This is a genomic window from Corynebacterium marquesiae (genome assembly GCF_030229635.1).
GTDB classification, from domain to species: domain Bacteria; phylum Actinomycetota; class Actinomycetes; order Mycobacteriales; family Mycobacteriaceae; genus Corynebacterium; species Corynebacterium marquesiae.
Genome location: NZ_JASPII010000010.1, coordinates 1 through 55991, shown reverse-complemented (window position 1 = coordinate 55991; position 55991 = coordinate 1). Strand labels below are relative to the sequence as shown.

The following is a 55991-nucleotide window of genomic DNA, read 5'->3' as shown; positions in this document are numbered from 1 at the left end:
CCGCCGTTCTCGTGGCGCTGGTCATCTTCCTGCTGCAGCGCAGCCCCATGTGGGCCCGCCCGGCGCGCCTGTGGGCCCTACTGGCTTTCCTTTGGGGCGGCGGGGTGGCCGTAACCCTAGCGCTTATCAGCTCCGGTCCTGTCATGCAGCTCGCCATCGGCACCGGCTGGGTCGATGCCATGATGTCCTGGAGCGGCGCCTACCCAGAGGAAATTTCTAAGGCCACCGGCGTTATCTTCGTGCTCATGTCCTTCCGCCAACTCAACCGCCCGTGGCATGGCTGGATGGTGGGCGCAGTGGTGGGCCTGGGCTTCGAGGCCTGCGAAAACATCCTCTACGGCGCCATGGGTGCCACCATGCATCCCGATAGCGATATCCAGGGCTTATTTGAGATGTGGGGCCTGCGGCTCATCGCCGGCCCTGGCCTGCACGTCTTGCTCACCGCGCTGGCCGGCTGGGGCATCGGCTGGGCGCTCTATGCCGCGGCCAAGCCGCTGTGGTGGCGCATCGGTGTCTTTCTCGGCTGCCTCGCCGCCGCGTTCCTCCTCCACTTTTGCTGGAACTACCTGCACGATTCCGAGGTGGCCGCCATTATCCAGGCCGTCACGGTAGCGCTTATCCTCTACCCGCTGAGCATCTGGCTGGTGCTGCGCGGCAATAAGCTCGCCAAGGGCGATGAGAGCTATAGCCACAGCACTGCCGACGACGCCCTCGCCTTCATCCGTTAAAGCCACCGACCACTCTGTAAAGCAAGCACGTTTCGTCCTTTTCACACCCCGTGAGAGACGAAACGTGCTTATTTTGCATCCATTGTGGCGCCGCAGATCCTAGTTGCACACGCGCAGCGGCGTTACCTGCGCCAACGCCTGGTTCGCGCTCGCGCAGGCCTGACGCTCGTAGCTCGCTGCCGTGCGGGTGGCATCTCGGATTACCTGTCGCGCTGGGCCTTGCAGATGCAGATCGTGCTCGATACGAGCTCCAATGGCCTCGCTAGAACCGGCGGGGATTGCGCCTGGGGCATTATGTACGGCGTGGGTGACATCTGCGGTATGGGTAGCCGCATCACCGTAAGTATTGGCGGCTACGGTAAATTCAGGGGCGGTGGATACCGAGGCATGGATGCGGCGATTGTCTGACCAGCCAAACTTGGTACCGATAACCCCGGGAATCCGGGAGGTACCAAAATCCTGCCGGTAGCCATCGGCAGCCACGGGAGCGGCGGTAGCCATGCCGGTCATGATGGGCGCGGCAAGGGGATCGTGCTGGATACGCGAGGTAAACCGCGCTACATCCTCAGTGGAGGTGGTCGTTGTCCCCCAGTAGCCGGTGTAGTGCGTTTCGCGCAGGCCAAACTCGTGGATGATGCTGGGGATGGCCTGCGGGTAACGGCGGTCCAAGTCGGTAGCCACGTTGTCATCGCTCACACGAATCATATGCTCCACGCGGGCTTTATCGGCCGGTGCACCGTATTTTAGGACCCAATAGCCTAAGTAGAGCTTGCTTAAAGACAGCGCGGGGCGAGACTCATGGGCATTAGCGGTGGAGACAGTCGCGCCAGAATCATGTCGGACGGTAATTTGGGTGCGCGCAGGCACGGCGTGCGGATCGAGGGTGACAGCCTGGGCGGCAGGGACAATAGCGAGGGAAAATGCGGTAACCAGGGAACCTACCGCCAGCTTTTTCATCATGAAAATATCCTAGCGTCACCGTGGGTATTACGCTCCGGCTTCTACGAGCAGCACTCCCCCGACAATGAGTACCACGCCGAGGGATTTCAGCCAGGTAAATGGCTCCTTGAATAGGAGGTAGGAGGCGATGGCGGTCAGGGCAACACCGGTGGCAGCCCAGATGCCGTAGGCCACGCCCAGATCCATGCCGGCCTTGAGCACGAGCGCCAAGAAGCCGTAGGCAGAGACATAGCACAGGGCAACGAGCGCCACCCAGAAGCGACGGCCGGTTACCGCGGACATGCGCAGGCACAGCGTGCCGGTGACCTCGATGGCGGTGGCGAGGAAAAGGAGGAACCAGATCATTGCGGCGCCACCTCCACGGTGCGGTCGTGGTTCTTGTCCGGCTTAGCGCCCATTTCTACGCAGAATACGCCGCCCATGATGAGCGCGATGCCGGCGAGTTTTACCGCGCCGAGAGGCTCGCCAAAAAGCGCGGCGGAAAGCAGAGCAGTGGAAATGACTCCACCAGATGCCCAGAGACCATAGGCCACGCCCACGTTGACGCCTTCTTGCATCACGCGATGGAGCAACACGAAGGCAAGGATGAAGCAAAAAGCGGCCACGCCGTAGATCCAGAAATGGTCCACGGCGTACTTCAGCGCGACGGTGCCCACGACTTCGCTAGCAATCGCGAGAAAAAGAATGACCCAGGCCCTCACTCCATCAACTCCTGTAATTCGCGGGCGTCGATTCCGTGCTCGTGCATTTTAACGCGGCCGCCAGCGTGCGCGATGGCCTCGCGATCCCAGAACTCTGCGGCGCGGGCGGGATCATGGGAGGTGCCATCCGCGCGGACGACGCGCCACCAGGCGGTACCAGCGCCGTGGCGTTTTAATACGGTCCCGACGTTGCGCGCGCCGCAGCCGGCCACCTTAGCCACCTCGCCATAGGAGGTGACGTTGCCGGGTGGGATTACGGCAACGACCGCCAATACGCGCTTGACCAGTGGCGACTCACTCATCGCAATTACTGCGGGTCGAGCCCCAACACGTCATCCGATTCGGTCGGCTCCTCTTCGGGGGCATCTTCGACCTCGGTGAGGGTGATGGTGGCACCGGTGGAATCGGCCAAAAGGCACATGCGACCGAAGGGTGAATCCCATGGTTCGCGGATGACCTCGCCGCCTAGTTCCACGGCCTTCTTCGCAGCGGCGTCGATATCGCGCACGCCCAGGTAGGTCTGCCAGAAGCTCGGGACCTGCGGCGGGAACTGCCCCTCGGCGTTCCACAGCCCGGCAAACGGCGCACCGTCTTCTTCCGCGGTGGCATAGATGAAGTTCTCATCCTCAGACTGCATGGCGCGGATTTCCCAGTTGAATAACTCGCCATAAAAATCCATCGCGTTCTGGAAGCCCGAGGTAGCGGTGAGCTCGTGCCAGACCGGGGTGCCGGGCTCGCCGGCAGCCACGAAGTGCTCTGGGCCGGCGGGTTGGATGAGGCCGAACATGCCCCCGGCGGCGTCGACAAGCAGGGCCATGTGCCCCAGCTGCACCTGCTGCGGCTCCACAAGGATGCGCCCGCCCAGGTTCTGCGCGCGCTGGCAATCGCCCGCGATGTCCTTGGACAGGAAGTAGGTCACCCACGTATCCGGCATGGGGGCCTCCTCCGGCTGCGGGATCAGCCCAGCGATGGGCAGGCCCTGCAGGCGCGCCATCTGGTAGGGATTATCCTCGCCGGACTCGGCGGAGATTTCCCAGCCCAGCACCTGCTCGTAGAAGTGCGCGGACTTGCGCGGGTCCGAGGTGGTCAGGTCGATCCAGTAGGGCATGCCCACTTCAGCTTCGAATGCTGGCATCTACATATTCCTCCACTTTTCCGGATCAAAGTCGTCGTCGGCCGTGGCTTCATCAAAGTAATCATCGTCATCGTCCGGCTCGCCCACGCGCGCGCAGGCGTCCTCGATGCATACCTCATCGCCTGGGTGGAGCATGGCGCCCCGGCGCGTCTCGGGCTCGCCATTGACCGTGACTACGCCTTCTGCGATGAGCTCTTTAGCCTCGCCGCCGGTAGCCACCAAGCTGGCCAGCTTGATGAACTGGCCCAATTTGATGGAGTCGCCGTTGATAGGAATGTCTAGCATGCCGCCCAGCTTACCCAGCCCGCGCGCGGCTATCGCTACGGGTGGGCGATATGGAAGAAATCCAGGACCGTATCGGTGGTCCACTCCGCTTTCACCAAACCGGAATGGTCCGTGGCCCCGCCATTCCACGTGTGCGTGCCACCGTGGATGGTGTACTGCTCGGTGCGCGCATCACATACCCGCCAGGTGAAGTGCTCCACCGCTTCTTTCCGACGCCGCTTTGGAAACGGATTGCACCCATTCTCCCTCGCGATTCCGCGTAGCGATTGCTTCACCGAGCGGTAGTGCGCGCCGTGCTGGTGCCCGCCACCGTATTTCATGAGCACGTCGTCCGTGCCGTGAATATCGAGGTAATCGGTGGGCTCACTGGCGCAGTCTTTTTCCACGCGGTCATACTTGGCCGCCGAGACCGTCGCCACCGCATCGAATAGGCCCGGCCGCTTGCAGGTCACCGCGCGGACGAATCCGCCGCCATTGGAAAAGCCCACGCCATAGGTGGTCTCAGAAGCCGGATAGTGACGGCGGACGAAATCAATCGTGTCATCCACGTACTTGAGGTCATCGTCCAAGCTGGTTACCGCATACGGTGCCGGCGCCCACGCCTTGCCCGCGCCTTGGACGAACACCGTGATGGCATCGCCCTGGGATAAGTCGGTGCCTTTGAACATGTTGCCGGCGTCCATCTCATAGCCGTGCATCGCCACGACCACGGGCAAGCGGTGGTGCTTATCCGCATTAAACGGCACGTGGACTACAAAACTGCGATGATTTTGTAGGTTAATGATCTGGTACTGGCCATTGGCCGTTGTGCCCTGGTCCGGCAGCGTGGTGATATAGCCATCGGCCACGCCTTGCGATTCATTCGGCACGCTGCCCGGCTGCGGCGGTTCTTCCTCGCACCCCGCCATGAGTCCGGCGGCCGCGCATAACCCAGCGCACAGGGCCAGTGTTTTCTTGCCGATTTTAATCACGGGCGCGCAGCTTCACCGCCGTGCCGGTGGCCGTGACCATCAGCATGTCATTCGACGTTCCCATGGGCGAATAATCGAAGGCAATGCCCACCACACCATCGGCCCCGAGCTCCTGACCGCGACGCCACAATTCATCGAGTGCCGCCTCACGCGCCTTGATGGCCTCGCTCTCGTACCCGGCGGAGCGCCCACCGGTGATATTGCGGATGGATGCCCCGAAATCCTTCAGCATATTAATACCGATGACGGTCTCTCCGGCGATAATGCGGATATAGTCCGTAATCTCATAACCATCAACGGTATTAGTAGTGGTAAAAATCATGGATCCAGATTACATGGCTATAAGTCCACGCACGCCCTCAAAAAGGATGATGACACCGAGCAAGAGGAAGACCACGCCGCTGACAATATCCACCCAGGCGGAGTTCTTAGCCATCCACTTTGAGACCGCACGAGTACTCAAAGCCACGCCGACAAAAAGCACGAGGCTTTCCAGAATCAATACGGCACCCACCATGAGATTGGCGACGATGCCCATGCCGGGATCAATGAAATTGGCAAAGATGGCGCCGAAGAAGATGACCACCTTAGGGTTCGAGAGATCGCAGATAAACCCCATGCGATAGGCGGTGCCGGCCTTGATAATGCCGTCCGGCGTAAACCCGCGCGGCTGCGGGGCGCGGGTTTCGGTGCCCACTACGGTTGCGGGTGCGCGGCGCTCCTTGATGCCGCCGGTAATGGCGGTATAGGCCATCCACAGCAGGTAACAACCACCGAGAACCTGCAGCGCCACGAGGATGCCAGGGTGCGCGGAAATCAGCGCAGATAGCCCCGCCAAGGAGGCCACGGTCCAAATGGTAAGGCCGGTGGTACTACCAAGCGCCGCCCATACGGCTGCGCGCGTAGAACGCGCACCTAAGCGAATGATTTGCACTACGTCTGGGCCCGGCGAGGCCATCGCCGCGAACCACACGCCCATTAAGGTCACCAGGGCGCTAATAGCCACCTAACACCTCCATACTCGCATGCGATTGGATTAACACATGCCACTATAAGAACCCTCTCACCTGCAGCGAAACAGGTAAGTTCTGTGATGTAGGTAGCTCCTATATCAACTCTTTTATAGAAATCCACTACCTGTACTAACCGAAGAGCTCGATAGCGCCCTCCACGACCATAATGAATCCCAGCACCGCAAAGATAAGACCAGAAACGATATCGATGGTCGCGAAATGATGCGCAATCCAGCGCGATGCTGCGCGCACAATGAGCGCAAAGGTAGAAAACCATGTCACGGACATCGCCACGGGGATTACCGTCACCGCAACGGTCCAAGTGGGCGACATATCGGGGCGAATAAACTGCGCGAAAACCGCGCCGAAGAATCTGCATCTAGTCGGTTACGGCAACTGGAACGGCGAGGGCTCGGCAACGCTGATGAGGGTGGGGTCCTTTGCCAAACACACTGCCCAGGTAGTCACGGGCTGTGTCGATGAGACTCGGCAGCACTCCGAATGGATGTCCGCGGTATCAAGGCCGCTGAACTATTCAAGTTGCGGGACAAAAAGAGTCTCGCAGTGACGCTTGGTCCCTGAGCAAGTTCGATCCTTCCACGATCTGCGCTGGAGACGCGGAGCGCTCGGGGACCCTTGACCGGCTGGGGCACGTGCCGGGTGGTGGCTCGCCCACAGCCCCCGTGCCCACCCGCACCGAGAAGGGACAGGTCACCGAGTACGATCCCGATTCCACGGCGACGGACTATGAACTCGAATGACGTGCCTGTCCCAAGGTGTGGACGCTCGGCGTGTGGTTTAACCCTTATGAGACTTGCCGGTCGCAGCCTCAGCGCTTCGCTTGCGCAGCCCGCAGGCCGTTCAAGATCACGATCACTTCGGCGACCTCGTGAACCAACACGACGGCGGCCAGACCCAGCACGCCGCTGATCGCCAGTGGCATCAACACGATGATGATGGCCAGAGACAGCACGATGTTCTGGTTGATGATCCGGCTTCCTCGGCGGGCGTGCTGCAGCGCCTTCGGGATTAGCCGGAGGTCGTGGCCGGTGAAGGCGACGTCAGCGGACTCGATCGCGGCGTCAGAGCCGGTCGCTCCCATCGCTATGCCCACCGTCGCACCCGCCAGTGCTGGCGCGTCGTTGATGCCGTCGCCGATCATCGCCGTCGGCGTCTTGGAGGAGAATTCAGCGACGATGCTTGCCTTGTCCTCAGGGCGCAGCTCGGCGCGCACGTCGTCGATTCCGGCGATTCCAGCCAGCGCCCGGGCGGTGCGAGTGTTGTCGCCGGTGAGCATGCTTACTTCCACATCGTTGGCGTGCAGGGCCTGCACGGCTTCGGGCACCTCGGGCCGCAACTCGTCGCGGACCCCGATCGCCCCGGCGAGGGCGTCATCGACGGTGACCAGGACGCAGGTCTGGCCCTCGGACTCCATGCGCTCAACGTCCGCTTTCAGTGGCCCGGCGTCGATCCATCGGGGGCTACCCACCAGCACCCGTCGGCCTTCGACGGTGCCGCCAATGCCATGCCCAGCTTCCTCGCTGATGTCCGAGGCGGTGGGTGCTTCGGGCCCCGCTGCCGCGATCGCCGCGGCGAGGGGGTGTGTCGATTGCTGCTCAACTGCTGCCGCGAAGGAAAGCACCTGCGTCCGATCGAACCCGTCTGCCGGGACCACGCCGGTAACCTCAGGCTGGTTGCGGGTAAGGGTTCCGGTTTTGTCCACTGCCAGGTGACGGATGCCACCGAGTCGCTCGAACGCCGCGCCGGACTTGATGACCACTCCGAACTGGCTGGCCGCGCCGATCGCGGCCACGACCGTCAGCGGCACGGAGATTGCCAGCGCGCACGGCGACGCTGCGACCAGGACTACCAGCGCACGGGTGATCCACGTCTCAGGGTCGCCCAGCAGCGAGCCGATAACGCCGACCAGCACCGCCAGGATCATCACCCCGGGCACTAGGGGTTGGGCAATCCGGTCGGCGATCCGGGCGCGGTCGCCCTTTTCCGCCTGCGCTTGCTCGACTAGGTCCACGAGTGTGGTCAGCGAGTTGTCCGTTCCAGCTGCGGTCGTCTCGACCTCCAGCACCCCGGCGGAGTTGATCGCTCCCGCAGGCACTTCGTCGCCGGGCGCAACCTCCTCCGGAATGGATTCTCCGGTGATCGCTGAGGTGTCAAGGCTGGAGCGCCCGGACCGAATGATGCCGTCCGTGGCGATCCGCTCCCCGGGGCGAACGAGCATTAGCTCGCCAACCTCGAGGTCCTTCGCTGCGACCTCGGCCGCTGTGCCGTCGCGCAGCACCGTCGCGGTCTGCGGTACCAGCTTCAACAGTGCCCGCAGTCCGCCTTGGGCCCGGTCCATCGCCTTGTCTTCCAGTGCTTCGGCGATCGAGTACAGGAACGCTAGCGCCGCGGCCTCTCCGACGAATCCGAGGATCACCGCGCCGACCGCGCTGATCGTCATTAGCAAGCCAATGCCGAGCTTGCGCTTCGTGACAAGGTTCCGGATCGCTCCAGGCGCGAACGTGTAAGCGCCCAACAGCAGGCCAACCCAATACAGTACCGTCGCGGGCGTCTCCAAGTCGGACCAGTCCAGCGCCAGTCCTGTTATGAGGGCTACGCCGGAGAAGATCGGCAGCAGTAGCTCAGGGTCCTTCCACCATGGCCGATCGAGCTCGTCAATCTCCGTGACGGGTTCGTGTTCGCATCCACATGCTGAACTCATGCGTTCGTTCCTTTCTCGCCGCAGTCGGGCACCGAGCACTCAGTGTCGATACAGGGGGCATTCTCGTCGACGGCCAGCGTCGCGTGGACCAGCGCTTCGAGCGCTGCCGCGAGGTGGGGATCGGCGATTTCGTAGCGGGTCTTGCGGCCCTCCGGCTCAGCTACGACAATGCCACAATCGCGCAGGCAGGATAGGTGGTTCGAGACGTTCGAGCGGGTCAGATCCAAGCTTTGCGCGAGCACGGCCGGGTAGCTCGGACCGTCTAGTAGGGTTAGCAGGATTCGGGAGCGCGTCGGATCAGCCATGGCCCGGCCGAGCCGGTTCATGACGTCGAGGCGCGAAGCAATAGTCAGCATGCGCTGAATTATGCAGTATGCAATGAACTATTTAAAATGGGCTAAACTAACAGTCACGCGAAAGTCCTGCCACCTGCAAGAATTAGTCGATGGGATAGCCGATGACTGGTCCTTCGCGGTTCGGCTGCCAACCCAACGCGGAGGCGACGTGGGCGGCGAAGCCATAGCCTTCAAGCTATATCGCAGGAAAATTCCATTTCACGGTCGGTATGGGCCTTTTGCAGTTGGTTAATTCGAAATTCGTTCACCATCTCCTTAGCCACCCGCACGATTAACGCGGTGTTTCGCCATCTTCGCGCGAGGCGAGTAGTTCCTTCAGGTGTGTATCGATGTCATCGAGCTTTTTAATAACGGCAACGGCGAAAACGATACTAATGACTAAAGCGATAATGCTGAGCATCAATGCCTTCCTTTACTCTGGTGCCCCATTACAGTGGACCTAGTTCCTTGCGAGGCGATTAAATCATGGTTCTGGCCCAGCGGATAGGGAGCAACGGTGAGGCCAAGGGGGACGTCGGCAAGCAAAAGCGCCGCGCCCCCAGGAAAAGGGAACGCGGCGCTACAGCCATCCAGCGGGAGGCTGCTTAGTGGTCAGCGCCCTGGATGGAGTGCTTGTGATCGCGGACTGCTTCGCCCTCAGCGTAGAGCGGCATATCCTGCTTGGCCTTGTACCACTCAGCGTGGTTTGGCTCCAGCGGGGTGCGGCCGGCGATGAGGTCAGCGGCCTTCTCGCCCACCATCATGGTTGGGGCGTAGATATTGCCGTTGGTCACGGAGGGGAATACGGAGGCATCTGCAATGTAGAGGCCTTCGACGCCCCATACACCCATGGTGTCTGGGTTAACCACGGCCATAGGATCGGACTCCGCGCCCATCTTGGCGGTGCACGATGGGTGCAGCGCGGTCTCGCCATCGTTGCGGACCCACTCCAGGATCTCCTCGTCGGTCTGGACATCCGGGCCCGGGCTGAACTCGCGGGCGCCTATCTCTTCCATAGCCTTGGTATCCAGCAGGGAGCGGGCAACGCGTACGGCCTCAACCCACTCGCGGCGGTCCTGGTCGGTCTTCAGGTAGTTGAAGAGGATGGACGGCTTGTCGTGGATATCGGCGCTCTTGATGTGAACGTGGCCCTTGGTATCGGAGAACATCGGGCCCACGTGCCACTGGAAGCCGTGCTTGACGTCCGCCTTCTGGCCGTCGTAACGCACGGCCATCGGCAGGAAGTGGAACATGAGGTTCGGGTAATCCTCGTTCTCATTGGAACGCACGAAGCCGCCGCCCTCGAAGTGGGAGGTAGCAACCGGGCCCTTGTGGGTCAGCAGCCACTGCAGGCCCATGAACGGCCAGCGCCACTTATCCAGGTAAGGCTGGGAGGAAGCAGTGGACTTGGTGGTCTCATACTGAATGTAGACCTCGAGGTGGTCCTGCAGGTTCTCGCCCACACCCGGCAGGTGCTTGACGACGTCGATGCCATGCTTCTCCAGAATCTCACGGTCACCAATGCCGGAGATTTCCAGCAGCTGCGGGGTATTGATGGCACCGGCGGACAGGACGATCTTCTCGGCATAGACGCGGTGAACGCCGCCCTGCCACTCGTACTCGACGCCGACGGCCTTCTGGCCCTCGAAGAGGATCTTGGTGGTGAAAGCGCGGGTGCGGATCTCGAGGTTCTCGCGATCCATGTTGGGGTAGAGGTATGCGCGAGCAGCGGACCAACGCTTGCCGTTCTTAATATTGCGGTCGAACGGAGCGAAGCCTTCCTGGCGGTAACCGTTGACGTCATTGGTCAGGTTGTAGCCGGCCTCCTGCACGGACTTGAACAGGGCCTGGAAGAGCTCGGAGGTAGCCGGACCGCGGGAGAGGTACAGCGGGCCATCGTGGCCACGGCGCGGATCGTTCGGCTCAGCCGCAGCGGCGGTTTCCATGCGGTTGAAGTACGGCAGGCAGTGGGCGAAGTCCCAGTTCTCCATGCCCGGGTTCTGGCCCCACTTCTCATAGTCCATCGGGTTACCGCGCTGGTAGATCATGCCGTTGATGGAAGAAGATCCGCCGAGAACCTTGCCGCGGGCATGGTAAACGCGGCGGCCGTTCATCTCCGGCTCCGGATCGGACTCGTACATCCAGTCATAGTTCTTTGCACCAATCGGGAAAGAGAAACCGGATGGCATGTGAATGAACAGATCCCACAGGGAATCTGGGCGGCCAGCCTCAAGGACCAGCACGCGGGTGTTCTTGTCTTCGGTCAGGCGTGCGGCGATGACGGAGCCTGCGGAGCCACCGCCAACGACGACTACGTCGCTTACTTCATCGGTGACCTTTTTAGCGGAACGCTTCTTGGTCAGCTTGTCCATAAAACCCATAAATCCCCTTCTTTCTGTGAAATATTTCACACGTCAAGATTGCCCCACCGGAAGTGAAAATATTGTAATTTATACAAAAGTCTGTATTTATTCACATCGCCTTATGTGCGGGCACTATCTCCAGAGTACACATCCCTCTAGAAGTTTGCCCATCTTAATGTATATTTACCTTGTCCGGATGGATGTCTCTGGAGATGAAATCCGAAGTCTTTGCGCATAGTTCGCCCGAATATGATTCATTTCACTCACCTATCTCTCCCTGCGATCTTGTGAGCATTTTGGGGCACCCGTGCGAAAGATTCGACCCAAACCAACCAACAATAGGAGAAGTAGATGGCTAACTTTGACCCTCACGATCCTGAGGAGTCTCACACTTCAAGTAAAGACCCCCAACAAGGGGGTAAAAACACCTCTCTCGCAACCCCCTCTGGGGATACCAAAAAGCGCAGCCCGCGCTACCAAGTCCGCGCCCTCGTCGGCAGCTATAAGGCAGAAACCGGCGATGATGTAGGCGCGGGCGAGGTCCCCGCACCCAAGACCAACTGGCCGGTATTTATTATCTCTGGCGTGTTGATCATCGCCATGGTGCTCTACGCCGGCTTTGGCCGTGAATCAGCGGCGGAGACCCTGGCCAATGTCACCGGCTGGATTGGTACCAACCTCGGCTGGTTCTACGTTCTCACCGCCACCATCGCCGTGGTTTTCGTCCTTTATATTGCCATCTCCAATGCCGGCAATATCCGCTTAGGCCCAGACCACTCGCGGCCCAAATTCAATACTTTCTCCTGGGTGTCCATGCTCTTTGCCGCCGGCATTGGCGTGGACCTCATGTTTTTCGCCGTCGCCGAGCCGGTCACCATGTACATGGCGCCGCCCGTGGGCGAGGGCGAGACTATGGAGGCCGCCAAGGAAGCCGTGGTCTACGCCATGTTCCACTATGGCCTGACCGGCTGGGCCCTCTACGCCCTGATGGGTATGGCCTTCGGCTACTTTGCCTACCGTCTGAATATGCCGCTGGCTATCCGCTCCGCGCTCTACCCGCTCATCGGCAAGCGCGTGCACGGCCCTATTGGCTCCGCTGTCGACATCGCCGCCATGCTGGGCACCGTCTTCGGTGTGACCGCCTCCCTGGGTATCGGCGTGGTGCAGCTGTCCTACGGCATTCACCTCATCTTCGGCTTTGAGCAGGGCTTCGGTCTGCAGGCCGCGCTCATCATCATCGCCATTACTATTGCGACCCTCTCGGCCGTATCCGGCGTGGATAAGGGCATTCGCTTCCTCTCCGAGCTCAACGTCTACCTGGCCATCGCGCTGATGGTTTACGTCGTCGTCTTTGGCAAAACCGCGTATCTCTTCGATGCCATCGTGACCAATATCGGCGACTATGTCTCGAAGTTCCCATCTTGGACCATGGAGACCTTTGCCTTCGCCGAGGACCAGGCGGCCGCCGATACCTGGATGCAGTCCTGGACCCTCTTCTTCTGGGCATGGTGGATTGCTTGGGCGACCTTCGTTGGTCTCTTCTTGGCCCGCATCTCCCGCGGCCGCACCCTGCGCCAGTTCATCTTCGGCACCCTCACCTTCCCGTTCCTGTTCATCCTGATGTGGATGTCCTTCTTCGGCAACACCGCCTTGGACATGGTCCGCTCCGGTGACTACCCCGAATTCGCCGAAAATGCGATCAACGTCCCTGAGCAGGGCTTCTACGATATGTTGCAAGAGTTCCCGGGCTCTGCCATCGTCATTTTCTTGACCACGTTCATCGGCCTGCTGCTCTACATCACCTCGGCCGACTCCGGCGCGTTGGTGATGTCCAACTTCACCTCCCGCATTACCGATAACCGCCAGGACGGTTCCCGCTGGCTGCGCATCTTCTGGTCCGTGACCGTGGGTGCACTGACCCTGGCCCTGCTGCAGATCGATGGCATTGCCACCGTGCAGTCCGCGACCGTCGTCATGGGCCTGCCTTTCGCGTTCGTGGTTTACCTCATCATGTTCTCGCTGTGGAAGTCTCTGCGCCTGGAAAATATCCAGCGCGAGGCCCGCACCACCGCTATGCATGGCGTGATTTCTTCCCGCACCGAGCGCGAACCGGCCAACGCCGACCTCTGGAAGAGCCGCCTCGACCGCGCCAATACCTTCCCCTCCAAGCAGGAGATGGATACCTACCTGCGCGAAACCGCTACCTACGCCCTCCAGCAGGTGGCAACGCACATGCGCAGCCGCGGCTACGATGCCCTCTTGCTCACCAGTGAGCTTCCCGACGTCGAACTTCCCCAGCTCGACCTCGAAGTTAAGCTGCACAATGAGCGCATGTTCCGCTATCAGCTCTTCCCGGTTGCGGCCGAGCGCCCCGACTTCAGCACGGGCGAAGGAGACCAATACTACCGCCTCGAGGTCTACGATATGACCGGTTCGCTGGGCTATGACGTCTACGGCTATTCCGAGAACCAGATCATTAATAACGTGTTGGATCTCTACGAGCGTCACCTGGCCTTCCTGCACATGCAGCAGACCCAGCCGGGCGATTCCGATGTCTCCGATGGCGCCGAGCCCGAGCGCACTTGGCGCGAAGATAGCTAAGCTGGCCATTACAACTACCTCTATGAGAGAAAGGTTGCTTTTCACTTGAGCACCCAGAACACTTTGTTCGACCCCACCCAGACCGAGTTGCTGAAGGGCGTACATGCCGACGGCGCCCCGAAGTCCCTTTTCATCAACGGTAAGTGGGAAGCCGCCCAGAGCGGCGAGACCCGCACCATCATCTGCCCGGCCGATGGCTCCACCGTGGGCCTGGTTTCCGAGGCCTCCGACGAGGACACCGAGCGCGCCATCAAGGTTGCACGTGAAACCTTCGACAACGGTGAGTGGGCCAATACCCCGTCCGCCGAACGCGGCAAGATCGTCATCCGCGTGGCCGATTTCATCCGCGAGCACAAGGAACTTTTCGCACAGGCCGAATCCGCCGATACCGGCAAGCGCTACGAGGAATCCCTGGGCGATATGGATGACATCGCCAACGCCTTCGAGTTCTTCGGCACCCTGGCCCAGCACCAGGCCGGCCGCGTAGTTGACCCGCAGGATCCCAACCTGCGCTCGCGCATCGACGCCGAGCCCGTTGGCGTCTGCGGCCTGATTACCCCGTGGAACTACCCGCTGCTGCAGGTCTCTTGGAAGGTTGGCCCGGCCCTGGCAGCCGGCAATACCTTCGTCCTCAAGCAGGCGGAGCTCACCCCGCACACTGCCATGCTGCTCATGGCCGCCCTCAAGGAATGCGGCCTGCCAGACGGCGTAGGCAACCTCATCACCGGTGCGGGCGCTAACTGCGGCAACCCGCTGTCCCAGCACCCGGATGTGGACATGGTCTCCTTCACCGGTGGCCTGGTCACCGGCAAGATCATTGCCAAGAATGCGGCTGAGACCGTCAAGCGCACCGCGCTCGAGCTCGGCGGCAAGAACCCGAACGTCATCTTCGCCGATGCGGACTTCGACGTCGCCGTGGACAACGCCCTCAATGGCGCCTTCTTCCACTCCGGCCAGGTCTGCTCCGCAGGCTCCCGCATCGTCGTGGAAGAGTCCCTGCACGATAAGTTCGTCGACGCCCTGGTAGAGCGCGCCAATAAGATCAAGATCGGCGGCCCGACCGATGACAAGGCCGAGACCGGCCCGCTCATCTCCGCCGATCACCGCGAGAAGGTCGCCGCCTACGTGGACAAGGCGCGCGAGCAGGGCGCCAGGATCCTCACCGGTGGCCGCGCCGCTACCAGCGAGGACACCAACGGCCAGCACGGCACCGGCACCACCGACCTGGGCGCCGGCATCTACTACCTGCCGACCATCATCGATGGCGCTACCCGCGAGATGGATTGCGTCCACGACGAGGCCTTCGGCCCGACCGTGACCATCGAGACCTTCACCACCGAGGAAGAAGCCATCGAGATCGCCAACGACACCGAGTACGGTCTGGCTGGCGCCGTCTACACTTCTGACGCCGGCCGCGCCGAGCGTGTTGCCCGCGCCCTGCGCCACGGCACCATCTGGATCAACGACTTCCACCCCTACCTGCCGCAGGCAGAGTGGGGCGGCTTCAAGCAGTCCGGCAACGGCCGCGAGCTTGGCCCCACCGGCTTGGCTGAGTACCAAGAGCACAAGCACGTGTACCAGAACCTCTCCCCTGCCGCTTGGGATCAGTTCGGCCTGCAGTAACTAAGCCAGCCACATAACAGTCAGCCCCCGCGCTCTTTCCGAGCAGCGGGGGCTGGCTTTTTGTATGCGGCCAACGCGAACTGATTATGCAGTAACAGCATCTTCCAGCTCGGCCAGCAAGGAATTGGTGCGTTCTACCTTGGCATCTACAGGGCGGAATTCGCCGTCGGTCCAGTCGGTGAAGAAGCCAAAGTCCAGCTGATTGCGAAGCTGCGGCATGGAGAAGTTGACCACGATAGTGCGCCATGCTTCCACGCCGCGGATTGCGCCCGCTGGACCGTAACCGGCGAACGCAACCGGCTTACCGGTCCACTCCCCGGCCAAGCAGTCGAAGGCATTCTTGAATGGACCCGGCACGGAGCGGTTGTACTCCGGGGTAACAAATACGAAACCATCGCAGGCATCCACTGCATCAGACCAAGCTTGCACCTTTTCATCTGCATACTGCTTATTAGCGGTGGCAGGAATGACGTCAGTGGTCAGCAGCGGAACATCAAACTCCTTGAGATCCAGCAGGGTGTACTCCACCCCATCCTGGCGCCCCTGGGCAAGATCATAAAGCCACTCACCCACTACCTTGCCGGCCGAGCTATCACGGGTAGTGCCGATGATGATGCCGATACGAGACATAAGAGAACCTTCTTTCCTTCAAGCTTTATGTAACGTCCCTAGCTTACCGCCCGTGCCGAAACTTGTCTGATAGTGATGTTGATACGTCCTTCACTCAATCCGCACCCCTCCGGCAACGTGCCGTCATTAACGCGCACCACCCCGTGGTAGGCAAAGCGCTTTGACCCACCAAAGACCACCAAATCCCCAGAGCACAGCGTGATATCATCCCACGGCCGGGTGCGCGACTCGGTATGCCCCATACGGAAAAGTGCCTCATCCCCAATGGAAAGCGAAATCACCGGCGCAGGTGATTCCTCAAAGGCATCCACGTGCATACCCATGGCTGAGCCCGGCGGATAGTAATTAACTAGCGCCATCTCCGGTACAAAAGTCTCCACCCAGGACTCAAGTTCAGGAGCCACTTCGGCCGCGGCGCGCAGCGCTCCCGGAGCAATCCGCTGCAGGCTCTCCGGCACCGGCGGAACCCGCGTGCCGTCCATAATGTCTACATACCGATGGCTGGGATAATGCCAATACCTGCCCAAATGCAGCTGAAACACGCTCATTTGCCCGCCGGATTTCAGCCGAGGCCGCACCATCGCCATCGGCGTAGCCGCATACTCGCGCGCAATGCCGCGCATCTCTTCTACCAAGGCCTTCTGCTTATCGACGCCCGCCCATCCCGGCACATGCCCCACCCCCGGAGCTACACGCACGCTCGGCCGCGGCAGCGAATCAAAAAGCATGACCTCACCCTAACCCAACGCCCCGATAAATCGACCAAGACCTATTATCCTCGCCAAGGATCAGAATCTGTTCAAGACCAATAGGTCCAAGCCTAGGGCGCCTCACGCGGGTTTCACCGGCTGGTTTATCTGGTTCCAAATGGCCTATTGAAGTGCCCCAGACCACCACTGCACACGGCCCGTAGGAACACAACAACCTCGACTTTCTCACCAGCCTCGAACTAGGCGAGGAGGCTCCTACCGGCTACCAGACCGTGGATAACGCACACGACACCCAGAGTGAGAACAAGGCACCAGAGCTGGAAGCACAGCATGAAGACGATTAGGACGCCGAACTCTAATCACACCGGAGCCGGAACAGGATTAGTCCTTAGTCGGTGCTTTCCCAGAAATCATCCGGGATAGCCTCTTCCAACTCACGGTCTAAATACTCGATGGCTTCCTTCTCGCTCATGCCCTGGCTCATTAACTCATCAATCATGTAATCGGTCGCAGCGTTTAACTTCTGCTGGGAAATATCCCGCAGACTCGGCCCTCGCCGCTGACCATCGTCAGCGGTAGTGGGGTTACCCGCAAGTCGTGGACCCGTTGTTAAGCTGCTTAGGGGTTAAGCAGCGGCCTTCTTATTACCGTTTTGATTAGCGAGCTGGGCTTCGAAATCAACGGGGCTTACCATCCCGATGGACGAGTGGCGACGGCGCCGGTTGTAGACGATCTCAATCCAGCGACCCACCGTCTTCCGGGCTTCGTTGCGGGTTTGTCATTTCTTCCGATCGTAAAATTCGGTCTTTACTATCGACCAGAACGACTCGGCCATCGCATTGTCAAAGCAGACACCAGTACGGCCGACCGATTGTGCAATCCCTAGTTCTTGTCAGACCTGCCACAGCTGTTCGCTGGTGAACTGGGTACCACGCGGGATGTAAGCCATGCGCAGTGCACGTTCGACCAGGTAAGAATCCTGCACACTATCCATGGACCAGCCTAGGACTCGGCGGGAGTGTCCATCGCGGATAACACATAGGTACAGCTAGCCCTCATTCGTGCGCAGATGGGTAATATCCGACATCAACACTCGATTAAGCTGGCCTTGATCAAATAGGCGTTTTACCAGGTCTACAGGCGTGAACTTCTGCTTGGATTGAATTGTCGTTACGGGAACAAACGCCCTGGGTGAGATGCCCTCAATACTCATCATCCGCAGGCGTTTGGCCACGGTTTAGCGATTGACATAGACCCCATCCTCAGAGAGTTCTGCACTAATCCGTGGGGCACCGTAGACTTCGTCAGAATCTTCCCAGATGTCATGAATTTTCCTGTCTAACTTGTCGAGGAATCTCTGACGCTGATTTCACCACGAAGCCGTACTGCTTGAGCCTTTTGCCATTTATAGTAGCCAGAATGGGAAACCTCTAATAACCTGCTCATCCGTTTTATGCTGTAGTTCGCCTTCTCCTGGTGTAGTAGCTCAAATTTTTCCGATCGCGTTGCCTCAAAGCGACGAAGGCGGTGCCTTTTGACAAGAACTCACTATCCATCTTGGCCTCAGCTAACTCACGACGCAGGCGAGCGTTTTCGGCTCGTATATCGACATCACTGCGGCCATCTACCGAGCCTTGGCGTTCCCGCTCGAGTGTGACCCACCTGCCTAAAATTGTGGCTGATACGCTAATTTCCTTAGCCACATGAGCGATTGGGTGCCCGGACTCAATGACCAGTCTGGCAGCCTCCTGCCGGTACTCCGGGGTGTACTTCTTCCCTGACGAACTCACAATGAACACCCACTCCTACAGACACAAGATCCGTACTAATAGGGTGTCCACTAAACGAGGGTAACCTCATTCTTTGCTTGCCCTCAACCGGTGTCCATCTCCTCTGAACGCTTGCCTCTGCTTCTGGCGTGACGCAGCGATTAGTGCCCACTGGGGGTAGCGGTTCTTGGCATCGAGATCATGCCCGTGGCACGCAGCCCAAGGAAAAAGGGGCGGGCTCAGCGTTGTGTGCTGAGCCCGCCCCTCCTTTATGTGCCTACTACCTAGGTCAGGTGGCGCGATGCACGCGCCACTCCCCTGCCTGGTTTTACCGCTTAGGTGGTCTTACGGCGGCCGAGCAGGAGGCCCGCGCCTGCGAGCACGGCACCAATGAGCCCCACGAGGGCCACGCCGTACCCGCCGGTCTTCGGGAGCTTACCGGCAGTGGTGTCCGCCACCTGCAGGATCATCTTATCGCCTTGGCCACTCACTTGGATTTGTCCGCTGCTAGTGCTGACCGCAGAAATCTTATATTGCTTAGTCTGCTCATCCACTGAAATCTGAAACTCGACCGGCTGGGCCAGCAGGTTGAGCCCCTTAGGAGCCTTCGTTTCAACGAGGAAGAACGTACCGGTCGTCTTCACTTCGATAGACTCCTGCCCGGGCTTGATGGTGTAGAGCTCTCCAGCGCTGTAGTCCGGCTGGCCTCCCTTGGACGGGTAGATCTTGAAGGTCGCGCCACCCAGCCCAGACATCTCCACGATCTTATCGCCGTCGTACTGAGCCTTCTTGAAGGTCAGCTTGCCCGGCGGAGTTTCCGGCTGCTTGTAGTTATCAACTACGCAGGAAACCGAAGACAGCTTCTTATCTTTCTCGCTCATCTTGACCTTGAAACCGAACTCACCGTCATTTGTGACCTCAACCGGTTTCGTTACCCCGTCACGGGTTTCGGTACACACGGCATTCTTGTCATTCCTCTTATAGAGGTTGAAACCCGGTTGCTGTGTCTCTACCAGAGTCAGTTGCTGCTCTTGTTCGCTCATGATGTTCCAGGAGGCAGTGCCAAGGTCCCTGTCGGCCGAGGACGTTGCCTTCAGCGACCTCCGAACGAGCTCGCCATTACCTGGGTCGATGATGTCCTGGCCACCGGTAGAGAGGGTGAACTCCCAACCTGGGGCACCGTCTTCAAGAACCTTGCCGTTTTCATCGACAATGCGCTTCTTGACGGTCACCACACCGTTGCATCGTGTGGTTACGTCTTGGGCGATTGTTTTCATCTGTTCCGCAAGATTGCTGTAGTTAGACACCCTCACCGTGTCACCAGTGCCCGAGATATCCTCGCCCATGGTCTCGACACCACGTGCACCGTAGGTCCACCTAGACATGTCCGAAGTAACTGTGTTTGACCTCCCATTAGGCATCCGTTCAAACACCTGCAGGGCCTGGCTGCCTGCCGCGTCGTACGCCATTTTCAGATTCGCCAAGGTGTCGGTGTTGATGTAATTGGCGTGCAAAGCCTTCGGGTGATCACTTCGAATTTTGTAGTAGAGGCCTGGGGCTTGTCCCGGATCTGCTGTCCAGCCAATCCGCTTGGCGTCTTTGAGCACCAGATCATTCTGCACAACAGGGCGTTGACCGCTTCGTCCGCCAAGTGTCAGATCAACCATGATCGGAACAACACGCGTACCGGCAGCTTTGAGTTCGTTGGCGGCCTTGATCGCGTCGTTGAGAGCACTAGCCTGAACGAACTCGCCACCGATGCCCTTATTCTTGATTGTCGAAGAGGTCGTGGGCATACCATCAGTGATGAAGTAGACCACGTCGTAGTCCTGTTCCTTGACCTGCTTCAGACCCGCTTCCCAGTTCGTAGCACTGTTATTTCCGTTATAGCTCCAGTTATTGACTACGTCCTTTGCTCGCTGGACGCCCTGCTCCGACTGCATTGAAATATAGGGTGGGTTCTGACCGTGTGTCGTTCCCGCCTGGTTAGCCGGACCGCTACTTGCGAAGTTATAGATTCCGAGCTCAGCTGGGGTGCCCTGCAGGGAATCGATGAATGCATTCGCGGCCTTTTTGGATGCCTCGAAACCATCAGTATCTGCGTAGCGGAGCGATGTCGAAAGGTCTGCTACAACCGCAATTCGGAGCCCACAGCGCAGGGGAAGCTCCGGGTTAGGGACACGTCCGTTAACCCACTGAGCTCCATCCGGCGGAGAGATAATCTCTGGTGGTTTTGGTGTGCTCTCATTCGCGCCATACACATCAAGAACGACCTTCAAATTCTTGTTCTCCGAGAGATTATTAGTGAAGGTGAATACCGCATCCTTCGGTACAACGGCAGAGTCAACCGGTTTACCATCCTTTACCGGAACAACGTCCATGGTGATGAAGCCGTTGCCAATATTGACGTTGCGTTTCTGCAAGGTCACACCTGGCTCAATCTGATCCAGGGTGAGGTTGTACTTCTGCGGATCCAAGAAAGTCGCGTCAGTCTCGATACGCACGGTTGCGTACTTCATGTGAGATTCCGCAGTCACCTTAGCCGTAAAGGCATTGGGCTTGGTCGGATCTACTGGGTCAGCTTTAACTGCAAACTCGTGGCCGATGGCATCAAAGTGACGCCCTTCGACCGCCGGTGGCTTGGGGTCTTCAGAAGAATCTGAACAGTCTTTCACCTCGCCGCTGAAGTCGAAGGACCACTCGGTCTTTGCACCGGCAGCGAACTGGTATCCGTTCTGCGGCTTCGCCGTGACCTTAACGGTGGCCTTTTTGCCCTCGTAGAAATGCTGACCGGCTTGCTTGCGCTCGCCACCAATGAAGTAGTCGACACCCTTCGTGTCTGGAATGTTGATGTAGCCCTTCTCAACACACGATGGCGCGGTGGCTGGATCAACTGCGGTTGGCGCCGCAGGAGTCACGGACGCCCCCGGGTTCGGTTCCGGAGTTGGCTCTGGGTCAGGCTGCGGCTCCGGGTTCGGCTCGGTTGGCGGAGGGGTACTGCCGCTCAAAGTCCCCTTCGGGCTAACGGACACCGTTCCCGATACTTTAGGCGCAGTAAAGTACGGCGAAATTCTAATGATTTCGCCCTTTTTCACTGCAATATTCAGACCATCATGGGTAACCGTCAACGGAGCTTGCTGTGCACTGCCCGATGGTGAAATTTTCGGGGAAAGTGTAGTGTTCCCGACTTTCAGCTCGTATGCCTTCAGCCAGCCAGAACCACCAATTTGAAAATCAAGGCTCGTGATCGTGGCGTCTTCCTCAACCGTGAACTCGAACGGCGGGTTGTACTTTCTGGTATCCAGGTCTTTGAAGTCTCGCTTCTGCGGGCTCACCGGGATCGCCGTGGTCTGCGCCTGCGCAACAGGGGCCGGCAGGCTCGGTAGCGCGCCCGGGATAGCGACGCCGAAAACCAGCGCAAGCGCTGCGGTTAGCGCGGCCGCTACACCCATGAACTTTGTTTTCATTGTCGCTACCCTTCTTGCTTTCGCTTCTTCGTGATCAACAGCATCAACAACCCAGCGCCCATCAGCGCCACCGCGGCGAGGACGAGCCCGATGATCTGCACACCAGTCATCGCCAGGTCGCCCTGTTCGCGTTCTTTCTCTTCACCCGGCCCGGGGGTTTCCCCTGGTGGCGGTGTCTCGCCCGGCGGGGTTTCCCCTGGTGGCGGTGTCTCGCCCGGCGGGGTGTCCCCTGGGGGCGGGGTGGTGGGCGGCGTCGTCGGAGGTTCGGTCGGCGGAGTGGTCGGCGGAACCGTCGTATTCGTCTTCGCCACGATCACGCCCTCCACCGGGCGAGGGTTATCAGCGACGGTGTGGAACGGCACCGCCACGAGGAAGGGCTCGATTTCCCGGTACTCCCCCGCCGCGGCACCAGCCGGCGCCTGGGAGGTGACCAGGTATATGCCCTTCTCGAGCCCCTGGAATCGGACCTGGCCGGCCTCGTTGGTCACGGCTGTGATCGTGCGGTCGGTCGGCCAGTCAGCGATCTTGTCTGCGCTGGTGTTGCGGACTTTCGCCTTATCGGCGGCGTTCTCCGGGTCGATGCCCTGCAGCCGCTCCAGTTTGATGGTCACGCCCGCGACCTTGCCCGTGGCAGGATTGACTGGGTCCCCATTGCCCGGGGAAAGCGTGATACTCAGCGTGTCGGTTCCGTAGTCGCGGGATACCCCGGGCTGATCACTCAGCCCGGCTACCTTGGCTGCGTCGGCAACCCCGACGCCACCATATGCGCCGCCGAGCAGGCCAGCGCTGAGGGCGATGGCCACCACAAGGCTGCGGCTGATCCGCACCGCGCGTGCGTGGCTAGTCATCTGATCCAGCCCCTTCGTTATTCATCGTCTCTGTCGTTTCTTGGGATTCGCCATCCCGCTTGTTCTTCAGCAGCCACCGCAGCAGCAGGAGCAACACGACGACCGCTGCCGCGAGGAGCGCGTACATCCACCACTGCCACCCGGGGCCGTGGTTCTTGTCGAAAACCTCGTGATCCTCTGGGTCCAGCGGGACCTGGTGGCCGCGCACCAGCAGGCGGTGCGTGTTGATCCCGTAGGGGGTGCAGGTAATCAGGGTGATGTAGTCCTTGTCCTGCTCCGGGCGGAGGTCCTCGGTTTCGGTGGGGAGCACAACCTTGATCTGGTCGACCACGTACTTCAGCTTCTCGCCGGAGACCTGGACGTAGAAGGTGTCACCCTTCTCCGCCTTATTGAGGTGGTCGAACATGGTGGAGTTCGCCAGGCCCGTGTGGCCGGTGATCACCGAGTGCGTGCCCTTGCCGCCGACTGGCAGGTCGGAGCCGAAGAGGTGCCCCAAGCCTTTTTGCAAAGTGTCGTTGTCTGTCCCGTGGGAGATCGGCAGGTCTGCCTTGATCTTGGGGAAGATGAGGCGCGCCATCGCGTCGTTCGCGTCGAGTTGGTCCAGGTATTCCTGGTAGTCCGGGTTGTTCTCGTCGAAGCGGGCGAGCCAGGGGTCGAGGATGGGGCCGGTTGTTCGGTTCTCGTTGTACTCGTGGGCACGCTCCCACTGGGTGTTCTTCACCTCTTGTGGGGTGCTCTTTTCGAGTTTCGCGTATTCCTGCGCGGCCTTCGTGGCGAGGTGGTTATTCCACAGGGTGGACGTCACCGGGTACAGCATCACGAGCACCCCGAGGATCACGAGCACCGCGGCCAGCACGGGACTGGTCTTGGTGCTGTTGGCACGGCGGGGTTCCTTCTTCGGTTCCACGTCTGTGCTGAGGGTGTGATCCACGGGGCACTCCTGGGTTGGTTCTGCTTGGCTGTGCTTTGGGTGAAACCTCCGCCCGCGGGGTTGTCCGCTGGGCGAAGGTTTTACCGATTCAGCGGGCTATTAGTTCTTAGCGCCGCGGCGTGCGAACCATGCACCGGCTGCCACGATGGCGGCACCGATTGCGGCCAGGATGCCAACACCCATGCCACCGGTCATCGGCAGGTTCGGGGTGGTGTCGTCAGAGTTAACGACCTCACCCTCGTTAGCACCAACCTGGACAGAAGCCAGCTCGTAGACACGCTCCGGGGTGGTCTCCGAAGCAACCAGCTTGAACTCGAGAGCCTCCGGGAGCAGCTCCTTGCCCTTCGGCGCCTTGACCTCGATCAGGCAGTAGTGAGACTGCTCGCCAGCGGCGACCTCAGCATTGTCTTCGAAGTCATTGACGTGGAGACCAGTGATCTTGACAGTACCGTCCTGGCCAGAGACGAAGGTGGTCTTAACCTGGCCATCCTGCTCACCGTTGACCGGAGCCCAGGAATCCTTCTTGGTGGTGTCGATGTCGGAGCACTGCTGGCCAGCAGCCTGGCGAGCAATCTGGAACTCGGCGCCTTCCAGACCGTTGCGGTCGCCATCGACCTTCTTGAACTGAAGGCCGCCCCAGTAGGTCTTGACCTCCGGGGTCTCCTTCGGGGTCTGGCTCTCGGAACCATCCGGGTTGTTCTGGAAGACCAGGGCCTTATTCGGCGCGATATCGGTAGCGTTCTTGAACTCAGGCTTGAGCGTAGTCGTGATGATTACCTCAACCTTGTCGCCGGCCTTAAGGGACTTAGCAGTTTCCTCATTCAGGGAGACGTCGACGTTGTTGCCCTCGTAGAACTTCCCATCAACGTCCTGCGTCGGCTGAATCTCCTGTCCAGCGACCTTCACCGTCACATCGGTGATCTCGAGCTTCGGATCAATCTGGTCCGTGATCTGGAACTGGGTGCGCTCAGTGTTCGGCTTCAGCTGACGAGCGGTACCAGTGACGGTGTAGACCAGATTTTCGTCGCCAGCATTCTGGTCCTTGTCCTTGACGGTCTTGGTCGGTTCTTCGTCCTTGTAGTTCTTCGGGAAGGCGTGGACATCGTAGTTCCAGCTAGTGCCCTGGTTATCCCCACCGTTATCCGCGGTCATTGGGACGAATGCGATGAACGGAACAGCCGGGTCGTAGCCCTCCTTCGGGGTGGTCTCCACGACGAGGTAGGCACCGAGCTCCAGATTCTTACTTACCTCCCAGGTGCCGTTTGGACCGGTCGTACCGGAAGCGACCTCGGTGAGGACTCCAGCCGGCAGACCACCCTTGAGCTGCGCTCCCTGGGAGAAGTCTGCAGCCTTGAGCTTGGAGGCAGCGACGAGCCCCTTATTCGTGGTGACATCGATGTCGGTAGCGCCATCCGCAGTCTTGTTGATCTTGTACACGGTGAAACCGACCCCTTCCAGAGCCTTGCCACCGTTGCGCTCGACGTCCTTCGCATCTTCAAGAGTGCCCGACGGGGTGCCTTCATTGATCGGGTTACCGAACTTGTGGATGGTCAGCGCACCCCTGGCGTCCTTATTCACCAGCGGGGAGTCGCCTGCGGTCTGGTTGACGGTCGACTCCTGAGCGCCAGCGATCGCGCCCGGGGCAGCGATACCCAAGGAGAGGCCAGCGACGGCGGCGAAAGTGACCGAACGAATGGTCAGAGTGTTCTTCTTCACTGGAATGAATTCCTTTACATCAGTAGTGACTGGAGCGCGTAGCACCCCTCGACGTTCAGCGACCCACTCCGGTTAGCTACTTTTAAGCTTGCCGCCTTTTCAACCACGACACCTTAAAATTCGCTGGTGGTCACACGCGCCCCAAACCCTATTGTTGACAGATCACTTTTGTTGTGATGTCACCAATTCTCGGGTTTCAGACCCGCAATTCCCACCTAGTGAACCGCACATCATTAACTTATCACTTCGACGCCCCTCAACAGCTAAAATGATTAAGGCATACCTTATTGATCCTCCCAACACAAATCTGGCCGGCGCGACTCAAAATCGCTCCCGACCTAGACTGTTGAACAGTTCTTCGCTCTAAGCGCACCAGTAATATACTCCCCCACATTAGGGTAAAAAGTGATAAGCATCTCACAGCAAAAATTACGCCTTTTGTACCCTCGCAGCGAAGAATAGACTCCAACTCTCCACGTTCCACCGGAGCGAGCCCCAACCCCTCGTAGAAGTTAAGGCCTATGTCAAACCAACCCCCAACGCCAAACACGACGGACGCGACCCCGCCCCGCCAAGACAAGAAACTGAACACCAACGCGATCATTGCCGTCGTCCTCATCCTCGCCGGCCTGGGCGTACTGCTATACCCGGTGCTTGCCACCCAGTGGAATAACTACCAGCAGTCCCACGCCGCCGAGACCTACTCGCAGCTGGAAAAGGGCGTGCCCCCAGAGGTCCTCAATAAGGCCTGGGAGGAGGCGCAGCAATACAACGCCAACCTCGGGGATATCGATCCCAGCGATGCGTGGACCAGCTCCGACGACGAGAGCTCCCCGGCGTATCAGCGCTACCTGAATTACCTCTCCGTCCTGAATGAGACCGAGGCCATGGGCCGCATTGTGCTGCCCTCCATCAATTCCGATCTGCCAATCTTCCACGGCACCTCCGACCGCGTGCTGGCCCGCGGGGTCGGCCACCTTTACGGCACGGACTTGCCTGTTGGCGCACCCGGCGAGCTCGGCGAGGATGGCGCTATCCCGCCCGCCCCACCAGAGGGCCGACTCTCCGCGCTTTCTGCCCATACCGGACTGCAGAACGCCACCCTGTGGGACAACCTCGACCAGATCGAGAAGGGCGACCCGGTCTACGTCGCCACGGCGGGCGAGAAGCTGAAGTATGAGGTCCGGGATATCGAGGTCGTCACCCCGGATAAGACCAGTCTGCTGCGCCGCACGCCGAATAAGGACTTGGTCACGCTCATCACCTGCACCCCCTATGGCATCAACACCCACCGGCTGATCATCACCGCCGAGCGCGTGCCGATGGACCCGCAGGAAGAGTCCGTCTTCGACGGGCAGGGCACAACCTGGCAGTGGTGGATGTGGACCATCCTCGCTGCCGCGGCGATCATCGTGCTGCTGCTGATCCGCTGGTGGTGGAAGAACTTCCGCAAGCAGGAAGGTGAGGAGGGTCCCGCAACCTCCGGCGCTGGGGACACCACGGAGAGTTAACGGGCTTTTGCCTGGTGCGTTGATTAACATCATGAACTCATCCTCCTCTCAGGCTTCTACTACCCGCCGCCTCACCACCACCTGCGCAATCGCCCTGGCGGTGGACACCGCCGCAACCCTGGCTACCGCGCCAGCCTTCGCCGCGCCCCACCCGGTGCAGGATCCTCTGGGTTTCATGGTCTCCCCGGCGGGCTTGATTTCTAGTGGTCGTGGAAACCCCCCAATGTTCCTGATCTCAGTCGTCACCTAGATGAAGCGCGTTGGCAGTTATTACCCTTAAAGAGTGATTACTAACGAACTTCGAAATTTGCTGGCCAAAGCAACCACCCACGCACAGCGTTTTCAAGACGGAGAAGACCACACTGTAGCCGCAGCACTCCTTACCACATCAGGAAAACACGTACTCGGTTTGAACGCGCACCATTTCCTCGGTGGCCCTTGCGGGGAAGTCTCAGCCTTAGCCAACCATGCTGCTAGTTATCCAAAGGACCCAATCCAAGCAGTAGTCGCCGTATACGGACCTACTAGTCAAGTTATTCCTCCCTGCGGTAAGTGCCGCCAGGTACTTTTTGATATTGATCCGTCCATTCGATGTATCGTGCGCGGAAGCAATGGGCTTGAAGCACCTACCGTGGAGGAGCTTTTACCGTTCGCATTTAACTGGCGAGATATGGAAAAAGAACAGCGCATCTACATGTGGGAAGGCTACGAGGAATCAATTCGTAGCGGAGAAAAGCAACAAACCATTCGGGTAGATGATCCCTTCCATGAAGGAAGTGCCCAAATTGTCTTCGAGAAAGAATCTGGAGAGGTCGTCACCATTCCTGCACAGGTCACGGCCGTTGTTTCTACCCAGCGATGTGAGTTGTCGGAAAAGCAAACTCGAAATGACGGTTTTGGCTCTCTCACCGAGCTTCAGAAAGCGCTAGATGCTCACTATCCCGGTTTAGGTGACGATGACGAAGTAGACGTCGTAGAGTTCAAACTGCGGTAATCCATTCAGACCGAAAGGTGGAATAAGCTCTCCTCCCACGTGCAGAATTCACCTCATCCATAACGTAATACTTGCGGTGTGAAGATTACGGCAGCTAGCGCTGGGGGTCTTCTAATTCCCTTATCCAGAAGTTCATCATCTCAACGATAGGATCCGGGGAGGAAAACACTTCGCTCGCTATTTCCCTAGGAGACCAACTATCCGGAAGGTCGTGAAATCCTCCGCCGAGCTTTCCAAGCGTCACTGCTGAGGAGTTTTTGACTGCGCTAAGGATGGTAACGACATCGTCATACGTAGCATAAAACGAGTTTTTCCCATTCGCCCCAGTTGCATCAGCAATACAGATCCAGTCATTGAGTTCCGCCATATCGCTCAAAATATTATCGACGATTTTTCTTGAATCTGTTTCCATATGCTCACTCATTGTGCTTGGCCTTCTACTAACACTCAAGCTTAACTCTGAGAATCAGCAACCGCATTGCCAATGTCGTCTACAGATTTTATCGAGCCAGCAAAAGCGGCCTGTGAGTTTGTGATTTACCGGAACCTTAGTGATTTTCGCAGATACTTATTAAGCACCACCCACCCTCTACAATGACACCCATGGATGCACAGGAGCGGCAGAACTTGGAACGCTACGGCTCATGGGAGCGGATGACCAGTGGGGAGTGGTTCTTGCCGAGCATGCCGGAGGCCAAGGACGAACATCAGCGTACTTTTCGCTTGGTTAAGCAGCTCAACGAACTACAGAATACGGACCCAGAGCGCGCCAAGGGCATCCTGCGCGAGATACTGCCGGAAGAATCTGCGGTGCCGGGGCTGCACGTGCCGCTCAACCTTGAGTACGGCTGCAACCTAGTATGCGGCGAGCGCGTCTTCATTAACTTCGGCGCTACGATCCTGGCTCAGGCCCGGGTAACGCTCGGCAATGGCGTGATGGTGGGCCCCAATTGCTCGCTGATTACGGTGGGCCATCCGGTAAACGATCATGAGATGCGCGCCGGTGGGTGGGAGATTGCCAAGCCCATCACCATCGGTGATAATACGTGGCTCGGTGCTAATGCCACCGTGCTGCCGGGCATCACGATTGGAAAGAACTGCGTTATAGGTGCAGGCACGCTTATTACCACCGATATTCCGGATAATTCGCTGGTCCTGGGATCACCCGGCCGCGTGGTGCGCAAGCTGGAGAATAACGAGGACTCCTGGGAGCGCCAGGATCTCAACGGTCCCGTCGAAGGTTTTGGAGCCGCCAACTAAATGTTTGATCTCGCTCGCATCGGCGCGGGCCTGCCCGTAGCCGAGACCATCGATTCGCTACCTGAAACCGGAAACGTTGTCATTCAGGCCCCACCCGGTACGGGTAAAACCACGCTCGTGCCACCGGCGCTGGCCAATCATGCGGCAGGGCGCGGAAAGGTCATCGTCACCGCTCCGCGCCGTGTGGCTGTCCGCGCGGCCGCACAGCGCTTGAGTGCTCTCAGCGGCACCCCGGACAAGGTCGGCTTTGCCATCCGAGGCGAGTCCCGCAAAGGCAGTGAGGTCGAATTCGTCACGCCGGGCGTGCTGCTGCGCCGCCTGCTTAAGGATCCGGAACTCGAGGGTGTCGCCGCCGTTGCCATCGATGAGGTCCACGAGCGCCAGCTCGATACGGATCTGGTGCTGGGCATGTGCCTGGAACTAGCCGAGCTACGCGAGGACTTCCGCGTCATCGCCATGTCCGCCACCGTGGATGCGCAACGCTTTTCCCAGCTTATGGACGCCCCCGTCCACGTCACCGAGGCAGTCACCCACCCGCTCGATATCCACTACGCCCCCATGCCGGGCAGGGCGGCGGGAACGAGGGAGTTTTATGGGGACGTCGCCAAGCAGGCAGCCCGCCAGCACGAATCAACGCTGGTCTTTGTGCCCGGCGTGCGCGAGGTCAACCTCGTGTGCGATGCCTTAGCAGGCCACAATGTGTTCCCCCTGCATGGCAAGCAAACCACCGCGGAGCAAGACGCCGCGCTGCATACCGATGAGCGGCGCATCGTCGTGGCTACCTCTATCGCGGAGTCCTCGCTTACCGTACCGGGCGTGCGCGTGGTGGTGGATGCCGGGCTCTCCCGCGTTCCCCGGCGCGATGCGCAGCGTGGCATGTCCGGGCTAGTGACGGTGTCTACCTCAAAGTCGAGTGCCGACCAGCGCGCTGGTCGTGCCGGCCGTGAGGCGCCCGGCACCGTCATTCGCTGCTACTCGCAGGATGATTACCAGCACTTTTCTCCGCATACCACCCCGGAGATCCTGTCCGCGGATCTGACCCAGGCCGCGCTGTTTCTGGACTGCTGGGGCGCGGGCCCGGACTTCCCGTTGCTCGATCCGCCGCCGGCCCCGGCCCTGGCATCCGCGCAGGCGACGCTTCAGCGCATTGGTGCCACACAGGAGCTCGCCCTCCTGCCCACCGATCCGCGCCTCGGCGCCTCCTTGCTCCGCCACGGCAGTCAGGCCGCGCCCATCATTGCCTCGCTTGCCGACGCCCCCTTAACCCCCGATCTCACCCGTCACCGCCCACCCCAAAGGGAGGTCAAGCGGCTCGCCCGCCTCGTCGACGATTTCGGCCCCGCCGATCCCGGCGAGGTCGTCGCCACCGCCTTTCCCGAGCAGGTGGCCAAGCGCGTGGGCGAGGATTACCTGCTGGCCAGCGGCACCCGCGCACGGCTGCTGGACAACTCGGGCCTGGCCGGCGCCCCGTGGCTTGCCATCGCAGAGGTGTCCTTGTCCAATGCGGGCAATGCCATCATCCGCTCGGCCGCTCGCATCGAGGAAACCGCAGCCCTAGAGACTATCGGCGTCACCGAGGAAACCCGTGCTTTCCTGCGCGATGGTCGCGTACGCGGCATCAAGGTCAAGGCTGCGGGCGCCATCACGCTCTCTGAAACCCCTGTCAAGGTCACCGGCCCCGCGGCCGAGGAAGCCCTTGCCGCCGGCATCCGCGAGGAAGGGTTGGGGCTTTTCACCTTCAGCGAGAAAGCCCAAAGCTTAAAAGACCGTTTGCGCCACCTGCACGCCCACTATGGCGAGCCGTGGCCCGATGTCGATTCCGCGGATCCCGCCGAGTGGCTCGGGCCCGAATTACACCGCATTGCGGAGGGCACTCCCGCTGCCAAGCTCGACATGTACCCCGCGCTACAACGCCTCCTTCCTTGGCCAGAAGCCACCCACCTGGACGATCTCGCCCCCGAGCGTCTCCCAGTCCCCTCCGGCCGTGATGCCGCCATCGATTGGTCCGGTGACCGCCCCGTGGTCCACATCAAGCTGCAGGAATGCTTCGGCCTGGCCGCATCCCCCAAATACTGCGGCCACCGCGTGCAATTCCACCTGCTCTCCCCCGCCGGCCGCCCGCTTGCGGTTACCGATGATCTCGCCAGCTTCTGGTCCGGCCCTTATGCCGGCGTGCGCGCCGATATGCGCGGCCGCTACCCTAAGCACCCCTGGCCGGAGGACCCGTGGAATGCGATTGCTACCGCGCGCACCAAAAACCGAATATAGTTAGCCCCATTGCTGCCAGCCTAGGTAGCAGCTCATGACCACGACCAAGGTAAGCAGCGCGTAGCGGATGAATTTGGCCCCGCCGCCAAGTACTGTACGAGCGCCGAGAAGTGCGCCGGCGATATTGGCTACGCCGAGCACGATGCCGAGCGTCCACCACACGTGCCCGCCAATAATGAACACGACGAGCGCACCTAAGTTGGTAGCGGTATTGACTACCTTGGCCATGGCCGCAGAGGTCAAGAAATTCTGCGCAAAAATAGAGGTGAAGGCCATGATCAAAAACATTCCGGTACCCGGACCGAAGATGCCATCATAAAAGGAAATGATGCCGGAGAGCACCAAAACCACGACGGTCCGCCAACCACCACGGGTTCCGGCCGAGTCGCTACTGCCAAAGTCTGGCTTGAAGGCCACGAAAATGCCCACGGCCACCATGAGCACGATGATGATGGGGCGCATGATGTCTTTATCGAGGCTCGAGGCCACGCTGGCCCCCAACCCGGAGCAGACCAGCGCGATAAGGATGAAGCGCGCCATTTCTGCCTTGTCCAGCTTCACCTTGCGCGCGAGGGTCACGGCAGCGGATCCGGTGCCGGTTACCGCGGCGAGCTTGCTAGTGCCCAAAGCGGCGGCCGGAGCAAGTCCCGGCAGGACCGCCAGCAGCATCGGGATCAGGATCAATCCGCCACCACCGATGACCGCATCGACCCATCCCGCGGCCGCGGTACCAAAGAAGAGAATTATCCACTGCACCACATCGATTTCCATGCCCCCGATCATAAATCTTAAATGATGTAAGGTGATAACCCGCCTACCGCCCTCTCCGTAGTAGAGCAGAAGGAGGCACTATACTTTTGTCGCAGCAGAACTAGGAGGCTCGCATGGCCGCACAGCAGGAAGGCACCGGGCTTAGTGCCCATACCGTGGCACGGTGGGCCATTGTTGTTCCGGCATCGGTCGCACTGGGCTGGCTTTTTAGCATGTGGCACGTACCTGCGGCTTGGATCCTGGCAGCGATCCTCTCCTCCGGCGCCACGGCGCTTTTTACTGGGGAAGATCTGCGCGTGAACCGCAGTTTTTATAGCATGTCGCGTGGTTTTATCGGCATGATGGCTGCGATCCCGCTGACCGTGGTGCCGGTGGGCCAATTGCTTGGCTTCCTGCCTGCCGCCCTGACGATGTCCTTTGTCACACTGATGGTAGGCGTTATCGGCGGCCAACTCTTACACCGCGCGCAGCCACAGGATGTCTCCTCCGAAACCGGCATTTTATCCATGCTGCCGGGCGGTGCTTCGCTGATGCCTGCGCTTGCCGACGAACTCGGTGCCGACTTCCGCTACGTCGCCCTCACCCAATACCTGCGCCTCTTAGTAGTCTCGGTATCGCTACCCGCCGTGGTCGCCTTATTGGACACGCCCGCCGGCGAGGGGGCGGATCTTTCGGTCGACGGCGAAACCACATGGTGGATAGTTGCCCTAGTGGTTGTCATTGCCTGCATAGGAGAAAAGGTAGGCAAGTTCCTCCATCTCCCCGCCGCCGCGGTGCTCGGCCCCTTGCTGTTGACGGTTCTAGCCTCTTTCGTGTTGCCGGAGGGCCACACGCTCGAGCCGCTCTACGCCTTTAAGGTGATGGCGTTTTTGTCCATCGGCTGGGTCTGCGGCGGCGGGCTTTCGCTGCCGGCGCTCAAGGCCTTTGCCAAGCAATTGCCCGCCACGGTTCTTTTCATCGTGGTCATTATCGGCATCTGCGCGGCCACCGCCTGGCCGCTGACCAAATGGCTGCACATCACCTATTTTGAGGCCTACCTGGCCACCAGCCCCGGCGCGCTAGAAACGGTGCTCGCACTCTCAGCGGAGGGCGGGGCGGGCCCAGCAGTCATCGCGGTGCAGCTCACCCGACTCATCGCGGTGCTGGTCGTAGCGGGCTACCTGCCACAGCTGCTGCGGCTGGCCCAGCGGCTGCTGCGCCGCTAGTTGTCCAAGACGGCCTCGCGCAGGACGGACATCGGCACGGAGCCAAGGGCGAGGGCCTCGGAGTGGAACTCGCGCGCGCTCATCCCCTGCTTCTCGGCCTCAGCGCGGGTCTCCTGCCACAGGCGCTGCCCCAATGCATAGGACGGCGCCTGGCCCGGCCAACCGAGGTAGCGATTGACCTCAAAGTTGAGGTTCGCATCATCCATAGCGGTGTTCTCACGCATGAAGGTCTTCACGTGCGCCTTGTCCCACACGCCGGACGTCGAGCAATCCGGCAACTGCTTGCCCAAGTGCAATCCGATGTCCACGACCACGCGGGCGGCGCGCAGGCGCTGCGCATCCAACATGCCCATGCGGAAGCCCGGGTCATCCATGTAGCCCAACTCGGCCATGAGCTGTTCGGCGTAGAGCGCCCAGCCCTCGCCATGACCAGAGTTCCACGTCACCGCGCGGCGCCACAGATTGAGATCCTCCTGCACCAGTGCGGAGCCTAGCTGCAGGTGGTGGCCCGGCACGCCCTCGTGGTGGACGGTGGTCAGTTCCTGCCAGGTGTGGAATGTGTCCTGGCCTTCTGGCACGGACCACCACATGCGGCCCGGGCGGGAGAAGTCATCGCTCGGCGGGGTATAGAAGATGCCGCCGGTGCCGGCCGGATCGATGCAGCACTCGATCTCTTCTACTTCCTCCGGAATATCGAATTCCTTGCCATTGAGCTCAGCGATGACGCCGTCGGCAGTAGATTGCATCCACTCCACCAAGGCATCGGTGCCGCGCAGGGTATAGCGCTCCTCGTGGTTGAGCTTGCGCATCGCCGAGCGCACCGAGCAATCGGAGCCGTAGAGCTCGTGGGCGATCCTTTCCTGCTCCGCGCGCAGGCTGCGCACCTGATCCAGGCCCCACTCATAGGCCTCATCGAGGTTGACGGCATCGCCCACAAAGAGCTTGGAAAAACGCTCGTAGCGCTCGCGGCCCACGGCGTCCTTGTTAGGCGCCTGGGGCTGCAGGTCATTGGAGAGCCAATCGGAGAACTCGCCAAAGGCCTCCTTGGCCTGGAGCACCTCGGCGGAGTCGGCGTCGAGGCCGAGGGACTCGAGCATCGAGTCGGCGTCGGCAAGCCGCTCGCACTGCACAATGACCTCGGAGATCTGGCGGTGCGGTGCCACCATGCCGTGGGAGGCTGCTTCCTCCAAGGAGCTGCGGTATCCGGCCAGGGAGGTCTTCACCTTGGACAGGCGGGAGCGAATGGCATCGCGGTCCTCGTCCGTGTCCTGCGGCATGAGCAGCAGCGTATCGCGGATGGTCTGCACCGGGGAGGCGATGTTATTCAGGCAGCGTACATCCTCGCTGTGGTGGTGCAGATCTAGTTCAAGACAGAGACGATCACGCAGGACGGCCGCGGTGACATAGTCCACGTCATCAAAGTCATCCTCATCATCGGACTCATCGGTGGTGTCATCCAAGGCATCCAGGTCCGCCACCATTTCGCGGGTGCGGTTTGCGATGGCGGTGAAGTACTCGGGGGAGAAATCCTGCAATTCGCCCTCGTAGCCGTCAATGCCCCACGCGGTGGCATCGGTGGGGGAAAGCTCGGCTAGGTCGTGAACGAAGTTATCGCACGAAGCGTCCAGTAGAGAGGGCTGGCGCTTAGCGGTCTGCTCAGAACTCATAACGAGGAAGTCTATCCCTAAGTATCAGCTATAGGCCACCCGGGCGGGCTGAAGTTGCGAACTTGTTAACTAATCGTTGTCCCACTTTGTACCGGGATAGTTCCAGCGGCCGAATTCATCCAGGATATCCTGCGGTTTTTCCTTCATTACCAATGCGTCCACAAAGCGCGGCAAGATGAAGCCGGACTCGGCCATGGCGGCGTACATGGCGTAGAAAGGACGCCAAAAATCCTCGGTATTTACTAGGCCCACCGGACCGCGGATGGTGCCCAGCTGTTGCAGGGTGAGCACCTCGGTGAGCTCTTCGAGGGTGCCGACGCCACCGGGGAGGCAAATAAAGGCGTCGGCAAGCTGCTCCATGCGCGTCTTACGCTCGGCCATGGAGCCGACTACTTCGAGGGTGGTCAGGCCGGGGTGGGAGATCTCCAGATCCACCAGGGACTGTGGCATCACGCCGGTGACGGTACCGCCGGCAGACAGGCAGGCCTCCGCTACCTCGCGCATCAGGCCGATGTTGCCACCGCCGTAGACCAAGGTCAGCCCGCGTCGGGCCAGCTCCGTGCCCAATTCCTGTGCCGCTTGTGTATAGGCCGGGGAGTTTCCTGTTGCTGAACCACAATAAACCGCTACTGACTGCATGCTCTCCAGCATAGGTATCTGCGCGCCCACCACCACCTTTAGACCATTCGGTACATGGCGTGTTTATGAGATTAGACAAAGCAGTCTGGAATACTTATACTTCTTTTTATGATCAAATCTGGCCCAGTGTTCACGCGGCCCCGCACACCGGCCGCAAAGTGCCTCCATTTGGTGCGCCTGAACCCGATCATCACCCGGAGCGAACTAGTGGAAGCCACCGGGCTTTCCCAGCCCACCATCACGCGCGCCACTACTTCCCTACTCAACGCGGGCCTCATCCAGGAACGCACCGACCTCACCCAGTCCCGCGGGCGCGGCCGGCCAACGGTGCCGCTCGAGGCGGCCGATAATGACTGGGCGCTCGGCGGAATCTCCGTGGGCACCAAGCAGACCTACATCGGCCTTTATGACATCAAGGGCCGCACGTTGAGCGAAGAGGAATTGACCACCCCGGTGGCTAACCTCAGCGAAGATGACTTCCTCGAGCACATCATGGCCGGCATCAATCGCATGCTGACGAACCTGGACTACCGCTTGGTCTCCCTCGGCGTGACTACCTCGGGCACCGTGGATGATAACGGCCTGGTCACCGCGGAAAATCTCAACTGGCACGGCGTGGACATCGCCGAACGCCTGCGCTTCCAGTTCGGCGTTCCCGTGGTAGTCTCCTCCGCCATCCCGGCCATCCTCGGCTCCGAGACCCAGGCGGCCGAGATTGGCACCAGCGAGCGCGTTCTGGTGCTCTTCGCGGACGATTCCATCGGCTCCGCACTTTCCGTCGAGGACGAGGTCAGCCCCATTATTCCCGTACCCCAGACGAACTCCGAACTTCTGGGCTATGGCGCCTCCGAGCACCTGCTGGCCACCCAGCAGATCCTAGAGAAGGTGCGTCACGAGGGCGTGGAAGTAGCCACGCTTGCCGACGCCGCCCAAGTAGCCGACTCCCACCCCGCCGTCCGCGCCATTTTGGACGAGCGCGCCCGCCAGTTGGGCGCCATCACCGCGGAGCTGGTCAAGGCCCACTCCCCGGCCACCGTGGTTATCGCCGGCGGCGCGTTTACCGACGACCCACAGGCCCCCAAGCAATTTGCCGCCACCGTCCGCGCCTCCGCAGGCGATGAGTTGCAGCTGCGCATGATCCCCGGCCATAAGGAGATTGTCCGCGCGGTAGCCCGCACCGTGGCCACCGACCAGCTCCTGCGCCAACCGCTGGAGCTAGGCCGCTCACTCCAGTGCGCTTAGCACCTCGCGTACCGAATCGATGCCGCGAAAGAGATGGGCATTGAGCCCGCAGTAGCTAGCGCCCTCCACGTAATCGACGCGGTCATCAAAAAAGTGCGTATCTTTCGGCTGCGCGGAGAGCGCATCCACGGCCACACGATAGGCCTCTGGGTGCGGCTTGGCCACGCCAATATCGCAGCTAAAAGTCACCGCCGCGCAATCCTCCAGCCACGGCTGCTTTTTACGCACCTGGCCCGCCAGCGTGGTGGGGATATTGGATAAGATGCCCACACTATAGCCTTCCCCGATAAGCCCCTTGACCAGCGCTACCATGTCGGGGTCCGCTTCTAATAGGCCGCTGTTTTCACACACTACTGCCTCAGCGACGGGAACCTCCCCCAACCCGGCGCGGGCTGCTACCTCATTCCAGTAGTGGCTATCGCTAAAAATGCCGGCATCGTAGTCCGGCCGATAAAACCCGTAGGCCTCCCACATCGCCTCTGGATCTGGCGGCGCGAGGAGACGCTCCAAATCCGCATGGCTTTCTGGGGTTGCCGGGCGCATGAGCACGCCGTACATATCAAAGAGGAGTTTGGGCATAACGGGGGCCAGTTTATGCGCGTTTCGGCGCTTGGGTCAGCACGGCTACGATTCCCACACCCGCACCAGCGACAAAAAGAGGCAGCATCGCAGGCGCCTGCTCCATGGACAAGGCGAAGATGCCGCCGATGGCACCGATGAGCAGCATACCGCCGAGGCTATAGAGCGAGCGCGTGACTACCCCACGCTTACCGGCGACGCCATAAACCAGCAGCGCGAGCCCGGCGAATGGGCCAAGCATCAGCGCCGCGGTGGTCAAAAATACTCCCAAGGCCACGTGAGTGGACATGATTGCCGCTCCCACGACGAGAAAGAGCGCCAGAACTAACAGGGTTATGGCGCACAAAGCCTTGCGTTGCGTTGACATAGAAGTAATCCTCCCACCGCACCGCAGTGCTATGGGAGGATTGAGCTAAATCTTGATGGGTTTGTTATTCACCCACGCGCGCTTAGGCGCCGCCTTCGGTGCGACCAGCCAGGCGCTCATCGATGCGCAGCAGGCCAGAACCATCATTGCCCACCAGCTTGATCTGGTCCAGAATCTCAGAAACGGTAGCTTCTTCCTCTACCTGCTCGCTCAGGAACCAGTCAACGAGCTGACGGGATTCCAGATCCTGTGCGTCTAGCGCCGCGCGGGCGATGGTGCGGATCTCCTCGGAAACCTTCTGCTCGTGCTCGAGGGAAGCCTGGAAGGCATCCTGCGGGTTAGCGGCCTTGACGGAACCAACCGGGATGTCATTGAGCTCTACGCGGTATCCGCGGGAGAGCAAGTGGTCTGCAATCTTCTCTGCGTGCTCGCGCTCCTCAGCAGCCTGGCCCATGAACCAATCGCGCATGCCTGGGAAGGAGAGGTTATCCATCTCGAAGGCCAGCTGGGTGTAGACCATGGAAGCGCCATATTCGCTAATGACCTGGTCATTCAGGAGGGTTTGCAGCTTCTCGTCCATTGTAAAAACCTTTCTGTATAGGGAAATTAATTAGTGCTAAGCACCACAGTACAGAAGATTCCCCTGCGATCCAGCAAGGCCTACTTAAGTAAACTTGCACGTCATTATACTTTTTTAGATTGGGTAACCTAAGTTAGCCAAGACAAAGCTTGCCGCCGCGCGCGGGCAAAGGTCCCCTAAAACGCAAGGTCACCGCACATCCTCCACCACGACACAGACTCGACTCGACGCCCGTTACAGCAGCGACCATTTGCAACCGCACACCCCGAGCCATAAATGTGACTTTAATCACTCAAACGGCCACTCAGGCGATTCAGGCGCTGCGCGCTCGCCCCTTCCAGGCCACGGAACTCTACCTCGATGCCACGCTCGGCGTATTTCTTCTGCACCGCATCCAACGTTGCCACCGTAGAGGCGTCCCATACCTCGGCCTTGCTCATATCAATCACCACGCGCTGAGCATCCAGCGTGTAATCAAAGGCATAGACCAAGTCATTGGAGGAGGCGAAGAAGAGCTGGCCGCGCACCGCATACTCGGCATCGCCTACGTGCTCCACCTCCACCAGGTGGGCCACGCGGCGGGCAAAGCCGATCGAGGCCGCCACCACGCCGAGCACCACGCCCACCGCCAAGTTATGCGTGGCCAGTGTTCCTACCACCGTCACCAGCATCACGAGCGTTTCTGATAGCGGCATGAGCTTCAGCGTGCGCGGGCGAACCGAATGCCAATCCACCGTCGTCGCGGCCACGATGATCATCACCGCCACCAGCGCGGCCATCGGAATGCGGCCGACGGTCTCGCCAAAGAGCAGGCAGAGGATAAGGAGGAAGACGCCCGCGAGGAACGTCGACAAGCGCGTGCGCGCCTGGGATGCCTTCACGCCGATCATGGTCTGGCCAATCATGGCGCACACGCCCATGCCGCCAATGGCCGCGGCGAGGATATTGCCCACGCCCTGGCCAAAGGACTCGCGCGTCTTATCGGAGTGGGTATCCGTAATGTCATCGACCAGCTTGGCCGTCAGCAGCGACTCCATCAGCCCCACCAAAGCCATGCCAAAGGCATACGGCGCTATCAGCTGCAGAGTATCCAGGTTCCACGGAATATCCGGCACGAAAAGCTCCGGCAAAGAGGTGGGCGGCTCGCCCTGGTCCGCCACATCGGGCACCTTCCACCCAGCCGCCACCGCAATGATGCTGACCACCAGAATGGTAATCAGCGGGGCGGGAATCACCGTGGTCAACCGCGGTAGCCCCAGCATGATAGCCAGGCCAATGGCCACCAGCAGATACACCATCCACGGCACATCAATTAGGTGCGGCAGCTGCGTAGTAAACATCATGATGCCCAGCGCATTCACAAATCCCGTCATCACCGAGCGCGGGATAAAGCGCATGAGCTTGGCTACACCCACCGCGGCCAATACCACCTGCATGATTCCCGCCAAGAGCACCGCAGCGACCACATAGTCATGCCCATGTTCATGCGCGAGCGGTGAGACTACCAAGGCCACTGCACCAGCCGCCGCGGAAATCATCGCCGGCCGGCCACCGGTGAAGGCAATGGACATTGCCATCACGACGGAGGAAAACAATCCCACCCGCGGGTCCAAGCCCGCAAGGATAGAAAAGCTTAAGACCTCTGGGATCAAAGCAAGCGCCACCGCCAATCCGCCGAACACCTCCTTGCGCAGGCGCGCAGGCGAGGAAAATGCATAGCGGAAGCTGGCGATGACGCTAGTCGGAGCAGGCTGTTCTTTAATCACGCCTGCACATCCTAGTGGACTTAGGAGCCTTCCTTAAAAGAGCCATCCGCGGCGATCACGGGCAGCACGGACCACGCGAAGTTGATCCACTGATCGGTCTTCTTCCACGAGAAATCCGGCTCAAAGATGGTCTTCGGTTTGGTGTAAATGACGGCCGAGCGCACATCATCTGCGGTTTCCTTGAGCAGGTTAACCACCAGATCCAAGGTCTTGCCAGAATCCGCGACGTCATCGACCACCAGGACCTTCTTGCCTTTCAGCGAATCCGTATCCAGCTGCGGGGAAAGAATTACAGGCTCGTCTAGGGTCTGGCCGATATCGGTGTAGAACTCCACATTGATAGCACCCATAGCCTTGACACCGATGGCATAACCGATAGCACCGGCTGGGATCAGGCCGCCGCGGGCGACGCCCACGATGAGGTCTGGGAACCAACCAGATGCCACAATCTGTTCCGATAGGTTTCGGCTCGCCTCGCCGAAGACCTCCCAGGTGAGGTTTTCCCGGTCCGGGTGGATCCAATTTTCAGTCACGATTGTGTGGCTCCTTTTGCGTCATGGGCTTTCTTTGTAGTTTAACGAGCGATGCCTGCCAAAGAAAAGGCAGCTACCGGAAGGGAACCTCGCCCAAAGTCCGACGCAGCTTGCGGGTGCGCAGGCGCTCCGGATTCTCGGCTAGATGCTCCATGGCGCGCACCGCGCACATCACGTGGGCTTCCTTCGAATTGGAATAGAAAGCCTGCGCCTGCGCCGGCAACTTCGGCACCGCGTGCAGCGGCAGGTCAGAGACCGACAGCAGCGTGCCATAAGGAACGCGGTAGCGGTAGCCATTGGCCGCGAGCGTGCACGATTCCATGTCCACAGCCACCGCGGTGGAGGTGCGCAGCCACTCCCACAGATCCCGGTTAGTGCGCCACTCCCAATTGCGATCATCGGTGGAGAGCACCGTGCCGGTGCGCATGAGCGAGTTATCGTCGCCGTATACCGCCTTCACCGCGGACTCGAGCATGCGCTGTACTTCTGGAATCGCCGGGATGGGCGAGGTCGCCGCGACCTTTTGATCCAAGATGTGGTCATTGCGTTGATAGGCATTGCCCAAAATGAGGTCACCGATGCGCATGCGTCCGTCCATTCCGGCGCAGTGCCCAATCATGATCCATGCCTCCGGGCGCAGCACCGCCAAGCAATCCGTAATGGTCTTCGCATTCGAGGGGCCTACGCCGATATTGATCATCGTGATGCCATCGCCACCGGCAGTGATTAAATCAAAGCGCGGCATCTGATACCGAGAGGTCAAGGTCAGACCGTCCACATCAAGGTCCACCGCATCGTTGGGATGGATGGTCTCACCATTGGGCAGCACCAAGGCAGTATAGCGCGAGTCTTCCTTGGTCAGTTCGCGCAGACCGAATTTCACAAACTCGGTGGTGTGCATCGCGTAGTTAGTAAACAGAATGTATTTCTGCACCGTATCGACCTCGATGCCGGTGTAATGCTCGATGCGCGCACAGGCGATATCGAAACGCTGGGCCCCAAAGTGGAATAGCGGCTTTTCCGCACCGTGGAAAGCGTCCCATTCGCCATCAATGATCGCATCGTTGACCTCATCCAACGTCGGCCGCGGAATAGGCCCGCGTTCCTGCGGGGCCGTGGCCGTGTCCTTGATGTACTCCGGCGGGATGCGCTGGTCCGATTGGCCAACAAAGATATCGCACGGATAATTGCCCGCTAGGCGGGTCAGCTGCTCGTGCAGGTAATCCCGAATTATGTGTGGCTTGGAAATTACCGCCGAGTACTTGCCTGCCTCGTTGACGTAGCCAAACGGCTCGGAACGATCGATGGGCTGCCATTTGCGGATATCCACTGTGACCTTGGGATAAACCACGTAGCGATAGTCATCAAGGTTTCCTGAATCCAGTGTCTTGCGCGCAAGCTCGCAGGAATTCTCGTAGATCTCAATCAGGCGGTTTACCGCCTGATCAACGGAGTGGACATGCTGCAGGTCAGTCATAAACGCGAGTGTAGCGGGGACTTTGCAGCGCGGCAGCGGTCTGCGCTTTTCATCCTTCTTTTCCTCAAGGCTTCAACGATGTGCTTGCCCGGAAAATCTTCAACTGTCAGTTTGAGCTATGCCCTCTGGTGGTGTGACTATCGAATGGTGCTTACTCATTCAGAAGGCTTTCGCCCTTGGCCTCCAAAAGCTGTTCCATTTCGCGCATCTCAGCGGTTTGGACGTCGATCATTTGTTGGGCTAGATCCACGAGAGGCTGATAGCCACCGTTGTCGATTTGGTCCTGGGTCATGGCAACAGCACCTGCGTGATGGGAATGCATCAGCTGAAGGAACAGGGTATCTGCTTCCTCGCCTTCAAGTGTTTTTAGCTGGTCCAGCTGTTCTGGAGTGATCATGCCATTGGCAATGTGCTGGGAATGCTGCTCCATCAAGTCATGTTGGTCCCATTGTTCAGCCCAATCGACCATGGTGTCGATCTCTTCCTCTTGCCCGACTTTAATCCGGTCAGCTAAGTCCGCTGTGGCTGCGCTGGTGCCCTGGGCAGCCAGGATGATCTTGCTCATGTCCACGGCTTGTTGGTGATGTGGCGTCATCATCGCAAGAAAATGTAAATCCACTCCGTTAACTTCCGCGGGCTGATTAGCCCCGGCTGTCACCGCGACACCATCCTTGTCGGTTTGCGGGGCATCTGTGGTGTCTGAGTCCTGTCCGGAGCATGAGACGACACTAACCCCCAAGAGTGCAATGGCAATCAAGCCGGAGATGCGGTGTCGTAATGATGTGCTTGTCATGAATGGAGCCTTCCTAGGACTAAAGAATCTGACGCAGCGGCCAAATTAAGGATACCCCCCTAGGGTACCTTAGGGTGTGGACCACATGTTCGTTGCACTCACGGTTTATTCCACCTCAGCGCAGGTTGGGGGGCGGTCAGCAGTCTGTTGACTTGCGTTTACTTATCGATCTGGCCCGCTTTGTCAGGGGGCGCAGATACAAACGGTGCAGCAGCTGGACATGGAGGGGCAACTACCACGGTGTAGGCCAGATCAGGATTGCCCCACACTCATTGCCAAATAACGAGTTTTTCGCTTGGTCCAAATTCGTGCAAGATTTCTTGCATAAACGAAGGCCCGCCGACAGCACATCGGCGGGCCTTCTCCCCATGACTAATCTCTCGGTACCCAAGGAGGGAGTGGAGCGCACCCTCCTGCAAGCACCGCCCGTGATTAGGCAAGCCTAAGTTTATAAACCTTTCGTAGGATGGTCAAGGGTTTGCCCATAAATTTCTTCACCCTTGGCAAAAACACAGTTAACCTGCAATAACGAGTACAATCCGGAACCATGGCTGAGTTGAAATCCACTATTTCCGAGCAACTCCGCAAATTCTGGCGTGCCGACGAGAAGGAATTGACCGATTCCCCGCGTCGCGGCGTCGCCTCCCCTGCCGAAGCCACGGCACTGCGCGAAGAGGTCGCGACCGAAATCGCGGACCTCATCAAAGCGCAGAAGAGCAAGACCAGCCCCGGCGATACCGCCCTCGACGCCGATGCCGCCGCTACCCTTCCCCTTGGTGCCCGCATTAAGCCGCGCGGTGTCTTTGAAGATGACTGGGGCGCGCGTCCCACCACGCAGCGGCCCTGGCCGGTCATCCTCATCCACGGCACCTGCGATACCAAGGGCGTATGGCAAATCCTCGGCAATGAACTGCGCCAAGACGGCTGGGCGGTCTTCGCCCCCGACTACGGCCGTCGCGCCACCCAACCCCTCGCAGAATCCGCCCAGCAACTCGATGCTTATATCCACACCGTGCGCATGGCCACCGGCGCGGACAAGGTCATCCTCATCGGCCACTCGCAGGGCGGGCTGCTTGCCCGCTATTGGATGCGCATGATTGGCGGCGCCGAGCACGTCCTCCATCTGATGTGCATCAGCGCGCCAAACCACGGAACTACCTACGGCGGCATCGTCAGCCGCCTCATTCGCACCCCGCGCCAAGAGGCGGTAATGCGCTCCGTCATCGATGGTTGGTTCGGACCGGCGGGAATGGACCAAATTGTCGGCAGCGAAGCCCTACGCGAGGCCAATCGCGATGGCGATTTGGAATCCGGCGTGAGCTATACCTGCATTGCCACCCGGTCTGATGCCGTCGTGGTCCCACCCGAAACCTGTTTCCTCGACCCCCGCGGCGTCGCAGAGGGCACCGTCCGCAATATTTATGTCCAAGACTTCGACCGCCTCGCGATGGTCATGCATGAGGATATGCCGATGGATAAGCGCGTCCGCGCGATCGTGCGCACCATTTTGGAACTGGTGGAGAGCATCCCGCGCTAGTTATAGCCCCAGCTCATCGAGTACTGCGTCAAAGGCCGGACCCACCTGCGTGCGCCACAGCGTATCCACTTTCTGATCACCCCGGCCGGGCCCGCCATTGATAACGGCCACGCGCTTGCCCTGCTTCTTTGCCTCCAACACAAAGCGGTACCCGCTCATAACCGCCAGCGAAGACCCAGCAACCAGCAGCGAGCGCGCCTGTCCTAACACGGCAAAAGCGGCATCACGGCGCTCCGCCGGCACGGGCTCGCCAAAGTAGACCACGTCCGGCTTCAACAATTCAGAACCACAGCGCTCGCACCCTGCCATGCGGAAGGCTGCCACGTCTGCTTCAGCGAGCGTCACGTCACCGTCCGGGTTCACCTGATCCGCCTCCACCACGAGGCGTTCCAGGTACCCCGGGTTGGCTGCAGCTAGACGCGCATCGAAGTGCGGCCGCGCCTCCCGCTGCCCGCACATTAAGCACACGACAGTTTCCATATCGCCATGCAGCGCGACCAGGTTCATGGTTCCTGCCTGTTTATGCAGGCCATCTACGTTTTGCGTGACCACACCATTGACCAGCCCGGCGCGCTCCAGTTCCACCAGCGCATAGTGCGTACGATTCGGCACCGCAGAATCCATGACCCGCCACCCCACAAAGCTGCGCGCCCAATACCTATGGCTCGCGGCCGGGTCGTGGCGAAATTCCTGATAGGTCATCGGCCGGTGCCTACTAAGCGAGCCGCGCGGGCCCCGATAATCCGGCACGCCCGACTCCGTAGACACCCCTGCCCCGGTTAACACCATCACTGGGCCCTCGCGCAGCTGCTTTACGACGTCCCCTAAAGCCTTCCCTTCCTCCGTATGCGGCGCCGATTCCTCGACCACTCGGGCGATCGAACGCAGCGCGGACTGGTGGGCAAGGGAGACGGCGGGATCCATGCCCCCGATGCTAGCTTTCGGGCAAATGCTCTACATAAAGCCACTCCGAATCCAGCTCGCCGTGACGCGAGCACTTAGTATGCCAGCCATCGGGGCGCACCTGGGCCACCATGCGGCGGCCACAGATCTGGCAGTAGCGCGGCACGTCGAGGCCGGCTGCAGCCGCGGGGTGCAGCGCGAAGACCTCGTCGATCGGCTTGCCGGTATTCGGATGAAAAATCGGCTCGTCCCCGGAAAGGACGGCGGCAGCCAATTCGGATGTTGGCCCGAATAAACCAGGCACTACAGGGCCTTAATCGGCAGGTCGATGCGGTTCAACATATCCACATCCTTTTCAATCTGCTGGCCCAGGGTGGTCAGGTAGTTGCCGGCGATAATGGCGTTGATGCCGCCGAGGAGGCCGCGCTCAGTGCCGTCGTCGCCAAGCGAAAGCTCGCGGCCACCAGCAAAGCGCAAGGTGGTAGACGGCATGGCCAGGCGGAATGCCGCCACGGCGCGCAGGCCTTCACCCAAGGGAACCAGCGGGCGATCCGCGAAGGGGGTGCCCGGGCGCGGATCAAGGAAGTTCATCGGTACCTCGCACGGATCAATCTCTGCCAGCTGCGCGGCGAACTCGGCGCGCTGCTCCAGGGACTCGCCCATGCCGATGATGCCGCCGCAGCAGACCTCCATGCCTACCTCGCGCACGTAGTCGAGGGTCTGCTTGCGCTCCTCCCAGGTGTGGGTGGTGACCACATTAGGGAAGAAGGAGCGGGAGGTCTCCAGGTTGTGGTTATAGCGCTGCGCGCCCATATCCTTCAGGCGCTTCGCCTGCTCGCGGGTCAGGGTGCCCAGCGAGCAAGAAATCTCGATATCGACGGCGTCATTAATTGCGGCAATCGCCTCGCCCACCTGGTCCAGCAGGCGATCGTCCGGGGACTTCACTGCGGCCACGATGCAGAACTCGGTGGCGCCGGACTTAGCGGTCTTCTGTGCCGCCTCCACCAGTTCCGGAATGTTCAGACGCACGGCGCGCACCGGGGACTCAAAAAGGCCGGACTGGGAACAGAAGTGGCAATCCTCTGGGCAGCCACCGGTCTTAATGGAGATAATGCCTTCCACCGATACGTCCGGGCCACACCACTTCAGGCGGGTCTGGTGGGCAATATCGGCGATCTCCTCCAGCTGGGAATCCGGAACCTGCAATACCTGCAGTAGCTCTTCCTGGTTAAGGCCTTTGCCTTGCTCTAGGGCTTTCTCACGGGCGATGTCAACGATGCTCATGGTGGTAAACCCTACTTGAACGGCGTTCAACTTTGGTTAAAACCACATATAAATCTGTACGGAACTACCCTCGGGGGCATGACGCTTTATGATGACACCCTCTCCCTCCTCCAAGAGCTGATCCGCAATGCCTGCGTTAATGACCTCACGCCAGACTCCGGCCACGAGGTGCGCAATGCGGATAGCCTGGAAAAATTCTTTGCGGGCGAAGACGTGCAGATTGAGCGCTTCGAGTCCCACCCGGGCCGTGTTTCCATCGTGGTGACCGTCCCCGGCGATCCGGACAAGGAACCGCTGACCCTCATGGGCCACACGGACGTCGTCCCCGTGGACGAGCCGAAGTGGACCAAGCCGCCTTTCGAGGCCCTCATCGAGGACGGCAAGCTCTACGGCCGCGGTTCCGTAGACATGCTCTTCATTACCGCCACCATGGCCGCCGTCACGCGCGAGGTCGCCCGCGCGGGTAACACGGGCGGTACCCTCGCCTTCGTCGGCATGGCCGATGAAGAGGCCCGCGGCGGGCTCGGCGTGCGCTTTATGTCCGAGAACCACCCCGACGCCTTTTCCTGGAAGAACTGCTTATCTGAAACCGGCGGCAGCCACCTGCCCGGCGCGGTGGGCTTTAACGTGGGAGAAAAGGGCGCCGGCCAGCGCCGCCTGCACGTGCATGGCGATGCCGGCCACGGTTCCACCCCTTATGGCAAGGACTTTGCCATCGTGAAGATCGGCGAGGTGGCCCGCCGCATCGCCACCGCCGAACCGCCCACAGCCTCCAATGAAATCTGGGAGGGCTTTGTGCGCACCTTCAAGTTTGATCCCCAGACGGAGCAGGAGCTTATCGACGGCACCGGTGATTACTCCAAGTTCGGCAACCTCGACGCCTACGCGCATGCCTTTAGCCACACCACCATCGCCGAGACCGTCCTGCGCGCCGGCGGCGCCATTAACGTGCTGCCTTCACATGCCTATCTGGAAATGGATGTGCGCCCCTTCCCCGGCCAGACCCAGGAGGATCTGGATGACTTCCTGCGCAGCGCGCTCGGGGACATGGCCGATGAGGTAGAAATCGAACACCTCATCACCGAAGATGCCACGCAATCCTCCACCGATACCGAGCTATGGCGGGCGATTGAGGCCACCTCCAAGGAATTCTTCCCTGACAAGGCCGTCGTCCCAGTCCACGCCACCGGCGGCTCAGATCTGCGCTTCGCCCGCCGCAAGGGCGGCAATGCCTATGGCTTTGCCATGCACGCCGAGAGCCGCGATATGGCCAGCGCCAATTCCCAGCTGCACAGCCACGACGAGCACCTCTACTTGGAAGACCTCGAGCTCACCGTGCGCGCTTACCAGAGCTTGGTCAATCGCTTCCTAGGCCTGTCACAGGCGTAACAAGTGTGGCAAGATGTCTGGCATGAGCTTTGCACGTAAGTCCGCGCTGCTATCTGCAGCTACCGCCCTGACCGTAACCCTCGCCGCCCCTGCCGCTGCCCATGCCGACGCCGTCGATACCCTCCTTGCCAAGATGCCTGCCGGCCAGATTTCCTGCTCCCAGGCCAAGCAGTACTGGACCAACTCCGCCGACTATAACCAGAAGAAGTCCCAAGCTCTCGCCGTTGCCACCGTGCACCCACGCGGCAACGAGGTCCGCGACGCCATCGGCCGCATGGATGAGGCCATTGCTCGGTGCGGCCTGAACGGCACCACTGGTCAGGGCAAGCCGGTCAACACTGGCGGCCAGCGCGGCAATGCCCCCGCACCAAAGCCGGCTCCGGCCCCGTCCCCGGCGCCAGCCAAGAATACCAAGGTCATCGAGCTGGGCATCATCCCTGGCCAACCGACTGTCGACGTCCCATTCTTGGGCCAGACCTTCCGCATCCCGGACGCGGCCAAGATTGCCCAAAACGCTGTATCCCAGTTCCAGCTGCCGCAGATTCCGCAAATCCAGCAGCTACAGCAGCTGTCTTCTTTCTAAGACGCTGACTTGCTCGGACCGCTTAGCGGTCTAGCTGAAAATAGATCCCGGCATGCGCGCTGCAGCCGGGATTAAATTTATGCCCGCAGTGGGGACATGCAGGCGCGGCGGAATAAGCGTGGTAGTTCATCTCGGTGCGGCAGGCGCCGCAGAGGACTGAGGGGGCGTCGGCAAGCATGGGCCCAAACTCATGCTCAGTAAGCTCGGCGTGGCACAGCGCGCAAGCAAAATATTTCCCGCAGGTGGCGCACTTATTGGCCACCACGTCCAGCGGCGAATGCCAATGCTTGCACCGGCCTTCCGCATCAATCGCGCCGTGAATCTTCATGGCCGTCAGCATACGCGCCGCCCTGCTGCCACTGCTGCTTCTTTTCTTCAGACTTCTTGGCATTGCGCACTGCCTGAATGCCCACCACGATGGCGATGATGAGTGGTACCCACACCTTGCTGTAATCCATTAAGAATACGAGCCAATCGGGCGGATCGATGTCGATGTTGAAATCGATATTCGGCACCGGCAGCTCTATCTGCGGCAACTCCGGCACCGGGAGCGCGATATCCGGCAGATCGATATCCGGCAGCTCCCAATCCGGCAACAACCGAGACAAGATGCGGCTGATGATCGGGCCAAGCACGATCACCCCAATGGCCCAGCCGGACTTTCCCAGGCCACCCAAAAGCGGATACAGCACCCGCTTGAAGGAGCTTTCCTCCATGGCCTTGCGGCGCTTCTCCCCCAGTGAGCCGGCCGGGGGCTCGAGGGCGACTGCCTCCTCGCCATTGCGGTAGTACACGTCGAGGAGCTCGCCAAAGGGAGAAGCTTGGATATCTAGATAAGGTTTGCTGCGCGGGGCGGAGTTCTCGAGCAGGGTGAGGTCTTTTTCGATCTTCTTTTTAAGCGAATAGCGACCCGCACGCGGCCGATCGTGGCGGCTGCGTACCTGACCGTTCACCACAATCTGCAGACGTGGGCTCGGGTTCTTCCGCCAGAGCCGGAGGCGTTCCAGCAGGGTGGCATCGCCTGGAACCGGGGTGAAGTCCTTCGCTTTCTTAGGCCACTGGCCCATCTCCACGAACTCGGCATCGTATCCGCGCTGCACCTCAATGGTGCCCACCTCGGGGTGCTCTAGGCGCCACGTCTCCATTAGCTCTTCCCTGCCTTGGAGCCCACCGCGGCCCCCAGCTTGCTCGCGGCCCATGCCAGGAAAACAAATACTGGGAGGTATATCCAGGTGCCCTCGTTGAAGTAGAGGGACATGGCTGCAAAATACGCCAGCCCCGCCACGCAGAAAATGGTCCAGGAGGCGCGGAAAGTGGCGCCGTCGGCAAGAGCAATGACCACGGTCAGCACGGCCATGAGGATGAGCAAGGCGAGGCCGGGGACAAGGTGGTAGACAGCCGGCGGCAGGCCAACGAAGACCGCGGCCATGGCTATGGGCGCCCACCACTGCCACCAGACGCGGCTGGGCTCGTCTTTCGTTTCCGCTTCTTCTTCTAGCTCCTCAAACACGCACCCAACCTATCACAGGGCTTAAGGAAACTTATGGGGAAGAAATCCTCCCTGCGACCGGCCTAATCCTCCCCGCGGAGGATACCGCGCTGAGCAGTGCGTACCTAGCGTTAAGAGCATGAAAAGCACACCACTCATCCTCGCGGCGGGCGTAGTATTCGGCGCCATCTACGGCACCAATGCGCTCCTGCCAGACATGTATGACAACCCCACCTCTGAGGTGCAGGCCGGCCAGGCCCGCGTCCCCGGATTATCCTGCACGGAAGAAGATGGCTCTACCAGCAGTGAACCACGCTGGGACTGTGACGGCACCCAGATCCGCGCTAAAGAAGTCGGCGTACAGGACAAAGACCAAGCCACCCGCCGGTACCTCCGGGCAATGGGGGAAGGTACGGCCATACCGGAAGGAGACATCGACCGCGACGGGGATAAGCGCACGCTTAGCGATGGCGACCTCGTAGCCATCAGTATCGAGGGCGATGGCCCCACCACGTTCCTCTCCTTGCGCGGACCGCGCGCTGCAGAACTTGCCCAGGAGGTAGAAAAGGCATGAAGAATCTGTACTGGCTATCTATCGCTTTCGGCCTTGTAGTCGCCGGCTTCTTCTTGGCCGATCGCCGGTTTACCGAGGTTGGGCTCATCGGTGCGCTCATCTGCGCTGGCCTGACGCTTGGACTGGGATTCTGGTGGTTTAAGCCGCGGCCGATGTGGCAGGGCATCCTATGGGGTGCGCTCGCCCAGCCGGTGGTGGTGAGCCTCAACGACCAAATGGTGGGGATTTCAAACAAGCTGGGGCTTACCTACCTGGACGCGGCTTTTTACTCACCGCTTCCAGAAGAAACCATCAAGCTCCTCGGCGTTGTCATTATCGTTGCAGCCTTTAAGAACGTGCGGCATCCCTACCAAGCCGCCGCGATCGGCATGGCCGTAGGCCTTGGTTTTGATGCCATGGAAAATGTGCCGTTCATCCTCCACGCGGCCATCGATAACTTGGACGGCGACCTCTGGGGCGTCATCATTACCGGTATCGGACGAATCTTCACTGGCGCCTTTAGCCATGCGCTGTATACGGGGGTTGCGGCGTGGGGCGTCGGCAAGCTCTATGCGGGCGCGCGCCATGGGTACTGGCAGGTGGCCGGATTTTGGCTGGCCGCTATCGCCCTGCATACCTTGTTCAATGGCGCGACCATGATTGTGGGTGAATGGCCGGCGACCATCCTCGTTATCGCCCTCATCACGTGGGCGCTTATTATCTGGGGCCTGCGATTCATGCGCAAGCAGAACAAGAAATTCGCGGCACAAAGCAGCGAAAATTCCCTACCCGCTAAAGATCCGGAATATAGCTCCTGAGCTGGTTCAATGTGGAGAAAAAGGCTCGTGTCCGAGGGGTGTTATAAGGTGTGAATCGTACACAAGTTCACACGATGATTTAGGTACGATGCGCCATGGAAGAACCCTACTTTTCCACGACCAACACCACCGACCCCACAACACGCTTAGCCTTTGAGATGCGAAAGGCGGAATACGAGTTCTGGGTGAACCAAGTCCCGGAGCTCGATTCTGATTTCGAATTAGTTACCCAATCCCTCTACCGCACCACCGGCGTTAATGAAGGGAGGATCGGCCATATCCTCATGGCACTGCACCGCCTGGAGGAGCTGCCCGAGCTCCAAGCGCTGCAGCACCGCCTCTACCACTTGGACCTCGACCGGATTATTGCCATCAATAAGTCCCTCAACCGCTTGGGCAATCCGACGCCAGAGGTAGTGGCGCGCATCGATGAGCAGCTCACCGCCTACCTCACCCCTACCCGGCCCAACCAGGCCATGCGCACACAGGCGCAGATCAAGCGCAAGCTCAACGAGCTTATCAACCTCGCCGATGACACGCTAGCCGTCACCCAGGGCCCTACACAGCCGCGCTACACCATGGAAAATTGGGGCGATAACACCTCGGCGGTGACTTTGAGTGCGGACCCGGCGGTTATCGCGAGCGTCGATAAGTGCGTCCGGCAGACCGCGCTGGAGCTAGGTTGCTCGCTTGCCGACGCCGCCGTTGCGCTCCTCACCGGCCGCACCCAAGCCCCCGAGATCATCCTCAACGCCTACAAGGCCACCGACGTGCCCAATTCCCCGGCGTTTATCGAATCCGTAGGCTGGCTCGACCCGGCGCGCTCCAATGCGCTGCCCTACACCAAAATCCGGGAGATGGATCCTAACCACGAGGTCAAGGGCTACGTCACTCCCGCCGCCATGGCCGCATACCTGGAAGGCGTCGACGGCACCTGCCGCTACCCGGCTGCAACCGCCCAGCATCTGCCTGCCAGAAGGACCACCGCATCAACCACGCGGACGGCGGGCCGACCGCCCCGGCAAACCTCACCTGCTTATGCCAGCACCACCACAACATAAAGACCGATGGCCGGGCCTTTTATGTCATGGACCCACATACGCGCGACATCATCTGGCTTTTTGAGGACGGCACCTGGACCACCACCGAACCCTCCGGCCCGCTGGCACACAAAAACAAAAACTGGGTCCAGACCTTCGCCCAAACCATGACTGCCCACCGCGCCCGGGCATATGAAGAGGCCCAAGAGCTCATGCGCCAGCAGAAAACCACCCCTAGGGAGGAGGAATAAAACCGCCAGCTTCCCTACAGTGGCTGGCATGACGCAAAATTTATTCACGCTAGATGAGCTCGTAATTACCCAAACCAAGTCCTTCCTCAACGATCAGTTCATGATCACCGATATCAACGGCACCCCGGTGGGCACCATCCTTCAGTCCACCAGCCTCAAAGACATGGTGTTTAAATCCTCTCGCAGCTTGGAGGTCGCACTCACGGATGCTGAAGGCAACCCGCTACAGACGGTCATGACGATTTCGGACCCGCCGAATTTTCTGCGGGATACCTATGAGGTGCACTTGCCGGGAATCGAAAAGCCCATGGCCGTCATTACCAAGCGTTTCTCCATGCTCAAGACAAAGTTGGACTTGACCATGGAGGGCTTTGCCGACGTCGAAATTCACGGCGACTTCTGGGATTGGAACCTTTCCATCACTTCAGAAGATCGCCTGCTTGCTGACGTCTCTAACGAATGGACTGGCATGGGTAATTTCTTCATGGGCAAAAACACGTATCGCCTGCGCATCACGCCGGGCCTCAATGAGCAACATCACGCCGCCATCATCGGCGCCGTGATGAGCATGGATATGCTGCGCACTAAGCAAAAGAACAGAGAGTAGATGTCTGCTACGATATGAACATGTTCACTGAACCTGTTCATAAAAACTCACGTGCGCGCTCGAAGAACACAACGCGCCTAAAGGTATTAACCGCTGCAGGCGAACTTTTCGAAACTACGGGATATGCCGATACCAGCATTAGAGAAATTGCGAAAAAGGCTGGTGTCAGCGTTGGCACAGTCATGTCTGTCGGCGAAAAGCGCGCACTGCTGGTTCAAAGCATCAGCCACAAAATTGCAAAGATTCATGACGGACTCAGGACTCAACCACCTGGAGATCTCATTTCGGTCATCAATCCATTTTTGGAGATGTTTGCAGGACACAGCGAACTATCCCGCGCTTACGCATCTGCTCTCATTGAACTTGGCGATCAAGGGCAAGAGCTCAGACGCTTGGAACATCTTCTCACGGAAGAAATCCTTCGACGTCTCGCGGCATCAAGATTGACCGAGGATGAGTCTCGCGATCTTGCAGGAGTCTTGTATCACGCCTATCTAGGTTTGCTAATCGGCTGGGCCGCCGGACTTTATTCGTCGCAAGAACTAAAAGACCAAGCACGCACAATCATCAATCGCCTAGAAAGCGTATTTGGAGTCCAACTATGATTTTCGACGAAACAGCCCCTATCTGGCCTTCCATTCTCCTTGCCGTCATTCTTTCAGGCGACGTCATACTGTCAATTCGTCCCGTTAAGTTCATTGAAAAATGCCTCACCGGCGTAAAATTCCCACGCCAATGGTGGTGGGCTCTCATCTATATCAAATGCGTCGCGATTTCCGGGCTGATAGTCGGACTTGCCTACCCCGGAGTCAGAGTTGCGGCACTAGCAGGCATCGTCACATATTTCTTTGCTGCAGCCTTCGCTCACCTGAAAGCCAAATTCACCGGCACCGAATTCTGGGCTAACTGTTTGGGCATGCTTATCCTTTCCATCGCGGCGCTAATTGTAACGCTCGCCGCATAATGCAGAAAGGAGTTCTACATTCCCGTAGGCACTTTCAGATCTAACCCCTATTAGGTGGACACCTGATGCCCAGTCCGGTTAGGTTGGGTACAAAGGTAATCTACCACCATGTCTAGGTACTCCGAACAGTTCAAACGCGATGCCGTAGCACTCTACAAGAACAATAAGGAGAACTCGCTGAGCTCAGTGTCAGCATTGTTTAGAATCAACCGTGCATCACTGCATTCTTGGACTAAGCTCTACGCACCGTCAAACACACTCGTACGAAAACCGTCCATGATAAAGCCCATTCCGCTTTTTCACCGTGGTAGAGATATTTGCGTATTCTTTGCGGCATAATCTAAGGGATACACAACGGATTGCTCAGTACATGGGGATTTCTGGACCTTGGCCACGGAAGTTTTCGGTCAAAAATCCGAACTCGACTTCCCATATATGATACTCACTCGGTAAGAATGAAGGCTCCTTTTTCTGCCGAGAAACGACCTCAGTTTGAGCTGCTTCACGCGTGGTAAATGCAGCCAATATATCTGGGCTCATTTCTTGGAAACGCACGGAGGAATGTTGCGCATACCCCTCCCTAAAAACGAGATAGACAAGTCTCGGGAAACGAGACTTGTCTAGTTTTCCGTCCCAGCCGTCAAGGGGAACTTCTTCAGTCCAACAGGTTATACCTGGAGAATCAACATGCTCGCCCATGGCACGCTCCTGCTCTCTGGTTAAAGCTATTCCGACAAATTCTTCGTCAGACGTAGCTTCCGTACGCGCAAAGAGCACAAAAATTTTAGCCTGGTTGCTGCTATCTGAAATTCTACCTATTAAGCCTTGCATATGGGGTTGACCGCAATTCGTGGACACGTAGTGGGGCTACCTAGTGTTTAGGCAGCTATTTCTTTTCTACTGGTGGTTAGACCAATGTGGTTTTCGAAGTCGACGGGACTGACCATTCCTAGTGCAGAGTGCCGGCGCCGACGGTTGTAAACGACTTCCATCCAGTAGGCAACGGCCTTGCGCGCAGCATCGCGGGTAGGCCAACGCTTACGGTCGTAGAACTCGGTTTTAAGCGTCGACCAGAACGACTCAGCCATCGCGTTATCAAAGCACACACCAGTACGCCCCACAGACTGAGCAATGCCCAGGTTATGGCAGACTTCCCAGAGCTTCTCGCTGGTAAATTGCGTTCCGCGGTCAGCGTGGAACACCAGCCCATCAGGAACGTCACCGCGCAGTGTATATGCCATCCGCAGGGCCCGTTCGACCAGGCATGTATCTTGAACGCTATCCATCGCCCAGCCCAGCACCCTGCGGGAATGGCCGTCGCGGACCGCACACAAGTATGAAGTGTCCCAGGTTTTGTTCCGTTTGAGTAGATGGGAAAATCTGGAATATGCCAAGAAAATTTGACCAGGATGC

59 protein-coding genes and 1 pseudogene (1 of these 60 running past the window's edge) are annotated in these 55991 nt (G+C 59.6%); 20 read left to right on the top strand and 40 right to left on the bottom strand.

The annotated features are described in order from the left end of the window. Positions 1 to 728, top strand: partial view of a PrsW family intramembrane metalloprotease gene (locus tag QP971_RS07870; protein WP_284811242.1) — the 3' portion only. The gene continues 124 nt to the left of window position 1, outside the view; 728 of the gene's 852 nt are visible here — the last part of the coding sequence; the start codon falls outside the window, past its left edge; the stop codon is at positions 726 to 728. A gap of 99 nt (positions 729 to 827) precedes the next feature. On the opposite strand, the gene QP971_RS07865 is transcribed toward QP971_RS07870, so the two are convergent. From QP971_RS07865 to betA, 14 genes are all read right to left on the bottom strand, one after another. Beyond that, a complete protein-coding gene (locus QP971_RS07865) occupies positions 828 to 1688 on the bottom strand; it encodes a hypothetical protein (RefSeq protein WP_284811243.1) in 861 nt (286 codons plus the stop codon). A 27-nt stretch (positions 1689 to 1715) separates the two neighbouring features. After that, positions 1716 to 2033: a DMT family transporter gene (locus tag QP971_RS07860; protein WP_005323220.1), complete on the bottom strand. Its 318-nt coding sequence runs from the start codon at positions 2031 to 2033 to the stop codon at positions 1716 to 1718. Continuing rightward, entirely contained in the window at positions 2030 to 2389 is a 360-nt protein-coding gene (locus tag QP971_RS07855) for a DMT family transporter (RefSeq protein WP_284811244.1), read from the bottom strand. Before QP971_RS07855 ends, QP971_RS07860 begins: the two co-directional genes overlap by 4 nt. Continuing rightward, positions 2386 to 2691, bottom strand: a complete 306-nt coding sequence (locus QP971_RS07850) for an MGMT family protein (protein WP_284811245.1) — start codon at positions 2689 to 2691, stop codon at positions 2386 to 2388. The genes QP971_RS07855 and QP971_RS07850 overlap by 4 nt, the downstream gene beginning before the upstream one ends. Before the next feature lie 5 nt (positions 2692 to 2696). Beyond that, positions 2697 to 3524 (bottom strand): VOC family protein, encoded by an 828-nt coding sequence (locus QP971_RS07845; RefSeq protein WP_239229367.1) that lies wholly within the window; start codon positions 3522 to 3524, stop codon positions 2697 to 2699. Then, on the bottom strand, positions 3525 to 3809 hold the full coding sequence (locus QP971_RS07840; protein WP_005323225.1) for an RNA-binding S4 domain-containing protein: 285 nt from the start codon (positions 3807 to 3809) through the stop codon (positions 3525 to 3527). A gap of 35 nt (positions 3810 to 3844) precedes the next feature. After that, on the bottom strand, positions 3845 to 4780 hold the full coding sequence (locus tag QP971_RS07835) for a CE1 family esterase (protein WP_284811246.1): 936 nt from the start codon (positions 4778 to 4780) through the stop codon (positions 3845 to 3847). Continuing rightward, complete coding sequence (locus QP971_RS07830; protein ID WP_049358954.1) at positions 4773 to 5102, bottom strand: YbjQ family protein; 330 nt, start codon at positions 5100 to 5102, stop codon at positions 4773 to 4775. Before QP971_RS07830 ends, QP971_RS07835 begins: the two co-directional genes overlap by 8 nt. Before the next feature lie 9 nt (positions 5103 to 5111). Then, complete coding sequence (locus QP971_RS07825) at positions 5112 to 5786, bottom strand: LysE family translocator (RefSeq protein WP_284811247.1); 675 nt, start codon at positions 5784 to 5786, stop codon at positions 5112 to 5114. A 136-nt stretch (positions 5787 to 5922) separates the two neighbouring features. Then, positions 5923 to 6126 (bottom strand): hypothetical protein, encoded by a 204-nt coding sequence (locus QP971_RS07820; RefSeq protein WP_239273691.1) that lies wholly within the window; start codon positions 6124 to 6126, stop codon positions 5923 to 5925. A gap of 496 nt (positions 6127 to 6622) precedes the next feature. After that, the gene (locus QP971_RS07815) at positions 6623 to 8515 is read right to left on the bottom strand and encodes a heavy metal translocating P-type ATPase (RefSeq protein WP_269953826.1); all 1893 of its coding nucleotides are present in this window, start codon (positions 8513 to 8515) and stop codon (positions 6623 to 6625) included. Next, complete coding sequence (gene cmtR, locus QP971_RS07810; RefSeq protein WP_049377085.1) at positions 8512 to 8871, bottom strand: Cd(II)/Pb(II)-sensing metalloregulatory transcriptional regulator CmtR; 360 nt, start codon at positions 8869 to 8871, stop codon at positions 8512 to 8514. The genes QP971_RS07815 and cmtR overlap by 4 nt, the downstream gene beginning before the upstream one ends. A 271-nt stretch (positions 8872 to 9142) precedes the next feature. Beyond that, a complete protein-coding gene (locus QP971_RS07805) occupies positions 9143 to 9271 on the bottom strand; it encodes a chemotaxis protein (protein ID WP_284811248.1) in 129 nt (42 codons plus the stop codon). A 184-nt stretch (positions 9272 to 9455) separates the two neighbouring features. Further along, positions 9456 to 11231 (bottom strand): choline dehydrogenase, encoded by a 1776-nt coding sequence (gene betA, locus QP971_RS07800; RefSeq protein ID WP_284788328.1) that lies wholly within the window; start codon positions 11229 to 11231, stop codon positions 9456 to 9458. Positions 11232 to 11564: 333 nt separating this feature from the next. Between betA and betT the strand changes: the two genes are divergently transcribed. After that, positions 11565 to 13814 carry a choline BCCT transporter BetT gene (gene betT, locus QP971_RS07795; RefSeq protein WP_269953828.1) on the top strand — a complete coding sequence of 750 codons (2250 nt, stop codon included), beginning with the start codon at positions 11565 to 11567 and terminating at the stop codon, positions 13812 to 13814. 45 nt (positions 13815 to 13859) lie between these two features. Further along, positions 13860 to 15437 (top strand): aldehyde dehydrogenase family protein, encoded by a 1578-nt coding sequence (locus QP971_RS07790; protein ID WP_284811249.1) that lies wholly within the window; start codon positions 13860 to 13862, stop codon positions 15435 to 15437. Between the two features lie 84 nt (positions 15438 to 15521). Here QP971_RS07790 and QP971_RS07785 read toward each other — a convergent pair whose 3' ends face one another. The 7 genes and pseudogenes from QP971_RS07785 to QP971_RS07755 form a co-directional block, all read right to left on the bottom strand. Next, the gene (locus tag QP971_RS07785; protein ID WP_239279321.1) at positions 15522 to 16067 is read right to left on the bottom strand and encodes an NADPH-dependent FMN reductase; all 546 of its coding nucleotides are present in this window, start codon (positions 16065 to 16067) and stop codon (positions 15522 to 15524) included. A gap of 38 nt (positions 16068 to 16105) precedes the next feature. Next, positions 16106 to 16795: an alpha-ketoglutarate-dependent dioxygenase AlkB family protein gene (locus QP971_RS07780; RefSeq protein WP_239279322.1), complete on the bottom strand. Its 690-nt coding sequence runs from the start codon at positions 16793 to 16795 to the stop codon at positions 16106 to 16108. A gap of 607 nt (positions 16796 to 17402) precedes the next feature. Continuing rightward, a pseudogene (locus QP971_RS07775) lies at positions 17403 to 18576 on the bottom strand (IS3 family transposase). Between the two features lie 305 nt (positions 18577 to 18881). Beyond that, the gene (locus QP971_RS07770; protein WP_284811252.1) at positions 18882 to 22013 is read right to left on the bottom strand and encodes a SpaA isopeptide-forming pilin-related protein; all 3132 of its coding nucleotides are present in this window, start codon (positions 22011 to 22013) and stop codon (positions 18882 to 18884) included. 5 nt (positions 22014 to 22018) lie between these two features. Next, the gene (locus QP971_RS07765) at positions 22019 to 22861 is read right to left on the bottom strand and encodes an isopeptide-forming domain-containing protein (protein ID WP_284811254.1); all 843 of its coding nucleotides are present in this window, start codon (positions 22859 to 22861) and stop codon (positions 22019 to 22021) included. Further along, a complete protein-coding gene (gene srtC / locus QP971_RS07760; RefSeq protein ID WP_239279325.1) occupies positions 22854 to 23792 on the bottom strand; it encodes a class C sortase SrtC in 939 nt (312 codons plus the stop codon). Before srtC ends, QP971_RS07765 begins: the two co-directional genes overlap by 8 nt. A gap of 99 nt (positions 23793 to 23891) precedes the next feature. Then, on the bottom strand, positions 23892 to 25508 hold the full coding sequence (locus QP971_RS07755; RefSeq protein WP_239279326.1) for a SpaH/EbpB family LPXTG-anchored major pilin: 1617 nt from the start codon (positions 25506 to 25508) through the stop codon (positions 23892 to 23894). 521 nt (positions 25509 to 26029) lie between these two features. On the opposite strand from QP971_RS07755, the gene srtB reads away from it, so the two are divergent. The 3 genes from srtB to QP971_RS07740 are packed head-to-tail and all read left to right on the top strand — an operon-like array spanning position 26030 to position 28013. Then, the gene (gene srtB / locus QP971_RS07750; protein ID WP_239279327.1) at positions 26030 to 27019 is read left to right on the top strand and encodes a class B sortase SrtB; all 990 of its coding nucleotides are present in this window, start codon (positions 26030 to 26032) and stop codon (positions 27017 to 27019) included. Between the two features lie 31 nt (positions 27020 to 27050). Beyond that, positions 27051 to 27269: a hypothetical protein gene (locus tag QP971_RS07745; protein ID WP_239279328.1), complete on the top strand. Its 219-nt coding sequence runs from the start codon at positions 27051 to 27053 to the stop codon at positions 27267 to 27269. 33 nt (positions 27270 to 27302) lie between these two features. Continuing rightward, entirely contained in the window at positions 27303 to 28013 is a 711-nt protein-coding gene (locus tag QP971_RS07740; protein ID WP_284811259.1) for an ASCH domain-containing protein, read from the top strand. A 94-nt stretch (positions 28014 to 28107) separates the two neighbouring features. Here QP971_RS07740 and QP971_RS07735 read toward each other — a convergent pair whose 3' ends face one another. Continuing rightward, entirely contained in the window at positions 28108 to 28437 is a 330-nt protein-coding gene (locus QP971_RS07735) for a hypothetical protein (protein ID WP_284811261.1), read from the bottom strand. 170 nt (positions 28438 to 28607) lie between these two features. On the opposite strand from QP971_RS07735, the gene QP971_RS07730 reads away from it, so the two are divergent. Together QP971_RS07730 and QP971_RS07725 are read left to right on the top strand one after the other, a co-directional pair. After that, positions 28608 to 29273, top strand: a complete 666-nt coding sequence (locus QP971_RS07730) for a sugar O-acetyltransferase (protein WP_284811263.1) — start codon at positions 28608 to 28610, stop codon at positions 29271 to 29273. Continuing rightward, on the top strand, positions 29274 to 31541 hold the full coding sequence (locus tag QP971_RS07725) for an ATP-dependent RNA helicase (RefSeq protein ID WP_284811265.1): 2268 nt from the start codon (positions 29274 to 29276) through the stop codon (positions 31539 to 31541). Here the strand turns inward: QP971_RS07725 and QP971_RS07720 are convergent, their stop codons facing one another. Then, complete coding sequence (locus QP971_RS07720) at positions 31542 to 32312, bottom strand: TSUP family transporter (RefSeq protein WP_284811267.1); 771 nt, start codon at positions 32310 to 32312, stop codon at positions 31542 to 31544. It lies immediately after the preceding gene. 113 nt (positions 32313 to 32425) lie between these two features. On the opposite strand from QP971_RS07720, the gene QP971_RS07715 reads away from it, so the two are divergent. Beyond that, complete coding sequence (locus QP971_RS07715; protein ID WP_284811269.1) at positions 32426 to 33517, top strand: AbrB family transcriptional regulator; 1092 nt, start codon at positions 32426 to 32428, stop codon at positions 33515 to 33517. Here QP971_RS07715 and QP971_RS07710 read toward each other — a convergent pair. Next, the gene (locus QP971_RS07710) at positions 33514 to 35184 is read right to left on the bottom strand and encodes a DUF885 domain-containing protein (RefSeq protein ID WP_284811271.1); all 1671 of its coding nucleotides are present in this window, start codon (positions 35182 to 35184) and stop codon (positions 33514 to 33516) included. The two genes, QP971_RS07715 and QP971_RS07710, sit on opposite strands and share 4 nt — an antisense overlap. 69 nt (positions 35185 to 35253) lie before the next feature. Further along, positions 35254 to 35823, bottom strand: a complete 570-nt coding sequence (locus QP971_RS07705) for an LOG family protein (RefSeq protein ID WP_239273673.1) — start codon at positions 35821 to 35823, stop codon at positions 35254 to 35256. A 108-nt stretch (positions 35824 to 35931) separates the two neighbouring features. Here QP971_RS07705 and QP971_RS07700 point away from each other — a divergent pair, with 108 nt between their 5' ends. Further along, the gene (locus tag QP971_RS07700; protein WP_239273672.1) at positions 35932 to 37065 is read left to right on the top strand and encodes an ROK family transcriptional regulator; all 1134 of its coding nucleotides are present in this window, start codon (positions 35932 to 35934) and stop codon (positions 37063 to 37065) included. On the opposite strand, the gene QP971_RS07695 is transcribed toward QP971_RS07700, so the two are convergent. The 7 genes from QP971_RS07695 to QP971_RS07665 all read right to left on the bottom strand — a co-directional run bounded on the left by QP971_RS07695 (position 37048) and on the right by QP971_RS07665 (position 43160). Beyond that, positions 37048 to 37644, bottom strand: a complete 597-nt coding sequence (locus tag QP971_RS07695; RefSeq protein WP_284811273.1) for an HAD-IA family hydrolase — start codon at positions 37642 to 37644, stop codon at positions 37048 to 37050. The genes QP971_RS07700 and QP971_RS07695 overlap by 18 nt on opposite strands. A gap of 13 nt (positions 37645 to 37657) precedes the next feature. Further along, a complete protein-coding gene (locus QP971_RS07690; protein ID WP_284811275.1) occupies positions 37658 to 38011 on the bottom strand; it encodes a hypothetical protein in 354 nt (117 codons plus the stop codon). Positions 38012 to 38093: 82 nt separating this feature from the next. After that, positions 38094 to 38591 (bottom strand): ferritin, encoded by a 498-nt coding sequence (locus QP971_RS07685; RefSeq protein ID WP_005328251.1) that lies wholly within the window; start codon positions 38589 to 38591, stop codon positions 38094 to 38096. Positions 38592 to 38875: 284 nt separating this feature from the next. Beyond that, positions 38876 to 40357 (bottom strand): SulP family inorganic anion transporter, encoded by a 1482-nt coding sequence (locus tag QP971_RS07680; RefSeq protein WP_284811278.1) that lies wholly within the window; start codon positions 40355 to 40357, stop codon positions 38876 to 38878. A gap of 20 nt (positions 40358 to 40377) precedes the next feature. Continuing rightward, a complete protein-coding gene (locus QP971_RS07675; protein WP_284811280.1) occupies positions 40378 to 40890 on the bottom strand; it encodes a phosphoribosyltransferase in 513 nt (170 codons plus the stop codon). Positions 40891 to 40963: 73 nt separating this feature from the next. Beyond that, positions 40964 to 42367, bottom strand: coding sequence for an AMP nucleosidase (gene amn / locus QP971_RS07670; protein WP_284788268.1), 1404 nt, complete (start codon positions 42365 to 42367; stop codon positions 40964 to 40966). Positions 42368 to 42518: 151 nt separating this feature from the next. Further along, entirely contained in the window at positions 42519 to 43160 is a 642-nt protein-coding gene (locus QP971_RS07665; protein ID WP_284811282.1) for a DUF305 domain-containing protein, read from the bottom strand. A 547-nt stretch (positions 43161 to 43707) separates the two neighbouring features. Here QP971_RS07665 and QP971_RS07660 point away from each other — a divergent pair. Next, complete coding sequence (locus tag QP971_RS07660; RefSeq protein WP_284811284.1) at positions 43708 to 44697, top strand: lipase family alpha/beta hydrolase; 990 nt, start codon at positions 43708 to 43710, stop codon at positions 44695 to 44697. Here the strand turns inward: QP971_RS07660 and QP971_RS07655 are convergent, their stop codons facing one another. Genes QP971_RS07655 through bioB form a run of 3 tightly spaced genes read right to left on the bottom strand, consistent with a single transcriptional unit; the run spans position 44698 to position 46884 of the window. Beyond that, positions 44698 to 45621: a Sir2 family NAD-dependent protein deacetylase gene (locus tag QP971_RS07655; protein ID WP_284811286.1), complete on the bottom strand. Its 924-nt coding sequence runs from the start codon at positions 45619 to 45621 to the stop codon at positions 44698 to 44700. A gap of 10 nt (positions 45622 to 45631) precedes the next feature. After that, a complete protein-coding gene (gene bsaP / locus QP971_RS07650) occupies positions 45632 to 45904 on the bottom strand; it encodes a biotin synthase auxiliary protein BsaP (protein WP_239273663.1) in 273 nt (90 codons plus the stop codon). Beyond that, the gene (bioB, locus tag QP971_RS07645; RefSeq protein ID WP_239273662.1) at positions 45904 to 46884 is read right to left on the bottom strand and encodes a biotin synthase BioB; all 981 of its coding nucleotides are present in this window, start codon (positions 46882 to 46884) and stop codon (positions 45904 to 45906) included. Before bioB ends, bsaP begins: the two co-directional genes overlap by 1 nt. A 78-nt stretch (positions 46885 to 46962) precedes the next feature. Between bioB and QP971_RS07640 the strand changes: the two genes are divergently transcribed. Next, positions 46963 to 48273 (top strand): M20/M25/M40 family metallo-hydrolase, encoded by a 1311-nt coding sequence (locus tag QP971_RS07640; RefSeq protein ID WP_284811289.1) that lies wholly within the window; start codon positions 46963 to 46965, stop codon positions 48271 to 48273. A 22-nt stretch (positions 48274 to 48295) separates the two neighbouring features. Further along, positions 48296 to 48856, top strand: coding sequence for a hypothetical protein (locus QP971_RS07635; protein WP_431831080.1), 561 nt, complete (start codon positions 48296 to 48298; stop codon positions 48854 to 48856). A 22-nt stretch (positions 48857 to 48878) separates the two neighbouring features. On the opposite strand, the gene QP971_RS07630 is transcribed toward QP971_RS07635, so the two are convergent. The 3 genes from QP971_RS07630 to QP971_RS07620 are packed head-to-tail and all read right to left on the bottom strand — an operon-like array spanning position 48879 to position 50366. Beyond that, complete coding sequence (locus tag QP971_RS07630) at positions 48879 to 49184, bottom strand: CHY zinc finger protein (RefSeq protein WP_239273658.1); 306 nt, start codon at positions 49182 to 49184, stop codon at positions 48879 to 48881. Beyond that, the gene (locus QP971_RS07625; RefSeq protein WP_284811293.1) at positions 49162 to 50001 is read right to left on the bottom strand and encodes a hypothetical protein; all 840 of its coding nucleotides are present in this window, start codon (positions 49999 to 50001) and stop codon (positions 49162 to 49164) included. Before QP971_RS07625 ends, QP971_RS07630 begins: the two co-directional genes overlap by 23 nt. Next, entirely contained in the window at positions 50001 to 50366 is a 366-nt protein-coding gene (locus tag QP971_RS07620) for a heme transporter (protein ID WP_269954019.1), read from the bottom strand. Before QP971_RS07620 ends, QP971_RS07625 begins: the two co-directional genes overlap by 1 nt. A gap of 118 nt (positions 50367 to 50484) precedes the next feature. Between QP971_RS07620 and QP971_RS07615 the strand changes: the two genes are divergently transcribed. The 7 genes from QP971_RS07615 (at position 50485) to QP971_RS07585 (ending at position 54578) form a co-directional block, all read left to right on the top strand. Further along, positions 50485 to 50919, top strand: coding sequence for a hypothetical protein (locus QP971_RS07615; protein ID WP_284811296.1), 435 nt, complete (start codon positions 50485 to 50487; stop codon positions 50917 to 50919). Continuing rightward, positions 50916 to 51716: a PrsW family intramembrane metalloprotease gene (locus QP971_RS07610; RefSeq protein WP_284811298.1), complete on the top strand. Its 801-nt coding sequence runs from the start codon at positions 50916 to 50918 to the stop codon at positions 51714 to 51716. Before QP971_RS07615 ends, QP971_RS07610 begins: the two co-directional genes overlap by 4 nt. 95 nt (positions 51717 to 51811) lie before the next feature. Further along, positions 51812 to 52777: an HNH endonuclease gene (locus QP971_RS07605; RefSeq protein ID WP_284811300.1), complete on the top strand. Its 966-nt coding sequence runs from the start codon at positions 51812 to 51814 to the stop codon at positions 52775 to 52777. A gap of 26 nt (positions 52778 to 52803) precedes the next feature. Continuing rightward, on the top strand, positions 52804 to 53007 hold the full coding sequence (locus QP971_RS07600; RefSeq protein ID WP_284811302.1) for a hypothetical protein: 204 nt from the start codon (positions 52804 to 52806) through the stop codon (positions 53005 to 53007). A gap of 28 nt (positions 53008 to 53035) precedes the next feature. After that, positions 53036 to 53614 (top strand): LURP-one-related/scramblase family protein, encoded by a 579-nt coding sequence (locus tag QP971_RS07595; protein ID WP_284811304.1) that lies wholly within the window; start codon positions 53036 to 53038, stop codon positions 53612 to 53614. Between the two features lie 20 nt (positions 53615 to 53634). Then, the gene (locus QP971_RS07590; protein ID WP_239206188.1) at positions 53635 to 54219 is read left to right on the top strand and encodes a TetR/AcrR family transcriptional regulator; all 585 of its coding nucleotides are present in this window, start codon (positions 53635 to 53637) and stop codon (positions 54217 to 54219) included. Further along, positions 54216 to 54578 carry a DoxX family protein gene (locus QP971_RS07585; protein WP_239206186.1) on the top strand — a complete coding sequence of 121 codons (363 nt, stop codon included), beginning with the start codon at positions 54216 to 54218 and terminating at the stop codon, positions 54576 to 54578. Before QP971_RS07590 ends, QP971_RS07585 begins: the two co-directional genes overlap by 4 nt. Positions 54579 to 54941: 363 nt before the next feature. Here QP971_RS07585 and QP971_RS07580 read toward each other — a convergent pair whose 3' ends face one another. Together QP971_RS07580 and QP971_RS07575 are read right to left on the bottom strand one after the other, a co-directional pair. Next, complete coding sequence (locus QP971_RS07580) at positions 54942 to 55355, bottom strand: hypothetical protein (protein ID WP_284837129.1); 414 nt, start codon at positions 55353 to 55355, stop codon at positions 54942 to 54944. A gap of 101 nt (positions 55356 to 55456) precedes the next feature. Continuing rightward, positions 55457 to 55991, bottom strand: a 535-nt coding sequence (locus tag QP971_RS07575; protein ID WP_431831081.1) for an IS3 family transposase, incomplete at its 5' end; no start/stop codon positions are given.

Excerpts from the sequence above, each read along its gene's own strand:
- QP971_RS07595 (WP_284811304.1), top strand. The coding sequence starts at position 53,036 with ATGACGCAAAATTTATTCACGCTAGATGAGCTCGTAATTACCCAAACC.
- QP971_RS07710 (WP_284811271.1), bottom strand. The coding sequence starts at position 35,184 with ATGAGTTCTGAGCAGACCGCTAAGCGCCAGCCCTCTCTACTGGACGCT.
- amn (WP_284788268.1), bottom strand. The coding sequence starts at position 42,367 with ATGACTGACCTGCAGCATGTCCACTCCGTTGATCAGGCGGTAAACCGC.
- QP971_RS07685 (WP_005328251.1), bottom strand. The coding sequence starts at position 38,591 with ATGGACGAGAAGCTGCAAACCCTCCTGAATGACCAGGTCATTAGCGAA.
- QP971_RS07630 (WP_239273658.1), bottom strand. The coding sequence starts at position 49,184 with ATGAAGATTCACGGCGCGATTGATGCGGAAGGCCGGTGCAAGCATTGG.
- cmtR (WP_049377085.1), bottom strand. The coding sequence starts at position 8,871 with ATGCTGACTATTGCTTCGCGCCTCGACGTCATGAACCGGCTCGGCCGG.
- QP971_RS07780 (WP_239279322.1), bottom strand. The coding sequence starts at position 16,795 with ATGCTTTTTGATTCGCTGCCGCGGCCGAGCGTGCGTGTAGCTCCGGGG.
- QP971_RS07695 (WP_284811273.1), bottom strand. The coding sequence starts at position 37,644 with ATGCCCAAACTCCTCTTTGATATGTACGGCGTGCTCATGCGCCCGGCA.
- QP971_RS07815 (WP_269953826.1), bottom strand. The coding sequence starts at position 8,515 with ATGAGTTCAGCATGTGGATGCGAACACGAACCCGTCACGGAGATTGAC.
- QP971_RS07785 (WP_239279321.1), bottom strand. The coding sequence starts at position 16,067 with ATGTCTCGTATCGGCATCATCATCGGCACTACCCGTGATAGCTCGGCC.
- QP971_RS07865 (WP_284811243.1), bottom strand. The coding sequence starts at position 1,688 with ATGATGAAAAAGCTGGCGGTAGGTTCCCTGGTTACCGCATTTTCCCTC.
- QP971_RS07690 (WP_284811275.1), bottom strand. The coding sequence starts at position 38,011 with ATGTCAACGCAACGCAAGGCTTTGTGCGCCATAACCCTGTTAGTTCTG.
- QP971_RS07625 (WP_284811293.1), bottom strand. The coding sequence starts at position 50,001 with ATGGAGACGTGGCGCCTAGAGCACCCCGAGGTGGGCACCATTGAGGTG.
- QP971_RS07730 (WP_284811263.1), top strand. The coding sequence starts at position 28,608 with ATGACACCCATGGATGCACAGGAGCGGCAGAACTTGGAACGCTACGGC.
- QP971_RS07805 (WP_284811248.1), bottom strand. The coding sequence starts at position 9,271 with ATGCTCAGCATTATCGCTTTAGTCATTAGTATCGTTTTCGCCGTTGCC.
- QP971_RS07850 (WP_284811245.1), bottom strand. The coding sequence starts at position 2,691 with ATGAGTGAGTCGCCACTGGTCAAGCGCGTATTGGCGGTCGTTGCCGTA.
- QP971_RS07590 (WP_239206188.1), top strand. The coding sequence starts at position 53,635 with ATGTTCACTGAACCTGTTCATAAAAACTCACGTGCGCGCTCGAAGAAC.
- bioB (WP_239273662.1), bottom strand. The coding sequence starts at position 46,884 with ATGAGCATCGTTGACATCGCCCGTGAGAAAGCCCTAGAGCAAGGCAAA.
- betA (WP_284788328.1), bottom strand. The coding sequence starts at position 11,231 with ATGGGTTTTATGGACAAGCTGACCAAGAAGCGTTCCGCTAAAAAGGTC.
- QP971_RS07725 (WP_284811265.1), top strand. The coding sequence starts at position 29,274 with ATGTTTGATCTCGCTCGCATCGGCGCGGGCCTGCCCGTAGCCGAGACC.
- QP971_RS07660 (WP_284811284.1), top strand. The coding sequence starts at position 43,708 with ATGGCTGAGTTGAAATCCACTATTTCCGAGCAACTCCGCAAATTCTGG.
- QP971_RS07585 (WP_239206186.1), top strand. The coding sequence starts at position 54,216 with ATGATTTTCGACGAAACAGCCCCTATCTGGCCTTCCATTCTCCTTGCC.
- QP971_RS07655 (WP_284811286.1), bottom strand. The coding sequence starts at position 45,621 with ATGGATCCCGCCGTCTCCCTTGCCCACCAGTCCGCGCTGCGTTCGATC.
- QP971_RS07840 (WP_005323225.1), bottom strand. The coding sequence starts at position 3,809 with ATGCTAGACATTCCTATCAACGGCGACTCCATCAAATTGGGCCAGTTC.
- QP971_RS07715 (WP_284811269.1), top strand. The coding sequence starts at position 32,426 with ATGGCCGCACAGCAGGAAGGCACCGGGCTTAGTGCCCATACCGTGGCA.
- QP971_RS07600 (WP_284811302.1), top strand. The coding sequence starts at position 52,804 with ATGGACCCACATACGCGCGACATCATCTGGCTTTTTGAGGACGGCACC.
- QP971_RS07770 (WP_284811252.1), bottom strand. The coding sequence starts at position 22,013 with ATGAAAACAAAGTTCATGGGTGTAGCGGCCGCGCTAACCGCAGCGCTT.
- srtB (WP_239279327.1), top strand. The coding sequence starts at position 26,030 with ATGTCAAACCAACCCCCAACGCCAAACACGACGGACGCGACCCCGCCC.
- QP971_RS07720 (WP_284811267.1), bottom strand. The coding sequence starts at position 32,312 with ATGGAAATCGATGTGGTGCAGTGGATAATTCTCTTCTTTGGTACCGCG.
- QP971_RS07860 (WP_005323220.1), bottom strand. The coding sequence starts at position 2,033 with ATGATCTGGTTCCTCCTTTTCCTCGCCACCGCCATCGAGGTCACCGGC.
- QP971_RS07615 (WP_284811296.1), top strand. The coding sequence starts at position 50,485 with ATGAAAAGCACACCACTCATCCTCGCGGCGGGCGTAGTATTCGGCGCC.
- QP971_RS07605 (WP_284811300.1), top strand. The coding sequence starts at position 51,812 with ATGGAAGAACCCTACTTTTCCACGACCAACACCACCGACCCCACAACA.
- QP971_RS07820 (WP_239273691.1), bottom strand. The coding sequence starts at position 6,126 with ATGTCGCCCACTTGGACCGTTGCGGTGACGGTAATCCCCGTGGCGATG.
- QP971_RS07765 (WP_284811254.1), bottom strand. The coding sequence starts at position 22,861 with ATGACTAGCCACGCACGCGCGGTGCGGATCAGCCGCAGCCTTGTGGTG.
- betT (WP_269953828.1), top strand. The coding sequence starts at position 11,565 with ATGGCTAACTTTGACCCTCACGATCCTGAGGAGTCTCACACTTCAAGT.
- QP971_RS07700 (WP_239273672.1), top strand. The coding sequence starts at position 35,932 with ATGATCAAATCTGGCCCAGTGTTCACGCGGCCCCGCACACCGGCCGCA.
- QP971_RS07745 (WP_239279328.1), top strand. The coding sequence starts at position 27,051 with ATGAACTCATCCTCCTCTCAGGCTTCTACTACCCGCCGCCTCACCACC.
- QP971_RS07635 (WP_431831080.1), top strand. The coding sequence starts at position 48,296 with ATGAGCTTTGCACGTAAGTCCGCGCTGCTATCTGCAGCTACCGCCCTG.
- QP971_RS07845 (WP_239229367.1), bottom strand. The coding sequence starts at position 3,524 with ATGCCAGCATTCGAAGCTGAAGTGGGCATGCCCTACTGGATCGACCTG.
- QP971_RS07640 (WP_284811289.1), top strand. The coding sequence starts at position 46,963 with ATGACGCTTTATGATGACACCCTCTCCCTCCTCCAAGAGCTGATCCGC.
- QP971_RS07610 (WP_284811298.1), top strand. The coding sequence starts at position 50,916 with ATGAAGAATCTGTACTGGCTATCTATCGCTTTCGGCCTTGTAGTCGCC.
- QP971_RS07705 (WP_239273673.1), bottom strand. The coding sequence starts at position 35,823 with ATGCAGTCAGTAGCGGTTTATTGTGGTTCAGCAACAGGAAACTCCCCG.
- QP971_RS07830 (WP_049358954.1), bottom strand. The coding sequence starts at position 5,102 with ATGATTTTTACCACTACTAATACCGTTGATGGTTATGAGATTACGGAC.
- QP971_RS07735 (WP_284811261.1), bottom strand. The coding sequence starts at position 28,437 with ATGAGTGAGCATATGGAAACAGATTCAAGAAAAATCGTCGATAATATT.
- QP971_RS07665 (WP_284811282.1), bottom strand. The coding sequence starts at position 43,160 with ATGACAAGCACATCATTACGACACCGCATCTCCGGCTTGATTGCCATT.